Origin of the sequence: Collinsella sp. TF10-11AT, from assembly GCF_003437565.1 — a bacterium.
In the GTDB taxonomy this organism is placed as follows: Bacteria; Actinomycetota; Coriobacteriia; order Coriobacteriales; family Coriobacteriaceae; genus Collinsella.
The window spans coordinates 1-57,671 of the sequence record NZ_QSQW01000001.1 but is presented as its reverse complement, the minus strand read 5'-3'; the positions used below and the strand labels follow the sequence as shown (position 1 = coordinate 57,671).

Here is a 57,671-nt window from a genome sequence, read left to right as displayed (position 1 = left end):
GCCGTAGCGTTTGGTCTGGTGGTCCAGCTTCGTCTGGAGCGTGCGCCCGAGCTTGAGCAGGTGCTCGAGTTTTGTCAGCGTGTTGGTCTGCCGACGACGCTCGAGGAGCTGGGCCTTGGCGAGATTTCCGATGCCGATCTGCAGAGTGTTGCAAATGCGGTTTTTAGAAACGAGCGTAACATGGCCAACGAGCAGGCCAAGGTGACCAAACAAAAGCTCGTCGAGCTCATGCGCGAGGCATAGTTTGGCGCTTGATTGACCTTGTGCAACCGAGGTGGCGATTGCCATAGGCTATTTGTCCCAAAGGTGCTCCGCGTGTAATTTGCTCGAGGCACGGGCCGATGGCGTATCATTATTTCTTGCTTGTTTGCACTGCTCAGGGAGGGGCCGCGCATGGCGCAGGAACACGATCTGTTTGATGACATTATCGAGATCAGCAAGGGTTTCGACTTTCTTAAAAACCCGCTTGGCGGTGTGACCGACGCACTCGATCCGTCGGCGCCGCAGTGGAATCCTGCCGACTACAAGGAGCGTCCGCGCGGCAACACCATTCCGTGCTTGACCTGCAAAAACGAAAAGAGCGGTTGCACCGCGTGCATGGATGTGTGCCCGGTCAACGCTATCGAGGTCGAGGAAGACGCTATCGAGATCCTCGACTCCTGTCGCAAGTGCGGCCTGTGCGCCGCTGCCTGTCCGACTGAGGCGATCATCTCGCCGCGCCTGGCGCCCAAAAACCTGTATGACGACATTGTCTCGGCGGCTACAAGTCACGAGACCGCCTACGTTACCTGCACGCGCGCCCTTAAGCGCATGCCACGCGAGAACGAGGTCGTCGTTGCCTGCGTGGGCGATATTACAGCCGAGACCTGGTTCTCGGTGCTGGCCGACTATCCCAACGTGAGTGTGTATCTGCCGCTGGGCGTGTGCGATAAATGCCGCAACACCGGTGGCGAGGACATGCTGGGCGAGGCGATTGCGAAGGCCGAGGAATGGGCTGGTACGGGTATGGGCCTGGAGGTCGACCCCAAGAGCCTCAAATGCCATAAGCGCCGCGAGTACGAGCGCAAGGAATACATGGAAAAGATCGCCCGCACCACGGGCCTTACCGTGACCAAGCTCAACCCGGCAACGGCGGCGCTGGCCTCGGTGACGCAGAAGCTCAAAGCCCGCCGCCACCAGATTACCCAGCTCGAGCGCACGCTCAACACCATGTGCGGTACCACGACGGCAAAGCGTCGCCGTACGCTTACGCACGGGCGGCAGCTGGTGCTCTCGACGCTGCAAAACCACCCCGAGCTTGCCCAGAACATGCAGGTGAGCACACCGGAGTGCGATTTTGACAAGTGCACGTCGTGCGGCGAGTGCGTCAACGTGTGCCCCACGTTTGCCTGCGATCTGGTAGGAAGCGGCCGCTTTGCGTTGGAGTCCACGTATTGTTTAGGCTGCGGCGCCTGTGTCAAGGTTTGTCCCGAGCATGCGCTCAAGCTGGTTGAACACGATGCGTCCAACTTGGTTGTCGTCGACCCCGAGGCCGAGGAAAAGGCTGCCCAGAAGGCGAAGGCTCACGAGGAGGCCGAGAAGGTCAAGGCCGAGGCAAAGGAAAAGCTCAACAAGGTGCTCGACCAGGTGGAAAAGCTCGCAGACTAGTCGGCGACCCCAATCTCTGCTTCATTCGTGCCGCCGTGGCGTCCGGGTTCGCCCAGATGCTGCGGCGGCGCTATACTTATGCAGTTTGAAATGCTTGTACCAAAAGGAGCTGTCGTGTCCCTTTCCATCGGTATCGTGGGCCTGCCCAACGTGGGCAAGTCGACGCTGTTCACCGCGCTTACCAAAAAGACCGGCCTTGCCGCCAACTACCCGTTTGCCACGATCGACCCCAACGTGGGTATCGTCGACGTGCCCGATAGCCGCCTGCAAAAGCTCGCCGACATCGTCAACCCGGGCCGCATTGTGCCGGCGACGGTCGAGTTCGTCGACATCGCAGGTCTGGTGAAGGGCGCTAATGAGGGCGAGGGTCTGGGCAACCAGTTCCTGGCTAACATTCGCGAGACCGATGCCATCTGCGAGGTCGTGCGCTACTTTAAGGACCCCAACGTCATGCGTGAGGTGGGCCGCACGGGCGAGTTCGTCGACCCCGCCGGCGATGCCGACACCATCATGACTGAGCTCATCCTGGCTGACATGGGCACGCTCGAGAAGCAGCTGCCCAAGCTCGAGAAGGAGGCCAAGCGCGACAAGGAGCTCATGCCCAAGTTTGAGGTCGCCAAGCGCCTGCTTGCCTGGCTCAACGAGGGTAAGCGCGCCGCATCCATGGAGATGACCGACGAGGAGCGCGCCGCCGCCAAGGGCCTGTTCCTGCTCACTATGAAGCCCATCCTGTATGTGGCCAACGTAGACGAGGACATGCTCAACGAGGACCTGGCGCCAATCGATGGCGTCAAGCCGCTGCCGATCTGCGCCAAGATCGAGGCCGAGCTTTCCGAGCTCGATCCCGAGGATGCGGCCGACTACCTGGAGAGCTTGGGCCTGGAGCAGCCCGGTCTGGACGTGCTCGCGCAGGCGGCTTACAAGCTGCTCGGCCTGCAGTCATTCTTTACGGCCGGCGAGATGGAGGTCAAGGCCTGGACGGTTCGTCAGGGCGCGACCGCCCCGCAGGCCGCCGGCGTTATCCACACCGACTTTGAGCGCGGCTTTATTAAGGCCGAGGTCATTGGCTATGACGACTACATCGAGCTCGGCGGTGAGCAGGGCGCCAAGGCCGCCGGCAAGCTGCGTATTGAGGGCAAGGACTATGTCATGGCCGATGGCGACGTCGTGCACTTCCGCTTTAACGTGTAAGGACGACGCATATGTTTAAATATGGCAAAAAAGCTGGCTACATGGGTATTGCACTGCTCGTGCTTGCGGTGATTCCGCTGGTGGTCGCAGCGTGCGTTATCCCCAACATTGGTCCCGAGGTGGCAACAAAGTTTAATGCCGCCGGCGAGGCGACGCGCTGGGGCAAGAGCTACGAGTTGCTGGCACTGCCGGTGCTCAACCTGCTGCTGAGCGTGGCGACGTACTTTACGGCGGGACGCCAGGCTAAAAACAATGATGACTCCGCCGCCATGGCGCGCATCGTGTGCGAGCGCTACCTGCGCAACGGTTGCATCACGGGTGTGTTCCTCAACGTGGTCAACGTTTACTTTATGTACTCGGCGATTACCGGAACGGGCTTTGGCTTTGGTTTCTAGCTTGTCCTTTTAGGCAACGAGCCTGCACGCATATTCAATGGCTGCTGCGAGGCCGCCGCTCGATCGTGGTTTAAAGACCATATCGGCGGCGGCCTCGTTTTCGTATCCGGCGCCGCGAAGGGCGAGCGCGATACCGGCTTCCAGGAGAAGGGGCAGACCGCGTTGGCTGGTTGCGATTACGGCAGCCTGATTGAGCGAGCAGCTATGCGTTTGGCATTGGATGGCAAGTTCACCTTGCGCCGGGCAAGGGACCAGAACGGCGGCGACGCGACTTGATAGCAATGCAAATGCTGTGCGCTCATCGGGCGAAAGGCATTCGGCTTCAACGACGACGAGCTTGGGCGGTACGCTGTTTGTGCAAAGCGTGGCTCGGTACATGCGGACCGAAGAACCCGACATAGAAAACTCCTGTGTATTCGGCAAAACGTAAACTATAGTTTACGTTTTTGTTCAGCTCCATTTCAAACTCGGCTGCATGGACGAACGTGCGAAACAGATTCTTGGCAGGCGGGTCGAAGAGACACGCAGGGACCTTGGTATCTCCAAGGTTGATTTTTGTGTGGCGACAGGAATCAGCCGACCCTACCTCGACCGAATCGAAGATGGGACGGCAAATTTCACGCTCAAGGTTCTATTTAAGATCGCGCCCGCACTCGGCATGACGGTGTCAGAGCTTCTCGAGGGGATCGAATAGGGGATACCCGTCGACAACTGAATTACGCCATCGGGATGCGGTCGTGGTTGACTTGGCTGTAGAACAGGCGCTGGATTTCGGCGGCATCGCGTGACTGGCCGAGTGCCCACATGGTTTTGGCCACGAGCGTCTCGGTTGTCATATCGTCGCCGCGCAGAATGCCCGGATGATCGGCGTAAGCACGGCCGACCTCATAAACGCCCAGATCGAGGCCCTCTTCGGGGACCTGCGTGGTCATAACGACGGTGCGGCCCGAATCGACCCAGCGGAAAATAGCCTCTTGGAACGACTCGCCCGACTCACCAAACTCGGGGATACCGCCAATGCCAAAGGTCTCCAGAATCACGGCGTCGTAGCTATCGGCCAGGGCGTCCAGGATACCCAGGTTTACGCCGGGTGTAAGCTTGAGTACAAATACGCGCGGGTCGATGCTGTCGTAGAAACGAACCGGGTTCTCGTTCTGGTGAGTGCCGTGGAGTCCGTTGCGAACGATGCGGTCGTTGCGGATATAGGCAATGGGCGGATAGTTGACGCTAATGAACGCGTTAAAGCTCATGGTACGCTGCTTGCGGGCGCGCGTGCCGGCAATGGCGACGCCGCCAAACACAATCGAGACATCGTGCGAGTGCTCGTCGAGCGCATAGAGCAGGCTCTGGTACAGGTTGAGCTTGGCGTCGGTAAAGGGATTGCCCATGGGCTTTTGCGAGCCGGTGAGCACGATGGGCTTGGGGCTGTCCTGAATCAGGTAGGAAAGCGCTGCCGCGGTGTAGCTCATGGTGTCGGTGCCGTGCAGAATCACGAAGCCGTCGTGGTCGGCATAACCCTCGACGATGACGTCGCGGATACGCATCCAGTCGCTCGGGCGCATGTTGGTGCTGTCGATGTTCATGGGCTGCACGACGTCGAGCTCGCAGAGGCCCGAGATTTCGGGGACGCTCTGGGCGAGCTCCTCACCGGTCAGGGCGGGGGAGAGGCCGTTGCCGTCCTCGGTCGATGCGATGGTGCCGCCCGTGGCGATGAGAAGGATGCGCTTCATGCTGGTATTCCTATCGTATTTGCCGCCGCAGAGGCGGAGTCGTTCGGCAGTATTGTGGCACAGGGCGTCCAATGTTCAAACGTATTACATCATCTGTAACGTTTAGTATCACTTCAATTGCCGTCAAATAAGGCCCAGGTCGTGCGTTTGCCGTGCGCTGATGGCTGCGAGGGACGAGAAGCCCCATATAACGTGTACACTATGAAAGTTATTTTCGTTCATTCACGCGGGTGGGCACCGGCTCCCCGCCAACAAGAGGGGGAAACCATGGATCAAAAGGCTTCCGCAAAGGTCCTCGTACTCGACTTTGGTGCGCAGTACGGTCAGCTCATTGCCCGTCGCGTCCGCGACCTCAACGTGTATTCCGAGATTGTCCCCTGCGACATCTCGGCCGACGAGATTCGCGAGATGAACGCCTCTGCGCTCATCCTTTCCGGCGGCCCGGCCTCCGTGTACGCCGAGGACGCTCCCACCATCGATCCTGCCATCTTTGACCTGGGCCTTCCCGTCCTGGGCTTTTGCTACGGCCATCAGATCACGGCCGTGACGCTCGGCGGCAAGGTCGGCCACTCCGAGGTGGGCGAGTACGGCCGCGCCACCATCACGCGCACAGCCGGTGCCAAGCTCTTTAACTCCACGCCCATGGAGCAGACCGTGTGGATGAGCCATCGCGATGCCGTGTCCGAGGTGCCCGAAGGCTTTACCGTTACCGCCAGCACCGACGTGTGCCCGGTTGCCGCCATGGAGTGCGTCGAGCGCAAGATTTTCACCACGCAGTTCCACCCCGAGGTCAAGCACTCCGAGTACGGTCAGCAGCTGCTGAGCAACTTCCTGTTTGAGATCTGCGGCCTGGAGCCCAACTGGAGCATGGACAACCTGGTCGAGACCATGACGGCCGAGTTCCGCGAGAAAGTCGGCGACGACCGCGTGATTCTGGCCCTGTCCGGTGGCGTCGACTCCTCCGTCGTGGCTGCGCTGGGCGCCCGCGCCGTGGGCAAGCAGATGACCTGCGTGTTCATCAACCACGGCCTGCTGCGCAAGGGCGAGCCCGAGCAGGTGGAGGAGGTCTTCACCAAGCAGTTCGACGTCGACTTTATCCACGTCCACGCCGAGGACCGCTATGCCGAGCTTCTGGCCGGCGTGACCGAGCCCGAGGAGAAGCGCCGCATCATCGGCACGCAGTTCTGGAAAGAGTTCTTCGCGGTCGCCCAGCAGCTCGAGTGCGACGGCAAGCCGGTCAAGTACCTGGCTCAGGGCACCATCTACCCCGACATCATCGAGTCCGGCGCGCGCAAGACGGGCGGCAAGACGGCCACCATCAAGAGCCACCACAACCTGATCCCGTTCCCCGAGGGCGTGCACTTCGACCTTATCGAGCCGCTCGACCACTTCTTTAAGGACGAGGTCCGTGCACTTGGTCTGGCGCTGGGCCTGCCGGGTAACATCGTGTTCCGCCAGCCTTTCCCGGGCCCGGGTCTGGCCATCCGCATCATCGGCGCGGTCGACAAGGAGAAGCTCGAGATCCTCAAGAATGCCGACGCCATCGTGCGCGAGGAGCTCGACGCCTATAACCAGCGTCTGTTTGAGCAGACCGGCGAGCGCAACTCCGAGCATAGCTGCTGGCAGTATTTCGCCGTCCTGCCCGACATTAAGTCCGTCGGCGTTATGGGCGACGAGCGCACCTACCAGCGCCCAATTATCCTGCGTGCCGTCGAGTCCAGCGATGCCATGACCGCCGACTGGGCCAAGCTGCCCTACGACGTCCTGGCCCGCATCTCCGGCCGCATCGTGGCCGAGGTTCCCGGCGCCAACCGCGTGTGCTACGACATCACGTCCAAGCCGCCGGCGACCATCGAGTGGGAGTAGTTAAAATATGTGCAATTTACGTGCATGAAAACCTAGATAGCACCCATGGCGCACTGCATCATGGGTGCTATCTTTGTATATGGGAGCGGGTCACGGCATATTCCAGTCGCCACGTGACGGATATCCGCCACACCATGACGGATTCCAGGAACATACCGCCTGCCGCGCGTGCAATCGCCGTATTGCGCACACACGAGGCAAGGAGGTCCGCATGGAGACAGTTAACGTCACCGTACGCATGGAGAGGCAGACGAGGGACGACGCTGCGAAGCTCTTCTCGAAGCTCGGCATCAGCACCACCCAGGCGATCAACATGTTCCTCAAGCAGGCCGTGAGGGAGCAGAGGACACCCTTCGAGGTCTGGATTCGCGGCAATTTTGAGACTGGATGCAAGTGGGACAAACTGAGGCAAACTGGAACGAACTGGAGATAGTTTCTAACTATTGAGTGGGATTAGAGTAAGTAACATGCGAAGAATCGATTCAGCACCTACACGCGACATCCTTGTTAAGCTGCTGCACAACGACGCCCTCGGGAGGAATGGAGATCTCGCCGAGTTTGCCGGGATACTCAAATCCATCGAAGGCGGGTTTTCCCTGTTCGTCGACGCTGATTGGGGAAGCGGGAAGACATTCTTCGTTAGACAGGTGGCCTGCATCCTTGAAGAGGTTAATCCTTTTCTTGAGTCTCACGGAGACCTCGACGGATTGCTTGACAACAATCGCGAGCTTGCACCCTATATGGAGCTGAACAGCTTCTTGCCCGTATACTACAACGCCTGGGAAAATGACCATTGGGATGATCCGCTGCCTTCGATTGCAGCATCTATAGCCCTCCAAGGCGATGCATGCGCCTCTTTTCGCAGTGACACCGAAGCTGGCGAAAAGATTGCCGGAACACTCGACGCCATATTGGGGGTCTTTGGACATGGCGGAGCCAGCTCTTTAAGAGACGCTTTTTCGGGCAGAGATTTAATCCAGGCTTATCGTGACAGAGAAACGCTAAGGTCCTCTGTTTCAAACCTGGTAGATGTAGCTCTCCCTGAAAAAGCCAACACATTGCTTCTCATTGTCGATGAGCTCGATCGTTGCCGTCCTTCTTTTGCAATGAAGGTGCTCGAGCAGTTGAAGAATCTGTTTACAGATGATCGAGTAGTCATCGTGTATTCGGTCAACGCCAATCAACTATCACATGTTGTTGAAGGCATGTATGGGCAAGGTTTTGACGGCCGACGTTATTTGTCGCGTTTCTACGATCTAACCATCCCTCTAAGAAAGGTCGATAGCTTTAAGCAGCTAGAAGCGAACGGCTTCATAAAAACCTCCAACCGCTTTGACGTAATTGCGTATGAGCTTGCAGAGGCATACGGAATGACGATGAGGGACGCCAACAGGTATCTGACTGAGCTTTTCAGAGTTCGCCCTTTAGTATTGGAAAGCCGCGATGGATTTGTAGACGACCGGGTTCGAGCGTTTGCCGATGCCGGCCTGGTCCCGACTATGCTCGCCTTGAAAGTATTTGACGCCGACGCGTTTGCCTCTGTGGTTCAGAAATTTGAAATTGAGCCTCTTTATCATGCATTCTCTAAGAGCGAAGCGGCGATGGAGTTTATGGATGCAACATGGGGGTCGTACATAAAGTTCGAGGAGGGAAAGACCCCTTCCGACGAAGACAAGGTAGGTGCAAGGCACGAGCTCCTCGAGACCTTGGTCTACATGATTTGGTGCAAAGACAGAAACAATTCTAAATACCAGCATTCCTATCAAGTTCTTATTGGAAGAAGCTGGGGATTTGACTCGCTCCCGCGTTTAGCAAAGATTATCTAGGAGTAACAGATGAAAGGCGAAGAACGATACCTTCTTAACTTGCTCGAAGGCACGAAAACTCGATTTGTTATCCCCGTCTATCAGCGCAACTACGACTGGAAGATCGAAAACTGCAAGCAATTGTTCGACGACCTCGAGGATGTCATTTCAGAAGGCGTGGAGAGTCATTTCTTTGGAAGCATCGTCTCCAAAGCAGATGGCCCCGACACACGCATCGTCATCGATGGCCAGCAAAGGATCACCACGTCTTACCTCCTTCTCCTTGCGCTTGTGAGCAAGCTCAGGGAAGGCGCCATCGCCTCCGAAGACGACAATCTGGCCGACATGATCAACGAGGAATACCTCATCGACAAATGGCATAAGTCCGAGCGAAAGCTGAAGCTGAAGCTCATCAAGGACGACCAGGCTGCCTTTGAGGCGCTTTACTCCGCTGACGCAGAGAAGTTCATCCAGGACTCCAACGTAACCCAGAATTACATCTATTTCTGCGGCCGTATCGACAAGACAAGGCTGACGGCCGATCAGCTGCGCGATGCCATCGAGCGCCTGATGATCATCGACATCAAGCTTGACAAGGAGGATGACGCCCAGCGAATCTTCGAGAGCCTCAACTCGACAGGCCTCGACCTGAACGAGGGCGACAAGATCCGCAACTTTATCCTCATGGGTCTGGATGCCCAAATGCAGGAAGAGTATTACGAGCAGTACTGGAACGAGATCGAGAAGAATACCGGCTACGACGTAAGCTCCTTTGCTCGTGATTGGCTTGCTGCCGTCCGCAGGAAGACCCCCGCAATCAAGAAGGTCTATTCCGTGTTCAAGGACTATGTAAAAGCGGAGGCATTCGATACGAAAGTCCTGCTTGAGGAACTTCTTAAGTACTCAAAGCGTTACAAGGCGATTAACGACGCCGATTCTGGAAACCATCGGCTTGATGCGGTTTTGAGACGACTTATTCTGCTGGACATGAGCGTCATGAACCCGTTCACGCTTAATCTATTCGAATACAGGCGCTGTGGAGGAATCAGCGACCAGCAGGTGATCGAGGCGCTCAAATCCGTCGAGACCTACCTTTTCAGGCGCTGGGTCTGCAAGGTTCCCACAAATGCGCTCAACAAGGTCTTCGAGACTCTGCACAGCGAGGTTTTGAGAGGCGTCAAAGACGGCGGTTCATATCCTGACGTGTTGAACAAAGTTCTCCTCTCCAAGGAGGGCAGCGGCCACTTCCCCGACGACGCCGAGTTCATTCAAGCGTTCGAAGAGAGGGACTTCTACAGGATCGCGAGCTACAAGTACTACCTCTTCGATCGTCTTGAAAACGGAGACAGCCTCGAAAGGGTCAACGTCGTCGACAACCTTCGCGATGAGTCTTTCAGCATTGAGCACATCATGCCCCAGACGCTTTCGACAAGCTGGCAGCAGGATTTGGGCGTTGAGTTCGCCGCAATTCACGCAAGGTGGCTGAACAGCATGGCGAATCTGACGCTTACCGCATACAACTCCAAATACAGCAACAGGCGCTTTGCCGAGAAGCGGGACATGGAGAACGGCTTCAAGCAGTCTGGCTTCAGGATCAACGGCTTCGTCTGCCAGCAGGAGGCCTGGGGCGAGGAGCAGCTGAAGGCTCGCAACGAGCTCATGAAGAGGAAGTTCCTTGAGCTTTGGCCATCCATCGAGTCCGACTTCGAGTGGGGCAACGACGCCTACGAGGAGCATGCCCTCGACGATGATTTCTCGTTCACCGGCAGGCAGATCGCCGCATACAGCTTCATGGGATCTCGCTTCACGGCGAAGACCTGGGTTGACATGATCTGCGGCGTGCTTTCCATGGTTTACGAGCTTGATCCAGTCGTCTTCCATAAGTTCGTCCCTGAGGGCTCGGACTTCCCGGGAAGGTATTTCTCATGGAAAGAAAGCGACTATTGCTTCAAAGTCGGTGAGGGAATCTACTTCAATCCCGGAAGCTCGACTTATGTGAAAATCGAAACGCTGAAGATCGTTTTTGAGGCAGCGGGCATTGACTGCTCAGAGCTTCTGATCGAGCTGTACAAGTCGAAGGTCGGGGATCCATCGTAGCTGCTGGGGCCTGTAGAGGCTTCTCTACCCTGCCTCCTCTGACATGCAATGTCCATGTGATCATTAGCTGCTATCGCAGTTTGCCGTGACCCACCTTGACCCGCTAAAACACCCTGCCCCGCCCCGAAATCCGTGACCCAGATTTGGCCCCATGGATTCACGGCGATTTTGAGACTGGGTGTAAATGGGACAAACTGGTGCGAACTGCGGCAAACTGGAACAAACCGGAGATAGTTTTTAACTATTGAGTTGGAATAGAACAGACGTTCGATATAATAATATAGTATCAGATAGCGGGCACGGTTTCAATCGAATCCGTGCCCGCTGCTGTATGCGTGCCCTTGCACGCCCAATATGCGCCGTAAAATCCGTCTTCTTCAACGTCAAAGTGAATGCGCTTCGTTTTTGCCTCTCAAAATCTTATTTTCACGATTTGCATTTTCATCCCGTTGTCACCGACCCTTGCGAGAAACCGGAAAAAGCCGCTGACAGAAGGGTCTCTCAAATCGTTGTAACCCAGCATATAGCCGCGACTTGTGACCTGCAGACGGCTGTTCCACGTGCCGATTTCCTTGGCGGCATCCGAAACCGCAAAATATGCCCCCACATCCTTGATTTTTGCAGTCTTAAGCCATGTTTTTGCGATCATCTTTACTGCCGTCCGATTGGCAGCATCAAAGACCAGCACACCGCCGGGGAAAGCGTCCGCCATCCCCCGCACCAGTTCCCGGACCTGCTGGGTCAGAAAGTAATAGAACACTCCGGAGGCAAAGAACACCGCCCCGCCGGAGGCATCGATTTTGCCAAACCATGCGGTGTCTTTCAGGTCGCAGGGGATATTTTGTTCTCGATCCCCGGCGGGCAGCAGCTGCTGCCGCAAGGCAATCACATCCGGGAAGTCCAGATTGTAGATCTTGCATCTACCGTTGTCGCAGGTTCTGCCGGTGTTGTCCAGCCCGCAGCCCAGATTGACCACCGCCGCATTGGGGTGGTCTTTCAGGTAATCCCGCACCTCGAAAGCAAGATCACTTTGCCGTGTGGCCACCTCCAGCGCACCAAAGCGCTGCATCAGGCTGCGGGAGTTTTTCTCTGCCTCTGAAAAGTCGTAGTCGATCTGGTCGAGCAGGCGAACCGCTGTTTCATCCCTGTAAAGGTTCGGGTACAGCTCCGTACACAGCTTCCGGGAATACAGCGGGAGGATCAGCGTCTCCTGCACGGTGTTTTTCTCAATTTTATATTTCATAGGTTTCTTCCTCAGTGAATAAAAACTGTCATAATTGCCGCCAGCATAGCCGCTATGACCGTCATGCCTATCGCCATGTGCAGGATGGATGCAAAAACGCCCGTGCTTGATGCCCTTACTTCCGCGCCGTGACGCAGAGCCACTTTTTCTTTTTGCGTATCTGCACCTCGTGAAAACCCGCCTGCTCCAAACACGCCTTTAATTCAATGTCCTTGTAGATGGTCATGCCGCCGATGATCTGCGTCCACCTCTCGTCCCTGTCTGTATCGCCATTGCTCTCGTTGCAGATAAGAATTTTCCCGCCTGGCTTCAGCGTCCGCCAGACCTCACGGAAGCATCGGGGCAAATCAGGCCAAAAATAGACGGTCTCAAAGGCCGTGGCAGCATCGAAGTAGCTATCCTCAAACGCCATATCCGCCACACTGCCTTGCAGAACGGCGCAACGCCCCTCCTGAATTGCAGTTCGGTTGAGCTTTCTAGCCTTCTCCACACTGACGGGCGAATAGTCGATGCCCTTGACGACGCCATGCGGGCATTTTTTCAGCAGCCGTTTTATGTTCGCCCCGCCGCCGCAGCCGCAATCCAGCACCTTGGCGTTTGGCGCAAGTCGTAGAAACTGAAGTCCCCACCGCGCCACAGGGCTGTGGCCCAGATTCATCATGGCAACCATAAGTTTTCCGCCGAGGCCCACGGGCTTGCGGGTGTTTTCAAAGAACGACATCTGGCCCCTCCGATTTCGTGCATTCCGCATAGGTCAACGGGAACGAGGCCTTCAGCACCGAGCTTTTCTGCACCGCCCAGCCGTTTTGACGCAGGAAACGCAGGTATTCCTCGCTTGTCCACCTGCTGTGGAGGGGGAATCCCGCCATACTCATGAAAAAGGCTTTTGCCTTGCCGGAAACCGAGTTCCCCGCGTGGGTGAAGGTTGGAGCGATGAGCACGCCGTCGTCCTTCAGCACCCGCCTGATTTCTTGCAGGGCCTTTTCCGGATGCGGCACTATGTGAAGCGCGTTGGACACAATCACCACTTCGAAGGACTTCTGTGCATAGGGCAGGCGGAACATATCTTGTACGGAAAAGTGCAGCTTTGCGGATTGATTGTCCCGCTTTGCTTCAAGGATCATCTTTGCAGAGGCGTCCGTAGCCTCGATGTGCGCCGCCGCATTTACGATGCTCTTTGCGATAAGCCCCGTGCCGGTGGCAACCTCCAGCACGGTTTTTGCTTTCACTACCGGCCGGATCAGCCCATACATCTTCTCATACGCCGCCCGGTCGTTTCGCATGAAACGGTCGTACCGACTGGCATTCTTGTCCCAGAAACCCTTGCGTTCATGCATGGCTGTCGCCCCCAAACAGTTAGAGCTATCTAACTATAACACACGAATCATGCAGTAAGATGAGGCTAACCTTCTTTTCTTGGCTAAGACGCATCTCTTCGGTTTTCGCTTATAGCGGCGCGAGTCAGATGCTAGGCTGGAGCTGAAGAAGGAGCTTGGCGGACAGGTAGGTCGATACCGGTTCCCGGAACGGTGATCCAGCCAATTACACCAGGGCCCTAGTCATTGAGTGGGAATAGAAAATTCCTTAGTTATGGGGGTATTAATTTGATTTCCTTTAGGATACACCCCCATAACTATATGAATTGACCTGCTGACTCCAATGAAGATTGGAGGGTAACGGCCAGGGGTGACGGCCCAGCGAGTGTTATTTTGCGAGCTATGCGCGTTGAAAGCGACCTTTCGTGGTATAAACTATTTGCCGGAAGCCGCGGCTTTCAGAGTACGGCTTACGTGTACGTTTAACCTCCGTGGGCGACGGGGTGCCGCAAGGCGTAGAATATCGCCCATCTGTAGGGGTCTGCAGCGATGCGGGCCCCGCTTCGTATGAAGGGGGCGTAGCCGATGAAGATCGTATCCATCCCCAGGATTTCTTCGACCTCGTCGAGGGCGAACGCGAGCTCATGCTTAAGCACAATCGCCCCTGCATCGTGGTGGTGAGGCTGCGTTTCCGCGGGAAGCGCAGGGACTTCGCCGTGCCGCTGCATTCCAACATCGCCCCCAACGTGCCCAAAGACCAGTACTTTGCGTTGCCACCCCGCCCCACGACGCGCCCCGGCTGTCGCCACGGCATCCACTACATCAAGATGTTCCCCATAACCAAGTCCTACCAGCGCCGCTTCAGGACCGAGGGCTCGGCCTACTACGAGACGCTCCAGCGCATCATCGACGGCAACACCAAGCGCATTGTCTCCGAGTGCCAGGCGTACCTCGACCGCTACGAGCGCGAGGGAAGGCCCCACTTCGCCGTCGACATCGACCGTATCGTGGGGCTGCTGGAGGGCGAGAAGTAGGGCACTTCGGCTCAGTCTCGAGCCATGTGGAGTCGCTCCGCATTTTTGAACGCCGCGTGTGCGTCCCAAATACTTGAGAAACAAGCTGTGAAGTGCAGTGGCTCGAAGCGCGCCTCCGCCTCATCCGCGCGACGCTGGCTTCTTGCTCGAGCCGACTCCCGCTTCATCGCTTCCCGCTGTGCTGCGAGCGCCTGTTGTGCCTTGGTGCTCACCGCGGGCCGCTTAAGGGCTTTCGCTGCCTCGCGAGCGCGTCGCTTGGGATTCTTCGCGGGCTTGCTTGTTTCCGTGGCCTCGTCGCCGAAGAACGTGAGCTTCGCCCATTTGCTTGTAATGAATTGCAGGATTTCCTCGTTGGACGGCTCTGTGCCGAAGACGATGCGGGCGACGCCGTATCTGCCGTCCTCGACATGCTCCGCCAGCCCGACCCAGAATTGGCCGTCGTGATATACGGTCAGGGTGGACGACGCGCTGATCTGCATGGCTGGTTCCTCCTTTATGTAGATGACCATGCAGAGAAGGGACAACCAAGGAGGCAGGTTACTGATGCGGACTCCCGCACGCCCACGACTACCCGACGGGGACTGTGTTTTCATCTCTGGTGCCCGCATTGTAGCACGCGCGGATTTACGGTGTTGATTGCCGGCGCCTAGACGGGGATGAAGGCGGTTCGATCCAGGTCAAGCCGGTCGCCCGTTCATGAAGCGGCCGATGGCCGCGTTCATGAACGGGCGTCTGATTCCCTGAAAAATAATAGGCACCCATGAGGACACCTACAGGCTATCTTCGAACTACTTGGTTTGGGGCAGACGGAGGAAAAAAATAGGGCAGAACCGCTCTCACGATCCCGCCCCGCAAACCCGAGGGTTTCTAACTGGCTCCATTATTCCGGGCCTCTCAGTTCTGTCATTGACCCAGGTATCACCCGTCTCCTATAGCGAGTGAATATAAAAATAGGGCAGAGTCGCTTGCGCAAGTCCGCCCCTAAAACCGTGAAGGTTTTGCTATCTGCAGGCTATTCTACCAACCCGAGCGATTCTGTCAACCTGCGAAGGAACTCGAGCGCGGAGCGAGCTGCGGCGTCGGGCCCCTTGTCGGGCAGCGCCTCGGTTTCGCCGTCGGCCCTGGCGAACATCCCGGCGAGCTCGGATGCGGCGCGCGAGCGCGAGGAGCCCTCGGGTACCAAGCCGGAGTGCGCCACGAGCACGGTCGCGACCTCCTGCATGGCCGTGTTCCCCATCCACTTCCTCCTGGTCGCCTTGGGAATTCCCACGGCGGCGACCCTTCGGGAGACGCCGCTGGACGCCGAGCCCCGGGCGGCGCCCCTCTCGGCGAAGCAGTTGATCAGGCACGAGCCGTGCGCGGCGCAGTTGCGGACGGACTTCACGCGCTTGAGGTCGTAGTGGGAGGCCTCGAGGCGCCTGTCGCCCCATCGCCTGGCGCAGAAGCGCACGAAGTCGATGAGGGTGCCGAACGAGGTGAGCTCAAGGAAGGCCCAGGCAGGCATGTCGCCGGAGTACTTCGCGTAGAGGCTCGAGCTGTAGGGGCTGCGGCCGCTCATCTTGAGCTCGCGCAGGCGGTACTCCCTGTTTGCAGTGGTAAGCGATGCCATGTAGTCGGCCACGATGGCGTAGCCGTCCTCTCCGCGGTCCTCCATCTCGCGAAGCAGTGTCACCTTCTGGAAATGCTCGATGTCGAGCGTCATGCCGAGCAGGGCGTGGCGCAGCTCCTGGTCGAGCGCCGCGAGCAGGCGCAGCTGGCCGAAGTCGAGGTCTACGTAGCGGCCGTCGCGCGGGCCTCCCTCGTATTTCGAGAAGAGTTTGCGGTAGGATGCGAGCTTGAAGAAGTTGCACTTGTCGCGCAGGTAGTCCGCGGCCTCTTCCTCGGAACACAGCTCGAAGGCTACGCCCTTCTGCTTGAGGTGCTCTATCTGCTGCTCGATCGTGAGGATCGGCTTCCTATCGTGGGGTTCGGCCATGCTCGGTCTCCTGTCATAAAAAGTATTGCCTATTTTACCAGCATGTTCTCGACATTCGATGGAGGCCTCATCGTCGACTCATGGGCAAGCCGCCTGATACGACTCCCTTTCCCTGTCAGCAGCGCAGTCGCCTGACCTGCGGCTTTGGAATCGCGTTGGAAGCCGCCCGCGACCAATCATTTGCAGTTGTTGCGAGTGGCTTGCGCGTGATGCTGCGGTTGAGTTTCAGAAACGGGCGATTCCGCCCAATCGGGCACCCGAATCACGGCCGGAAGCTCCTTTGGGACAAAAACAAAAACTCAATGCCCTGAGTTTGGAAAAAGTTTTTGAGGTTGTCCCAACTTTTGTCCCCGAAGCCGACGAAACGCGACATCGCGGCATTCGGCGGCACGCGTTCCATGTCGATGCCGAAAACTGGATGCAACTGGAATGACGGGACGACAGAACCAAAGCCATCGAGTGGGAGTAGGACGACAGGGTTCTGACCTGCGATTTTGAGTGCCGCACTATGCCGCTGAGTTTCGTTTCGTACGAGAGTCATGACAAAGCCACCAGCGACGGAGATGAGTAAAAGCGATTAAAGAGCCTCCGTTCCCTGCGTTGGGACGGAGGCTCTTTCTTTGCCGTTTTACTCCCTTGTCTCCGTTCGGGGATTATTTCCTGCTCATTTAGGGCTATTCGCGCTGAAAGATTTTGACTAGCTTGGTGTCCTTTATTTCGTAGACAATGTCTGCGACGTTCTCGACCAGCCTCTTATCGTGGGAGACGAACACTATCGTTCCGGCATAGGCGCTCATCATCTGCTCGAGGGCTTCGGCGCTCTTGATGTCCAGGTAATTTCCAGGCTCGTCCATGAGCAAGATGTTGTATCTGCCCAGCAGCATCTTCGCGAGTAGCAGCTTGATGACTTCGCCTCCCGAGAGAACGCCAACGTCCTTTGTCAGGTCGCGCGGTCCGATTCCCATAGAGGCGAGGATGCCTCGAATTTCGGTCATGCTGTACTCGCAACCATTCTGCATGAACGAGATCACAGACTGGCGGGCGTCGAACTTGTAACCTGTCTGTTCGAAGTAGCCGATCTCTGCTTTGGGAGAGATGTTGATACCGTCGGCGCGTCGAACGATTGCCTTCAGCAGGCTGGTCTTTCCTGTGCCGTTGCCACCGGTGATGGCCACTTTGGCACCGAGCGGTATCTCGAATTTCGCGTGGTCATAGAGCACGCAGTTGCCGAAGCTCAAGCTGAAATCATCTGCCGAGATGGGAAATTTGCTGTGCAGTTCCAGGGCCTTGCTCTGGCGGAAGCGCACGGCGCGAATGCTATCTGGGGCCTCGATCCCTTCGAGCGCTTCGAGGCGCTTCTCCATGTTCTTAGCTGCCTGATGCATTTTCTTCTGCTTGGTGCCGGTTGTTTTCTGATGCCCCAAGCGACCTGCATACTCGTTGCTTTTTTTCGCACCCTTCCGCTTGGCGTCGACCTGCCGTGCTTTTTTCCGCTGTTTTTCGATGGCGGCTTCGAGGCGATCGCGCTCGCGCATCGCCTCTTCGTATCGAGTCGCCTGAGCTTTGCGCTCTTCTTCTTTCTGTCGCAGATAGTCGGAGTAGTCACCCCAGAATTCGGAAATACCGCCGTCTTTGAGCTCCCAGATCTTGTCTACCACCTGGTCGAGAAAATGACGGTCATGGCTCACGATGAGCAGGGCCCCATCAAATGCCTTGAGCTGTCCGACGAGAAGGCGGATGCCGTCTTGGTCGAGGTGGCTCGTAGGCTCGTCGGCGAAGATCGCGCTTGCATGCTGGGAGAGCGCAGAGGCAATCTTGGCGCGTGTTTCCTCCCCGCCGCTCATCGTCTCCTGCGCCACTTCGGCGACGTTGAGACGGGAGAGCATCTCGCCGTTGTCCTGAGCCGCATCAAGGTCGAGTTCGTCGAGCTGGCCGATGAGGGCAATGCTGCCGAAGCGCCTGACGTCGGCGTCCGCAATGGTTAGATTGCCGCTCAGGATTTTTAGCAGGCTGGTTTTGCCTGCACCGTTGTCTCCTACCAAGCCGATGCGATCGTAGGGGTAGATTTCCAATTCTTCGATGTCCAGAATATCGCGGCCGGCATATTCCAAAAAGATGTCTTTAGCTTTGACTATGAGTTCCATAAGTTGAACCACCTTTTGTGTATTGTCGTTTTCTGGAAGCGCAGCCATGCCAATAAAGAATCGCTCACGTCGATTTTTCGCCTTTGCCCGATTGCCGGCGTGAGCGTTTTGGCCTTGCGCAAGCCGGCAAATCCGAAAATGATAGTTGGCGGCGAATAAGGAGCGCGATGTGGGATGTCGGCGCAATACCTCGTCGTCGCAAGGGCTTGAAGGCTGACGCGCGAACCGATGGCTGCCGCCTCTTTTTTCGAATGCTTGGGCTATTGAATCTGCCCGGAATCTTTTTTCCCCACGTTTCGGACGCTTGGAGCGAGAAGCATCGCCAACGCAAGCAGTGTCATGGTCGCTCCAGAACCGACGGACCACAACGGAGCTCCGAGCAGGTGCGCAAAAACGGAGGGGGCTGCGAGGCCCATGGGCATGGCCCACGCCATAATGGTTCCATAGAGACCAAAAACGCGGCCTAGGTACTCAGGAGGTATCTGCTCCTGCATAAGGGCAGTCTGGGTTCCCGCGTACAGCGGGGAGCATGCGCCCATAAGAAAGCTCGCCGGTAGGAAAGCGGCGAACAGCGACGGGCCGAGCAATCCGGATGCGATTGCGACGACGCCGAAGCCGGCGATTGCGGCGACCATGGTGAGCGACCTATTGCGGAACCCTCCCGTGGCCGCCAAAATGCCGGACCCAGCCAGCATGCCTGCGGAGAAAAGGACCTCCACCAAAGCAGCATCCCCCGTGCTACCGCCAAAATGTCCCAAGGTCATTATTGGGAACAATGCCGCGAGTGGGGAGAACGCGAAAGCGAAGACGAACCCGCACCAAAGAATGGCGAACAGCCCCCTGTATCCCCTGATCAGCTTGTAGCCGTCCGAAATCTCAGAGAAAAGTTCTCGAACTTTATTGGAAAAGGACGAGCTGCGGTCGGCTTCGTCGAGTCCTCCTGCGTCTATCTGAGCGGCGAGGACAGCTAGAGAAGCGAAAAGCGCCCCCAGCACGTCGAGGGCAATCATGGCGGTAATGCCCGCCACAGGATAAATCACTGCCGCGAGCGCGGCGCCAAGAATGTATCCGGCGGACTGAATCGCTTGCATCACTCCCGATAGGCGAACGAGATGCTCTGGCGGGGCGAGATGGGGCGTGAGGGATTGGGAGGCCGGCTTGTAGAACGAAGTGCCAGCTGCGCGGAGAAACAGGGCGATGAGTATTGACCACGCAGGTAAGCTGCCGGCCAACGAGGCAATCGCCAAGGCGGCGCCCACCGCGGCAACGAAGAGGTCGGCGCCGATGAGAACACGTTTCAAAGGCAGTCTGTCGACAACGGCGCCCGCAAGGACTCCGAACAAAGCAATCGGCAGAAAGCCTGCTAACGATGCCAGGGAGAGGAGGGAAGATGATCCTGTCGTGAGGGCGATATGCCAAATGAGACCCATTTGGAGAATCGAGCTCGTCAATGTCGACACGAGCTCCCCGCCCCATACGAAACAAATCTTAAATTGCCATGAATGGCACAGCGAAACAGACCTGCGCCGAGAGGTTTCAAACATCATGGTTATGTCCAATCGTGGAATGGCGTGCAAAACAGCGCGACGCCATAACAGCGCCGCTTTTTAGGCGCTCATCCACGTGCGGAAAAGACCAACCACGACACCCCTCCTTCGCTGACTCAGTTCGGCAAACCACGCAATTTTAAGGAGGCTGAAGCTCGTTTGTCAAGGATTGCCTGTCGGCAAGGACAATCCTTTCTGGCCATTCGATCCCTTTTGTATCTTTGGTTGCGTAGGTGACCCGCCAGGGCTATTACGCGTGGAAGAGGCGCCTGCCGAGCTGGCCGATGAGGCGCTGAAGATGGCCCTGGTCAGGCGAAACGATCCCAAGGGATGCGTACATCATTCGGATAGTAAGAATGTTGCCAGCAGGTTTTGCGGCAACCGCAAAGGAGCCGTATCCTGCAGCTGGAATCACGTTGCAGCATCCTGACCCGCATTCCGATTGGCGGACGGCCCGCTTCGGCATCCTGACCAGCACAGCGATCGAGCCTTGTCATTCCTTGGATATGCCGGTTGCTCGGGGCGGTCCCGACGGAGGCCCTCGCCTCCCCGGTCCGTGACCCAAGAAGGGCAAGCATGCTGATCTGCATGGCTGGTTCCTCCTTTATGTAGACGACCATGCAAAGAAGGGACAACCGAGGAGGCAGGTTACTGATGCGGGCTCCCGCACGCCCATGACTACCCGACGGGCTTTTTTTCATCTCCGATGCCCGCATTGCAGCATGAACGAATGTGCCTCGACATCTCTGCTGGCATGGTACGACTGGGATCGCACCTCGACGCATCCTTGCGCATACTGCCTTCCAGGTTTCGAAACCGGGAAGGAGAGTGTATGTGAGCGACGATATCGGCGCCGATTCGACGCTCGAGAGGGGGATTGCGCCGATTCTATCCATCGGGGATGCATTCCCGAAGGTTCTCATCACTCGCACGAGGCATGAGCCCCATACCCGGGAGGGCGTGCTCGTGCTGAATTTCGCGAGGTGGCTGCTTGGCGGGTAGGGTTCTGAACGTCGCATTGGGATATCGCGCGACAGGGCACGCAGGGCTGTTTGTGCCCGCACGGGAAACGCCGTCGCCATGCGGGCGGCCTGTCGTGTCCGATTAGCCTTTTGCTAAACAGGCTTACGCCAACTCATGGGCAAGCCACCTGAGACTATTCACCTTGCTTATCGTTGACAAAGACCTGTGGCCTGCGGTTTTGTGAACGGCTCGTAAGCCACCCGCGTCGACTCACTTACTGTTGAAGCTGGTGGCTTGCAGGCTCAAAGGCGGTTGAGTTTCAAAACGGGCGTTTTCGGCGATATCGAGCCTCCAAAGGCGGCTCTCCGTGCCCCTTGGGACAAAAATAAAAACTCAAAGCCCTGAGTTTGAAAAAAGTTTTTTGAGGTTGTCCCAACTTTTGTCCCCGAAGCCGACGAAACGCGACATCGCGTCATTCGGCGGCACGCGTTCCGTGTCGATGCCGAAAACTGGGTGTAACTGGAATGACGGGACGGCAGAACCGACGCCATCGAGTGGGAGTAGCCGAGGGTCTAAAACGGCACGTCACAAAAGGTAGTGAATAGCAATGAAGCCCCAGGTAGAATTGGCTATCTGGGGCTTCTTCATGTAACGCCGCGATGCGCTCCATAACGCTCTATTTGGGGAATTTAGTTCAGGCAATGAAGACGGGCGCATGAACGCAGAAAGGACGGCACGAGGCCCACTTGAATCCACGGCACTCATCCGCATTATCGTTGCCCCAATGTCCTCTGCATCAAGCGAGGTCGGCGGTTAAGTAACGGCTCGGCGAGTGTTATTTTGAGAGCTACACGCATCTAAGGCGAGTTTTCGTGGTAAAAACTACTTGCCGGAAGCCGCGGCTTTCAGAGTACGGCTTACGTGCACGTTTAACCTCCGTGGGCGACGGGGTGCCGCAAGGCGTAGAGTATCGCTCACCTGTAGGGGCAGCGCCGCTTCAGGACCGAGGGCTCGGCCTACTACGAGACGCTCCAGCACATCATCGACGGCAACACCAAGCGCATTGTCTCCGAGTGCCAAGCATACCTCGATCGCTACGAGCGCGAGGGAAGGCCTCGCTTTGCCGTCGACATCGACCGTATCGTGGGGCTGCTGGAGGGCGAGAAGTAGGGCACCTCGGCTCAGTCTCGAGCCATGCGGAGTCGCTCCGCATTTTTGAACGCCGCGCGCCCCAAATACCCGAGAAACAGGCCATGAGGTGCGGCGGCGCACTCGTGCCTGCGCGCAGCCATCTCCATCAGCGTCTACGGTGCGCTACAACATCGCGGGCAAACCGCCTGACAAGCCGAGCATTCTGATCGTTCCGTCTATGAGCTACGTTGCCGTGCGGGGCAAGGGCGATCCCAATGCCGAAGGCGGCGCGTAGCAGAGCGCGTTGCCGCTGCTCTACGGCGTTGCCTATGCCATCAAGAGGTCGAAGAAGGGCCTGCGGGAAATCGAAGGCTATTTCGACTTCGTCGTGCCGCCGCTCGAGGGCTTCTGGTGGCAAGACCGCGCCGATGGCGAGATCGATTACACGAGGAAAGACGACTTCAACTTTATCTCGTGCATCCGCCTGCCCGATTTCGTCACTTGCGATAGTTAGTGGTCGGGGACGTTCTTTAACGACTAGTCATTTAAGAACGATCCCAATGACTATGCTGCTTGCCTTCGTTATCTGACGACCTGGACGGCAAGTGCGCTCAACTGGATAAGAAAAAGCCGGGGAAAACGTCCCTGGCACTTGGAAGCCTTGCTTGCGGAAAACCAATTATTTTTAAATCATGGGCTGTGCGAAAAGGCTAGTACATGAAACGATCGCTCCAATGGCGAAGCCCCAGCCTGCGCGCCAGCCCATAGGCAAGCCACCTGAGACCACTCACTTTGCTCACCGCTGACGAAGACTTGCGACCTGGGGTTTGCGAGCTGCTCGCAGAACCCATGTTGCATATCAAGCTTTAGACTGACTCAGCCAATCACTTCTCGTCAGGCAAGTGATCTGTTCTGTACGGATGTCGCCCATCAGCTCGCAGCAGACGTCCTTGCGGGTGTGGTGCCAAACAAAGCCGCATTTTTCCTGAACGCGTTTCGATTTCTCGTTCCCGTCGAAATACCCGCACCAGATTTTGTCCAGTTTCAAGTCCTCGAAACCATGGCGGACGAGCTCTCGAACCGCCTCCGGTATCAGCCCCTTGCCCCAGAACGGGACACCGATCCAGTAGCCTATTTCTCCCTCAGTGTCCGGAATCTCCTTGTCGGACCGCGCGCCAATCATCAACCCTATGCTTCCGATGGCCCTGTTGTCTTCCTTCAGGCAAACGGCGTACGTCTCCGGCGCGGAAAACACGGTGCGGATGATTTCGGCGCTGTCGTCAACGCTCGAGTGAGGCGGCCAGCCGGCAATCGGCCCCACCCTGTCGTCCTTCGCGTATCTGTACAGGTCCTCTGCGTCCGTTTCGGCCCACGGGCGCAGTATCAGCCGCTCGGTTGCCAGTTGCATATCCATCTCCATCGACCACTTTCGATTGATGCTCAGTGCCCATTGTATTCGCTACGATTAAACTCGGCACAGGGGATACTGGTTTTCCGTGCGAAAACGCTCATGCCGCTAAATTGAGCGACCGCCTGTACTGCAGCGGGATCATCCGCCCGAGCGATCCCTTAATCCGTCGCCCGTTGCGCCAATCGGCAGAAGCCACGCGTGGACGCTAATCGTTCGAGCGAATCGTCGTCGGTTTCCGTTTAACGATTTCTTTTTCCGCTATTATCTGACCCTCGGACTTCCTCGTGATAGAAGTAGTCCACGATCACCGGATGCCCCTGGGGGACTCTGCCATAAGGCATTTCGTTGTCCACAAAGGGGCAATCGTACTTCTTGGCCATTTCCTCGGCTTTTACTTCAAGCGCTTCAAAATAGCTACGGTTGCGCTTGTTATAGATCTCATCGTAAAGCGGTACGAGATTGGGATGTTTCTCGGCGATATAATCCAGGATCGCTTTTTTGAAACCACCCCGAAGATTGAGATTTTCGAGCCAAAACAAATCGCACCGATCCTTTACTCGCTCAAAAATCATCTCAAAATCCGTGATGCCGGGAAATACCGGGGACACGAAGCAGACCGTACGGATACCTTCGTCATACACCTGCTTCATAGCAGCGATACGACGCTCGATGCTCGACGCGGAGTCCATATCGTTCTTGAAGTTCTCATCCAGCGTGTTGATCGACCATGAAACGGTCACTCGTCCAAGCCTCTTCAGCAGATCGATATCCCGTACCACAAGATCGGACTTTGTGCAGATCAGAATATCTGCATCGCTGCTAATCAGCTGCTCCAGGAGTTTCCTGGTATTCCCGAATCGCTCCTCCTGTGGATTGTAGCCATCCGTCACAGAACCGATAACCACCCGCTGTCCAGCGTATTTCTTCGGATTCTTGATTTCCGGCCAATGCTTCACATCAAGAAAGGTGCCCCATTCCTCCTTGTGTCCGGTAAAGCGCTTCATAAAGGAGGCATAGCAATACTTGCAGGCATGCGTGCAGCCTACATAGGGATTGACCGAGTAGCCGCCTACCGGCAGGCTGGACTTGGTCATGATGTTCTTTGCTTCCACCTCATTGATGAGGATTCCATCGATCACTTCCGCCATGTTCTCTGCACCTCCAGCACTCTTTCGAATTCTTCCGACAATTCCTGAATCATGTTTTCGTCCCCTATGACAGAGACGAGGTCTTCCTTCATAAACATTGGAATGCCAAGCGCGTGCGCCTGGTCCGTCAAAGACCATGCCCACTCCGGTTCCGTATGAACCTTCCTGCTCTGCGTCCCGGTCATGGTGCCGACGACGATCCAGTTGATTCCGGAAAGGTCGACCGTACCGGGATCGTCGAATAGCGGCTCAAAAGTAACGAAGAAGTGATTTGCTTTGACGTTTTTCCGAAGGGCGTCGATACGCCACAGCTCCGCTTTCCTCGTCACCGTAACGCCGAACCATGCGTTTTCCAGGTCGGTATCTAAATCCAGCAAATCGGGTCTCTTGGTCAGGAACAGGAACTGATGCTGTGGATTCTCATGGATCTTTGCAAATACCTCGTCTCGCCATTCCAGCTTCCACCCGGAGAGATCGCTCATGCCGGTAAGGAGAAAGTTCTGCGGGCGTTTCTTTTCCATCATCTTGAGCTTGCTCGGGAAGAACGCAGGATCAGCGAAGTCGTCAATCATATGCCAACGTTTCACATTGTTACGGGCATAGCAATATGGACACCCCACCGTGCAGCCGATGACGATATTCATATTCTGAATCTGATTTTTGATGCAGATGCTCATAACGCCTGCCTACCTGCCTCTCCCGTAAACACGCAATCAGCCTCCCCCACCTTGCGGGCAAAAGCCTCGATATCTTGCTTGCAAGCAGCAGGCTCGCAATCGCTCAAATCGTATGACGTGCCGCCGTTTCGATAGACGGCCCGATGGGAAAACGATCGGCTGACAAGCCCGATGCCGAGCTTCTCGCACAGGGTCATCCGTGCTCCCTTTCAGCTATAAAAAACAGGTGTCTATAAACAGTATCCTTGTTGATTTTCGCAGGGGCAATGAACAAACGCGTGCACCTGTCGATAAACGAACAGCTACTGGACATTGTCAAACGACTCAGATTGGAGAGGCGATGGGAGAAACCAAGATCGACCGCCGGCGGCGCTACACCCTCTCGGTCATACGGGAGGCGTTCTTCGCGCTGCTGGCCGAGGTCGGCTTCGCGAAGATGACGGTGGCGGACATCTGCCGCCGCGCCGAGATCAACCGGGGAACGTTCTATCTGCGTTACAAGGATAAGTACGCGCTGCTCGATGCGCTTATCGACGAGGCATTGGCAGCGGCTCCCCCGCTTGAGGGGGTTGAATCGGCAACGCTTTGCCAGCGTCCGCCGGCAGACGACGATTATCGCCTGCTTTATTCGGACAGCGACGCATACGCTCGCGTAGCCCAGCGCGTCATAGAACGCGGAGCGGAGCAGATGGTTCCCTGGGTCATGGAGAAAACAGGGCTTTCACGCGAAGACGCCTTCCTGCTCTTCGTCCACAACGTCCAGGGCAATCTGGCCGTCAACCGCCTGCTCGGCTGGAGACGAGGCCCCGAGTTCGCCCATGCCCAGGAGCTGCTCAACGCCTATTCCGAAGGGGGCTTACTGGCGGTATCCGCTCTTCGCGATTCCGATAACCCATCGTGACCTGCGATTCAGGAATACCAGCCTCCGAGCCCTCTCGTTCGGAGGCTGCGGCTAAAACCTCATTGCGCGTCTACCGCTCCGCGTTACTCGCCACCTGCCCGCGCCACCGAGAGCAGGGCGCCCAAATCGGCCTGGATCGCCCCTGCCTTGCTTCCAAGCTGCAACGGAGCCGAGCCGCCCGAGATGTTTACGCTCAAAAGGTGCGCATCCGGCAGCTTCGCGGTCATGCTCCAGAACGGGAGCGTGATGATGCCGGGGGTCATCTCGCCCACGCCGAGCTCCAGCAACAGCACGCGGCGATCGCTGCGCTCGCGCACGAAGCGCTCGTATCGTCCGAGGCTCTCGCGCCATGCCGCACCCTGCAGAAACGTGTCGTCGCGCACCCACGGCACAAGCTGCCAGCCGCAATGCGGGCATCGGGGGACATCCTCGCTGCGGACCTCGAACCCCGCCATGCCCGCGAGCATGCGCTCGACGTAGGGGCTCGCGTCGAAGAGCTCGTCGCAGCATGGCTGCTTGCATTGAAGGTGCGCGAAGCTTCCCTGATAGTTACAGGTTCTCTCGTCGGGAAACGTCTTCTCGACCTGGGTGTCCACATTGGTGCTCAGGATGAAGTAATCCTTATGGCCGATGAGGGACCGTAGGTCGAGATAGGGCTGCGAGGTCGGCTCGCGCAGCATGAAATCGATATATCGCGCGTAGTAGGCCCATTGCTGCTCGAGGCTGGGGTAGAGGTGGTAGAAGCCGTCGAAAAGGCTCTTGAAGCCAAAGGCTTGCTGCCAGTCCGCCATTCCTGCGCGCGCCATGCCCGCGCGGTTGTAATGGTTGAACCCGGCGGCGCTCGACATGCCCGAGCCGATGCCGACGATGATGGCGTCGGCATCGTCGATAAGGCTTCGAAGCCTACGCGCTTCTCTTTCTAGGGGTGGCATCGGGCGATCTCCTCGAAAGCCGGGGCCATATCGCCGTCAACGAGAATCGTCTCGCACGAGGCGTCGGGCGCCATGGCCTGGCCGTAGTTGAACACGATGTAGGTGGCGTGCTCGCAGGCGTTCGCGATCTGGGCGAGCATGCGCTTTATGACGCCGTTGTGCAGTCCCACGCCAAGTTCGAGGATGGCGACCCTGCCGTTGCGATGGGCTTGCACAAGACGCGCGAGCTCGTCGAGCTGGGTCATGGCGAGGGCGTCTGGATGGGCGAGGCGCCGCTCGTCAACCGACGTGCGCGTGCCCCCCCTCAGTCTCGAGCACGCGCTCCTCGTCGAACCCGGCGCGCGCGAAGTGCCCGTCGATGTTGCATGTGACCACGAAGGTGTCGGCGTGCTCCGTAAGACGCCGCAGCCCGTTCATGAGCGAGCCGGGCTCATATTCGAGATACTCCTTTTGATGGAACCGCTCGGCCCATCGGCGTCGCACGCTGGCATCCGGGGAAGCGAGCCCCTGCAGTATGCAGCCGATGCCGTCTGCCTGGGCGAGGTCCCCGTACGCCTCTTGGAAATGAGCATCGGCGCAGAAAAGGTTGAGCCCCTCCGCCATGTCGAGTCCGTTGCTAGCGCCGATGATGACAAGATCCGCTTCGGCTAGCGCCCTGCCTATGCGAACTGCTTTCGCCGTCTCCATGCGCTACCTCCCCAGCGTCTTGCGCACGTCGGCGAGCACGTCGGCGATGTCGGCGCGAACGGCGAGCCCCCGATCCTCGATCGCGCGGGGGAGAAACTGCGTCTTGTTGTTTACGGCGATGTAGCTGGCCTGCGGTAACTGCGCCGTGAGGGCCCAGAACGGCTCCTGGATAAACGCGGGCGTCATGCGGCCCACACCCAGCTCGAGGAAGAGGATCCTCTGCCGTGCGTGCGCGTCGAGCCAGTCGGACACCTTGCGGTACTGCTCCTCGTAGAGTTCGCCCTGCAGGAAGTTGCCGTAGCCGCGAACCCAGGGGAACGCCTCTGCCCCGCAGTGCGGGCAGCGCGGCACGAGCTCTGTCGGAACCTCCAGACCGTCTCCCATGGCCTCTACCATGTGGGAGACCGGCTCGACCGCGTTCCACACCTCGTCGGTGCAACAGTGGGAGCACTGAAAGAAGCGGTGGTCGCCTTGGATCTCTGCCACTTTCTCCCAGGGATAGAGCTTCACAAACTGCGTGTCCTGGTTGGTGGTGAGCACGAAGAAATCCTTCTCGGCGATAATGGCGTCGAGGTCCTTGTAGGGCTTGCGCAGCGGGGCGTTGAGCGTGGTGTCGAGGAAGGTGGCGAGGTATCCCCAGCGCGCCTCGGCGGTGGGCCAGCGGTAGAACGACCCCTCGAAAGCGCCCTTGAAACCGTAGCGCTCGGCGAATTTGCCGAAATGCCTGCGATAGGTTGCGTTGTCCTCGTAATAGAAGTCGCCGCCGCCCGCCGCGGAGAGCCCAGAGGCCCCGCCCACCAGCACGCAATCGGCTTCCTCGATCATGCGGGCGAAGTCCCTGATTTGCTGGTCGTAGGGCTCGGGCTCGCGGTCACTCAGCTCATAGGGCGTGCCGCCGCTGCGGTAGGCGGCCTGAAGGGAAAACGATTGGTTGGTGAGCTCGATAACGAGCTGCTCGTACAGGGTCACTGGATACCTTCTTTCAGCTATTATAAACAGGTGTCTATAAAAAGTATCCATGTCGATTTGCTAAAGAGCAATGAACAGCTTCGGCCTGCTGTCGATAAACGAGCGTTTGCCGGGCATTGTCGAGCGTTACAATTGGAGGGGTAATGGAAGCGGGGAAGATCGATCGTCGCCGACGCTATACACTCTTGGTCATACGGGAGGCGTTCTTCGCGCTGCTGGCCGAGGTCGGCTTCGCGAAGATGACGGTAGCGGATATCTGCCGCCGCGCCGATATCAACCGTGGCACGTTCTATCTGCACTACGAGGACAAGTTCGCCCTGCTCGACGCGCTTATCGACGAGGCCTTGGCGGCGGTGCCGCCGCTCGAGGGAACGGAGGCGGGTGCCCTCTGCCAGCGTCCGCCGGCAAACGATGACTATTATCTGCTCTACTCGGATGACGACGCGTACGCCCGGGTGGCACAGCGCGTCGTCGAGCGCGGCGCCGAGCAGATGGTTCCCTCGATCATGGAGGAGACTGGGCTTTCGCGCGAGGACGCCTATCTGCTCTTCGTCCACAACGTCCAGGGAAATCTCGCGGTCAACCGCCTGCTCGGTTGGAGGCGAGGGCCCGAGTTTGCCCACGCTCAGGAGCTGCTCAGCGCCTATTCCGAAGGGGGCATGCGGGCGGTATCGGCTCGTCACGATCCCCGTAGTTGATTTTAACCGCAGGCCATTTCGGGCAGGCGACGTTGCTATGGCCCCTCTTTGGTTTTCGATGTTGTATAAGGCAATTGCAATCGCCTTGAGCTTCTTTAGGGAACTTGAGCAAGAGATATGGCCTGCTGGCGATTGATTAACCCCATTTGTTTTGGTTACAAGAAAAAATGCTGCGCGCCTGCAGCATGAAGGAGAGGGAATCCTATGAATATCGTTGTATTGAGCGGCAGCCCGCGTAAGGGCGCCAATACCGATACCATGGTCGAGGCGTTTGCCGAGACCGCGCGTGAGGGCGGCAATACGGTCGAGGTCGTCCGCGTTGCCAGCAAGAAGATCGCCGGCTGCTTGGGATGCCAGTACTGCTTCGCTCATGAGGGCGTCTGCGTGCAGAAGGATGACATGGTCAACGTGATCGAGTCGCTGAAAGACGCAGATATGGTCGTCTTTGCCTCGCCTATCTACTGGTTCGATATCACTGCGCAGGAGAAGGCTGTCATCGACCGCCTGTACGCCTTCGGTGCTACGGGCTTCCCGTTCACCAAGACGGCCCTTTTGCTCGATAGCCACAGCGAGGGCGTCTATGATGCGGCGATCGCCATGTACAAGTCCACGTGCGCATACTGCAAGTGGGAGGACCAGGGCATTGTCACCATCAGCGGTATGACCGAGCGCGACAGCATGGCCTCCTCGCCCAAGCTGGAAGAGGTGCGAGAGCTCGCTCGCAAGCTCGCCTAAGGGCAAGAAGAGCGCATGGCAATCGGTGTTGGTGGAAATGCTTGCTGTCCTTACCGAGAGATAGGGGCGCATTCCCTCAAGCGCCGTATAGAACAATTTTTAAACGCAGAAAAATAACTGAAAACAAATTAATCCGCGTTAAAATATTGTCAAACAGAAGTTAATGAGGGAAGGTTGCGTATGCGTCGCAAGGCAGACGAGCTACTTAGGGAATGGCGAGACAGAGCTGATAGAAAACCTTTGCTGGTCAAAGGCGTGCGCCAGTGTGGCAAGACCTATTTGCTCAGAACGTACGCCCAGGATCTTTTCGAATCGGTTGTCTACGTTAATCTTGAGAACGACCGGTCGGCGCGAGCGGATTTTTCGGGCGGTCTTGACCCTCATTCGATTGTGCGCGCGATCGAGGCTCGTACGGGACAGCGTATCGTGCCTGGCAAAACCTTACTGTTCATTGACGAGATCCAGGCATGCGAGGAAGCGCTCACTTCCCTTAAATACTTTTGCGAAGATGCTCCCGAGTATTACGTTGCGGCTGCCGGGTCGCTTCTTGGGGTTGCCATTAACCATCAGTCGTATTCGTTCCCCGTCGGAAAGACCGACTTGATCGAGATGACTCCACTCGATTTCGAGGAGTTTCTCTGGGCAATGGGGCACGATCAGCTGGTCGATGAGATACGCTCGTCATTCGAGTTAATGGGTCCTCTTGCGCCAAGCCTTCATGAAAAGGCGCTTAGGCTCTATCGACAGTATCTTGTTGTTGGCGGAATGCCCGAGGCGGTCCAAACGTATATCGATGATCAGTCAATCATTGATGTGGCCGAAAAGCATCGGATTATTCTCGACGGATATTCCGCCGACACCAATAAATATGCTGATGAACGCTTGAGCGCAAAGACGCGTGCGTGCTTCGATTCCATTCCACAGCAGCTTGCCAAAGAGAATCGCAAATTTCAATACAAGGTAGTGCGAGCGGGGGGCAATGCGTCTCTCTTTGGAGATGCTCTCGACTGGCTTGTATTGTCGGGTACGGTGGCGCGCTGCAGCCTAGTCGGGCAGATCGAAAGCCCTTTAGAGGCCTTCGTTAACCCTTCTGCTTTTAAAATCTATCAGGCGGATACAGGGCTGCTCGTCTCCAAGGCCGGTGCTCAACGCGCCGATATTCTTGCCGGCATCGGCGGCACATTCATGGGTGCACTTACCGAAAACTACGTCGCCCAACAGCTTTCAGCCATGGGCTATCCGCTGCATTATTGGGCGCGAGATAATCGTGCGGAAATCGACTTTGTAGTAGAGAAGCAGGGATGCTTGTCTGCGATTGAAGTCAAGGCGGGAGAGAACACAAGATCTCGAAGCCTGTCCTCACTTAAAAAGACCCATCCGGGCGTACGCCTTATCAGGCTATCGACTAAGCCCTTTGGAATGAATGATGGGCTTATGTCTGTTCCACTTTATGCGGCATTTTGTCTATAGGGATGATGCTGGTGTAATGCATGGGGCCCAGGGCGCAGCGTTTACTGCGCTCCGGGCCCCGCTGCTTAGTTAAACCATGACGGTTTGGTCGCCGTCGTCCTAGTCAAACAAACTCGGCATGTCGTTTTCCTTCATGAGGGCACCGGCAGAGGGCAGGCTCTGCGCGGTGAACTTCTCGGCCGAGACGCCGGCGCCAAGAATCTCCTCGGTCGTGCCGACAGTGGTGACCGAGCGGCCCTTCTTGGCCGTGAAAGCCTGGACGCCCTGCGTGTTGGTGGTCGTCTTGGTCTTGAGCAGCGACGTGTTGAAGTTCATCAGGCGGTAGTCGCTCGAGACCAGCGCGAGGTCGCGGTCTTCCTTGAGCACCTGCGCATACAGCAGCTTGCTGCCGCCGTAGATGGCGTTCTTAAGGCGCTTGCGGTTGGTCTTGGTAGCGTATCCAGAAAGCGCGACACGCACCACGCGGCCGTTCTCAAAGACGAACAGCACGTCGGCCTTGTAGTCCTCGGGGTCGATGACCCAGATGACGCTCTCGTCGGGTTCCATCTCAAGATCGGTCGGAAGGTACGAGCCCAGCTGGGCCGACTTGGTGTCCTCAAACGCCGCGACCTTGCACTTGTACACCTGGCTCTTGTTGGTAAAGACCAGCAGCTCGTGGGTGTTGGAGGACGGGAACTCGATAAAGGGTTTGTCGCCGTCCTTGTACTTGAGCGTGGTCGCCTTCTTGAGCACGCGGTCCGTCATCTTCTTTAGGTAGCCATCGCGCGAGAGCATGATGGTGACCGGGTACTCCTCGACCTCGGGCTCCAAGCTTACCTCGATAACCTCATGGGGCTCGATCCTGCCCGTGCGGCGCGGCATCACGTACTTCTTGTTGACCGCTGCTAGCTCGTCGCTGATGACCTTCTTGATGTTCTCCTCGCTGGAGAGGATCTCCTCAAGCTCGGCAATCTCGCCCTCGAGCTTGGCGATGTCCTTGGTGCGGTTGAGAATGTACTCTTCGTTGATGTTGCGGAGCTTGAGCTCGGCAACAAACTCGGCCTGGGTCTCGTCGATGTCGAAACCCTTCATAAGGTTGGGCACGACCTCGGCCTCGAGCTTAGTGCCGCGGATGATGGCGATGGCCTTGTCGATGTCGAGCAGAATTGCCTCGAGGCCGTGCAGCAGGTGCAGACGCTCGGACTTTTTGCCCAGGTCAAAGTTAATGCGGCGACGCGTGGACTCAATACGCCACTTGACCCACTCGTGCAGGATCTGGCGCACGCCCATAACGCGGGGATAGCCGTCGACCAGCACGTTAAAGTTGCACGAGAACGAATCCTGCAGCGTGGTCGAGCGATAGAGCTTCGCCATGAGCTTGTCGGGGTCGACACCGCGCTTAAGGTCGATGGCGATGCGCAGACCCGAGAGGTCGGTCTCGTCGCGGATGTCGGCAATCTCCTTGACCTTGCCCTCTTTGGAGAGCTTGACGATGCGCTCGATGATGACATCGGTTTTGGTGGTGTAGGGGATCTCGTAGACCTCGATGATGCGCTCTTCGGGAATCCAGCGCCAGCGGGAGCGGATCTGGAAGCTGCCAAGGCCGGTCTCGATTATCTTTTCCATCTCCTCGCGGCGGTAGATAATTTCGCCGCCGGTCGAGAAGTCGGGCATGGGCATGTATTCGAGCAGGTCGCAGTCGGGATCCTGCAGGTAATGCATTGTGGCGGTACAGACCTCGTTGAGGTTGAAACCGCAGATATCGGATGCCATGGCGACGCCGATGCCCTTGTTGGCCGAGACGAGGATGTTGGGGAACGTGGTGGGCAGCAGGCGTGGCTCCTTCATGGCGCCGTCGTAGCTGTCGACGAAGTCGACCGGGTCCTTGTCGATGTCCTTGAAGATCTCGGCGCTAATGGGGGAGAGCTTGGCCTCGGTATAGCGCGAGGCGGCGTAGCTCAGGTCGCCCGAATAGTACTTGCCAAAGTTGCCCTTCGACTCAACGAAGGGGGCGAGCAACGCCTCGTTGCCGGTGGCCAGGCGCACCATCGTCTCGTAGATCGCGGCGTCGCCGTGCGGGTTGAGCTTCATGGTCTGGCCCACGATGTTGGCGCTCTTCTGGCGCTCGCCCTTGAGCAGACCCATCTTGTACATGGTGTAGAGCAGCTTGCGGTGCGAGGGCTTAAAGCCGTCAATCTCGGGGAACGCACGCGAGACGTTGACGCTCATAGCGTAGGGCATGTAGTTGACCTCGAGCGTCTGCGTGATCGGCTGATCGGTGACCTCGGAGTGCAGGCCGATGACGTTCTCGGCGTTGACCTGCTTTTTCTTGGGCTGGTTCTTCGTCTTCTTCTTTGCCACGATTTCCTCTTGAACTTCTTATGGGCCGTCGTTATCGATTTGCTGCTACTGCAGGTCCAGCTGGTCCAGGTATTCCTTGCCGTGCTCGGAGATGTGACGCTTGCGGCCCGTCTCGTCGTTGCCCAGCAACAGGTTGAACATGGTCTCCATCTTGGTGACGTCCTCGGGTTCTACCTTGATCAGGCGGCGCGTCTCGGGGTTCATGGTGGTGAGCCACATCATGTCCGGATCGTTCTCACCAAGACCCTTGGAGCGGTTGATCGAGCACTTCTGGTCGCCAATCTCCTTGAGGATGCCGTTCTTCTCGAGCTCGGTGTAGGCAAAGTAGGTCTTCTCTTTGCAGTTGATCTCGTAGAGCGGCGACTCGGCGATATACACGTAGCCCTCGTCGATAAGCGTGGGCACCAGGCGATAGAGCATGGTGAGCACAAGCGTGCGGATGTGATAACCGTCGACGTCGGCGTCCGTACAGATAATGACCTTGTTCCAGTTGAGATTATCCAGGTCAAAAGCACCGAGGTTCTTGATGCGCTTGTCCTTGATCTCTACGCCGCAGCCCAGCACGCGCATGAGGTCCATGATGATGTCGGACTTAAAGATGCGCGGGTAGTCCTCTTTCAGACAGTTGAGGATCTTGCCTCGGACGGGCATAACACCCTGGAACTCGGCATCGCGCGAGGTGCGGATGGCGCCTGCTGCCGAGTCGCCCTCTACGATGTAGATCTCGCGACGGCTCTTGTCCTTGGAGCGGCAGTCGATGAACTTCTGCACGCGGTTGGCCATGTCGGTCTTCTGCTGCAGATTGGTCTTGATGCTCTGGCGCGTCTTCTCGGCGTTCTCGCGCGAGCGCTTGTTGATGAGCACCTGCTCCATGATCTTGTTGGCGGCGTCTTTGTTCTCGATCAGATAGGTCGAGAGGCGCTCCTTAAAGAATGCCGTCATCGCCTGCTGGATAAAGCGGTTATTGATGGCCTTCTTAGTCTGGTTTTCGTAGGACGTCTGGGTGGAGAAGCAGTTGGTCACCAGCACCAGACAGTCCTGGACGTCCTGCCACTTAATGCCGCTCTCGTTTTTGTTGTACTTGCCCTGTTGCTTGATGTAGGCATCGATGGCGCTGGTCAGAGCACTACGGGCGGCCTTTTCGGGCGAACCGCCGTTCTCGAGCCATGACGAGTTGTGGTAGTACTCCTGCATCATGAAGGTGCGCGAGAAGCACATGCACGCGGTGATCTTGACGTTGTAATCGGGCAGGTCCTCGCGGTCGCGACCGCGACGGTCAGCCTCGATAAAGAAGGGCTCGGTAAGGTAGTCGGTACCGACCTTCTCGAGCACGTAGTCCTCGATGCCCTTGGGATAGCAAAAATCCTCTTCGGAAAACTCGCCATCGTCGCCCTCAATGCGCAGGCGGAAGGTCACGTTGGCGTTGACCACGGCCTGGCGGCGCATGGTCTCGCGATACCAGTCGTGGGGAATGCTGATCGAGGTAAAGACCTCAAGATCGGGGCGCCACTTGATGGTGGTGCCGGTGCGGTCCTCGTCGCTGGGCTCGATCTCAAGCGCTTTCTTTTTGGCGCCAACGACCTTGCCTTTCTTAAAGTGCAGGGAGTACTTGTTGCCGTCGCGCCAAACCGTGACGTCCATGTACTCGGATGCGTACTGGGTCGCGCACGAGCCCAGGCCGTTGGTACCGAGCGAGAAGTCGTAGTCGCCGCCCTGGTTGTTGTTGTATTTGCCACCTGCGTAGAGCTCGCAAAAGACGAGCTCCCAGTTAAAGCGCTTCTCGGAGGGGTTCCAGTCGAGCGGGCAGCCGCGGCCGTTGTCCTCTACCTGAATGGAACCATCGCGAAAGGCGGTAAGGGTGATGAGCTTGCCGTAGCCCTGGCGCGCCTCGTCAACGGCGTTGGACAGGATCTCGAAGGCGGCATGCGCGCAGCCGTCGAGTCCGTCCGAGCCAAAGATAACGGCGGGGCGCAGGCGTACGCGCTCCTCGTCCTTGAGCTGACGAATACTGTCGTTACCATAGTTTGCGGTGTTTTTTGCCATGCTCGCTCTCTCGATGCTCCTTTGCTGCGTTGTAGTCATATAGATAGTCAAGGTAGCATAGCCCAGGCCTCGGACGATTCCAACTAACACGAATTCCATCGAACGCGCGTTCGGAGTCGGTGACCTTTAGCTTCTGCGGTCATTCCCTGCGCGGCGTGGTGCTCGTGTTAAAACCGTGGCTTATCGGCTGGTAGAATTGCCGCATCAAGACTGCATGTTGTTTGAGGGGGCGCAATGACTGAGAAAGAGAAGATGGAGCGCGGGGAGTGGCATGATGCCAACTTTGACGAGGAGCTCCTGGCGCAACGCGCAAAGGCGGAGGCGCTCTGCTATGACTTTAATATGGCAAAACCCGGAAGCGACGCGCAGCTTGACGCTTTGAAATCCTTGCTCGATACCGATCTTCCGCAAGGGCTGACGGTCCTTTCGCCTGCCTACTTTGACTACGGGAGCAAGACGAGCTTTGGTGAGGGCTGCTTTGTAAACCATGGCTGCTACTTTATGGACGGCGGCTCTATCACCTTTGGTGGCAACGTGTTTATCGGGCCGTTTTGCGGCTTCTACACCGCTTCGCACCCCCTAAAGGCAAAGGACCGCAACTTGGGTCTCGAGAAGGCTCTGCCTATTGTTGTAGGCGATAACTGCTGGTTTGGCGCGAACGTATCCGTGTTGCAGGGGGTTACCATCGGCAGCGGTTGCGTAATTGCCGCGGGCAGCGTCGTGACGGAAGACCTTCCGGACAACGTGGTGGCGGCAGGCGTTCCCGCGGTCGTCAAGAAGATCATCGAACAATAACGGAGCTATTAAACGATGGGGCACGCATGGTTCCGGCAAATCCGGTTATTGGCGTGCGCGTTGGCCATGCTGATAAGTTCCACTTACTCGGGTCCTTCCGACTCGGTTTTGTCCGAGTAAGATTGAATAGCGAATCGAAATTGTTATGTCCACATGGCGATGGCGGACATGGTTTCCATAATGACAGATATAGTTGACATCTTGTGAAGGATGCAATATATTTCTGTCATGTTGCAACGGATATCTGTCCATTACTACGAAAGGAACTCCATGCCGGGCAAAAAGAACCTACGCATGAAGGCGGCACGCGCGGCGGCTGGCCTTTCGCAAGCTGACTTAGCCCAAGCCGTGGGCGTTACGCGCCAAACCATCGGCCTTATCGAGGCGGGCGGCTACAACCCCACGCTCAATTTGTGCGTGGCAATCTGTAAGGCGCTGCGCGTTACGTTGAACGACTTGTTTTGGGAAGACGAAACCGACGCCGACCCTAATGCTCTTTAGGAGTTCACTATGAAATATGAAGATCTGAAAATCGTGCAAAAGTGGCGTGAATATGCCGGCCCAAAGGATGAACGCCTGGAGGCTGAGAACGCGAAGATCTACAAGATTGGCTTCGTGCTGCTTTCGTTTGGCATGTTGATGATCTTTTTCTACCAGTTTATAGCTCGACAGGTTACGTGGGTTCACAGCGACGCTAGTGAAATGCCGCATGGCTTTGCAACGCCGTTCGAGGCAGCCATGTATTTGTGGCTCGTTCTCGTGATGTTGATTTGCGCAGGACTGCAAATGCGGAAGGGCTATGTCGATACCAATCGTTTTGGGCAAACCGAGCATCTTCCTGTTGGATATTTCCTGCTTGTCAGCGGTCTTAGCGGCGCCGCGTTCGCGCTTGTTATTGCCGCAATGCGCTGTATCGCTGAGGCGCAGATCGTACCGCTCGAAAGCGTCTTTTGGTTGGCGAACCTGGTCACGGGCGTGTTCTGCGGTGCGACGATTTTCGCGGCCACGTTTGCTGTCCTGTGCGCAACGTTTTTCACGGCGAAAAGACGCCGTGCCAAGCTCGAGGCAGAACTCGACTCCTCAGACGACATTTAATGCGCAATGGGCTGGCTCTGGGTATTCAGAACCAGCCCATTTTGATGTTCGATGAGCCGAGTCGGCGCCTCTCACAAAAGTAACTAGGAGCTAGCGAGGCCTATCCGAATTGTCCTCATTGGCGGTGTCTTTTTCGAGCGCCGTGCGGCGGGCGCTGTAGGCGACAAGGCCGGCACCAACTGCGGCGAGCGCTGCTGCGGCTGCGGTTAGGGGGACGTTGCTGTCGCCCGTGCCCGCAAGCGCGCCCGCTTTTCCGGAGCGCTTGTTATTGCCGTGGTCTTTGCCACTGCCGGAGCTGCTTCCGCCGGAGCCGCCGCCCTCGTCAGTACCGCCGCCACTCGAGCCACCATCGCCGTCTGCCGTCATCGGGGCGTCGTGAAGTCCTGTCGCATCCGCGCTATCGCATACGCCGACCTGAACTTCTGAGCGTTCGCATGCCGCGTCGGGCACATGAAGCTCGTGCAGTACGGCACCCAGCGCCGAGTTCGCGCCTGGTCGAATTTCCCCGAGCGTTACGGGATCGAGCGCCACCAGATTACGTGCCTTCGCATACAGCGTTACGCGTTTGCCCACTTCGTCGCTCCAACTCTCGGGGATGGCGAAGCTCATGCGGAACTGTGCCGTGCAACCCGGTGCCAGCACGGCGTTGCCGTTGTCGGCTACCAGCGGGTGCGTTGCAAAACGCGCGCCCAGCGTCTCGAGCGCGTACTTTACGTGTGCCATGTCGTTGGCCGAAGTATCTTCGGCAAGCTCTGGATCGTAGATCGAAGCCATGCGTGCGTTCGCTCCGAATCCGATGGATGCGCTGGAGAACGGCTGGCTGGAGCCCTCTCGGTACAGATCGATCGTGCCGGCGGTCAGCAAAGTGTTGCCGTCGTTTCGCACCGTGACCATGAAGGATTCGCCTGCTGCTCCGGGCACCACCGCGCCTGAGGTAGCGACCGCGCCCGTCGGAGTGGCACACGCCACCAAGGGCACTTCGATGCTGTGCAGCTCTGCCTCGCTCTTCTCCGCGCTCACAATGTGCGTGGCGAGCGCGGAGAGCATGCCTCCCGACGTCAAAAATGTCGTTATCTGATCGACGGGATGGTCCAGCTCGCACATCACGAACGGCTCCGTGAACAGATCGCCTGCCAAGGTGCTGGCGAAGATGCGGAAGTGCTTGCCCATCACTGTTACCGGGTTGCCTTCTTCGTCGTAGGTTTGTCCCACCTTGCCATCGGTGTTCTCTACATAGAGCACGCACCTGCCGTTGTTGCTTACGCTAAACGACGCCGGGCCACAGCCTGCGGCACCCACGGGCTGCGTTGCAAATGCCGATGCGCCTCGCGTCCAAGTAATATGCTGCAGCTGCTCGTTGACGGTGGCCAAAAAGCCCGAATGTTGCGGCCACGGCACCGCATGGGGTACCGTGGCGTCTGGTGGCATAACGCCCCAGCCCGCAATGGACTGGCCGATCACGGCGTACGATGCGCAGCCGCAACCGTCTGCGGTCTCGTACGCAACGGGCACCACCATTTTGCCGTTGATATTCTCGGGCTCGCTCAGCTCGATACTCGACGGTGCCTGCGGAAAGCGAAGAACTTGGCGGAACGTCAGGCTGTCGCCCAAATCATCCGACCACAGGGTAAAGCATTCTAGCGCAACCTCGGCCTCGCTGCCGAGCGACTTTTCTGCGGTGGTTCCGCGGCGGTGGAGGTAGGCACCCGACAGGCGTCCGTCGACCAGCGTCTTGCCTACCGTGATGCGCGGGCACTGCAGGCAATGGTAGCCATCCTCCTGAAGGCGGCCGCGCGAGATGCTGCGCCACGACGTGTGCGATATCACGCGAACTCCGTCGTTGCTTATGTGCAGGCGCACAACGGACAGTATGCCGGATGTGCTCGCCGCATCGAAAGGGGTGTTGTCGCCGTCGCGGCGCTCGCCCGAGACCAGCAACACGTAGGCGTCTTGGTTTCCTCTTCCGTCCGTATATTCCACTACGTCGAAGTCGTAATCGTATATGCCGTCGCGCTCCACGTCGCCCTCGCCAAACCCAAGGGGAAAGTCCACGGGCGCGGGAGCGGACCACGTGCCGTTTGCCTTTGTGTGCACCACTAGGCGCGAGCGGCCATTCTCGCCGTAGCGCACCGAGGCGATACGGAATAGGTATTCTACGCCGGCAATCATCGTTAGCTTCATGTGGGCTTCGCTGAGCACGCCGGAAAACAGCACGTTGTCGCTCGAGGGTTTGACGCCGCCACGCTCGTCCTCCGACACGCCGGCAGAATTGGCGTTCGGGTCCGCAACGGCGTTCGTTGACTGACCGATGTAGGTGTACTCATACATCGGTGCGGCATTTTCGTCGTTCTCTACCAGTGCATGGACGAAATGCTCGATCTGTCCCGTGTCGTCGCTTTCTGAATCCGCCTCGAGCTCAATGCGCGTGACCGCTTGATCCCAATCGCGCACGACAGGCGCGGCGTTTACGGCAGTGGCCTTAACCTCGGCGCGTGCGAGCAGCTCGGCGTTGGTGACGATGGTGGCCGATGCGATAAACTGCGGCACACCACCTGCCTCGGTGTTGCCGGGCGTGCCGAAGCAGGCATCCAGCGTGTAAGGCGTATCTCCACCCAATGCCAGCTCAGAGCGTTGGAGCACATACTGGTCGCCATTGTTCACCGACATATTCCACGAATCGATGAGTGTGGGCCACGACCCCGACCAAGCCTTGGTGGTCCACTTGAACATTACGAACTGGAGTATCACATCGACATCGACGTCTGCACCTACGCGCAGCCGCGGAAGCTGGTGTCCATCTGCCTTCTCGTACCCAATGAACAGTGTGAGGGATGCGGCGCCACGCACAGCGGACGAAGCGACGCCTGCAATGCCGGCTCCAAAGGTGACGGCAAGTCCGATCTGGATGGTGAACGAGCCCGACGTGTTGGAATAGTCGAGCGAAATGTTCTTGAAAAACGCCGCGCCGCTGCCGTGCGTGTGGGCGCCCACGGCGAGCGCCAGTTTTGCCAGCACCCAGGGGTTGACGTTTAGGAAAAACGGCACCGGTCCTAGGGTAAACTGCTCGGTCCAATTGAGGTCGGTTCTTACCTGGAAGAGGGCCTTAATATTGCCGTATGCGGGGTCGTTGTTGTCACCCCAGGTTTTGCCCACCCAATCGTAGGCGAGCGAGCCGTACAGCTGTGTGGCGATATCCATCGTGAACAGCGGCGTGCAATGGTGGCGAAGGAGCTTGGTGTTTCTTGGATCGGTGCCCGAACCGGCACTCATACTTTTGTACTGATTCCACTTCCCCTCCATTTCGTCGAGGTAGCGGTTTGCCTGCTTGGCGCCCGACTCGCGCGGTGACTTCTTCCAGTACTCCGGATCCGGATTGCCCGAATCGTTCATATAGCTGGCTGGTTTGTATCCTCCGCCAAACAGCACGTATCCAGCAAACGAGAAATCGAAGAGGATCGGAAATGTGGGTATCCAGCACGTGAACTTATTGCCGCCGATGCCGGGAAACGCCGCGGGGAAATCAAACGGAGTGACCTCTTGGTCCATGGTAGTGGGGACGATAGTGGTCGAGCCCGATTCCGCCTTTGCGGCCGGCGCGGTGACAACGGCCATGGGGGATGAGAGCGTGTAGGTTTTGCCCTGATAGTCGAGGACAAAGCGCAGCTTGCACCCTTCCTCCAGAAGGCCCGATGCCGCGTCGAGAAACTTGTCTTCGAGTGTGAACGTCGCCAGATTATCCGCGCCTGATGCGCTGGCCTTGATCTGGCCGATCTGCGTGACGGTTTCGGGCGAGCTACCCGTGGCGGGCATTACCTTGTTGATGTGCAGCGTTGCCTGTCCACCCTGTGGCAGATGTGCCTGTACAATAAAGGCATGCGTGTCGGGTTGGTCGTTTGCCGCGTCGTCCTTCGGCAATGCCATGAACGTGGCATCAGCGTACTGGATGTCCCATTCGTCGAATGTGAGCTGGCGGAAGTACGGCTCGCCGTCGGACAGCGGACGTGTGGGTGCGGTTATGGCGGTGCCGCCCTGGATACGCGCAAGGGGAATCTCGACATCGCGGTAGCCCGCCATGCTAATGGAGATGCCGCCGTTAAAGTCGTACGCGTCGAGAAGCGTTGCCTCGTCCACGTAGTCTTCCGAAAGAGGGGCGACCTCAAAGATGGCCGTGCCTTCGTCATCGGTCGTGGCGGTGAGCTGCTTGCCTACGGCATAGCGCGATGTGAGCGTGACCTGGGCACCTGCGATGGGCGTATTCTTGTTGGCGACGTCGACCACGACTACACCAAACATGGTGCGCGAGAGAACGAGCACCTTGAAGGGATCTTCTTCGTCGGCATAGGCCGCGGTGGGCGCGAACGGCAGCAGGAAGGCATTTTCGCTTCCCGGCACGCGAGGCAACATGATGCTCGCCAGCGAGGACGCTCCAGCAACAAGTAACGAACGGCGATCAAGCATCTTGGGCTCCCATCCCGCAAATATCGGTGGAAATAATCCAATTTTGCGAGAAGACGCTTCGTGGCGGTAGTGCCGTTCGATGGCCAAAATGTCCAAATTGATCGAGCGAAGCGCTGGGTTCCGGAACGCGTTCGATGCGCTTGGCAGCCCGGTCGCTAACGCAACATATGCGCGACCAGCTCGGCGCGTGTGCCGATGCCAAGCTTTGCGTATACGCCGGATAGGCGGTTTTTGACGGTGCCCGGCGATACTCCCATATGGCGTGCGATTTCGGCGTTGGTCCACCCACGACAGGCGAGCATGGCCATGGTGAATTCCGTGGTCGTTAGATCGTCGGCCACGTCCTCGCCCGAATCGGGGTTGTGGATGCGCCGCCAGCCGTAGCTGAAGCGGTACGTGATCTCGATGATGCGCGCGAAATCGTCAGGGTATTGCGTTTTTAGGCACGCCTCGATGAGCCCCTGTAAAAGGCCGTGGTGCTCGCCGATGAGCTCGATGAGGCCGTCGGGGCGCGCAATGTCCCAAGCGGCGCCAAAATGCGCTTTTGCGGCGTCGACGTCTTTGAGACTCATGTATGCCATGGAAGCTGCCAGGTGCAGGAACAGTTCCGAGATGGGATAGCTTCCCTGTTTCATAATTAGGGCGTTTTCCGCCATGCCCAGACTGCGGCCATATTCGCCGCGCAGGTACAGGGCATGCGCCATCACGTAGCTGGCGAACAAGCGCAGGCCTTCGGGCAGATGCGCCGCAAGCGGATAAAACTCTTCGGCAGAATACGGGGAAGGCAAGTGCAGCAGGACGCTCGCGGCCGAGGCGAACAGGATATGCGTGGCGTGGACGGCGGGCGATTCCTCGTCAGTTGGCGTATCGAGGATGCCCGCAAGGCACCGGCGGGCGTCGGCGATACGGTTGAGCGACAGACTGGCGTATCCGCAGATAAAGCATGCGGAATAGCGCAGTGCGGGATCGGTGGCGTCAAGATAGGGGCGCGCCGTCTTGGCAGCAAGGGTGGCCTGTCCGCGAAAGTACAGCGCTTCTGCCGTGGCAATGGCGCGCGAATCGGGGTCGGAAATGCCTGCAACCGCAGCGTCCATCTGCCCCGGCACAAAGGCAGTGCACATCAACGGCATGGGAACGCATGGGTAGCCATCGCAGTCCATCTTCCATCTCCCAACAGCTGGCAACAATAGCAGCAATTGTACTCCTGTTGCTCGGGACTTGAATTTGTGGGTATCGCCTACGATTGTGCCGAACGTATAAAGGAAGAGTCTATTGGCGATGCTCCCAAGGTGGCTACCGAAGCCTAGCTGACCTCGACATTAGGAAAAAATACCACCCCTGTAAAAAGCTCTGTCGCAGCGATGGGAAACGCATCTCGTTCTGCATATAATGAGGTCATGTGACGGTGCGTTTGCATACGTGTAACGCATTCCCATCGAACCGAAAAGGAGCTCTGCATGGATCCCAACAAGCGTCCCGACGACATGGTGCGTATCACCACTCCCGAACTTGCCCAGGCGTTCATCGAAGAGCAGGTCGCTGCAATCCGCGAGCAGATCGGCGACAAGAAGGTCCTGCTGGCCCTTTCGGGCGGCGTTGACAGCTCGGTTGTCGCGGCCTTGCTCATCAAGGCCATCGGCAAGCAACTCATCTGCGTGCACGTGAACCACGGCCTGATGCGCAAGGGCGAGAGCGAGCAGGTCGTCGACGTCTTCAAGAACCAGATGGACGCCAACCTGGTCTATGTTGACGCGACTGATCGCTTCCTGGATAAGCTCGTGGACGTCGAGGAGCCCGAGGCCAAGCGTAAGATTATCGGCGCCGAGTTCATTCGCGTGTTCGAGGAGGAGGCCCGCAAGGTTGGCGACGAGGTTAGCTTCCTCGCCCAGGGCACCATCTATCCCGACATCCTGGAGTCCCAGGATGGCGTGAAGGCTCACCACAACGTGGGCGGCCTGCCCGATGACCTGCAGTTTGAGCTCTGCGAGCCCGTCAAGCTGCTGTACAAGGACGAGGTGCGCGTCGTGGGCCGCGAGCTCGGCCTGCCCGAGAACATGGTTGAGCGTCAGCCGTTCCCCGGTCCTGGCCTGGGCGTCCGCTGCCTTGGCGCCATCACCCGCGACCGTCTTGAGGCGCTGCGCGAAGCCGACGCCATCGTGCGCGAGGAGATCGACAAGGCAGGTCTGACCATCTGGCAGTATTTTGCCGTCGTGCCCGACTTCCGCGCCACCGGCGTGCGCGAGGGTAAGCGCGCCTACGACTGGCCCTGCATCATCCGCTGCATCAACACCGTTGACGTCATGACCGCCGAGGTGCCCGAGCTCGACTGGGCGCTGCTCAAGCGTATTACCGCTCGCGTCACCGCCGAGGTTCCCGGCATCTGCCGAGTGTGCTACGACCTCACGCCGAAGCCCGTCGGCACGGTCGAGTGGGAGTAAGCTAACTCAGCTGGTAGGCGACGAGAACTAGCAGATGTGACAAAGGGACAGTCCCTTTGTCACATCCTCGATATTATGTGCGGGATGGTACGCCACGCGGCGTGCCATCCCGTTCGTTATTTTAATGAGCCGAGTGCGCGAGTGGGAAGAGTCACGAGCATGGTCGTTCCGCGCTCCGAGCTCTTTTCGACCTCGATGGAGCCGCCGTGAAGTGCGGCGATCTCCCAGACCAGCGCAAGCCCCAGCCCCACGCCGCCGTATGCCCTGCTGCGCGATTTGTCGACGCGATAGAAGGGCTGAAAGATGCTCGTCTGGTATTGCTCGGGAATGCCCGGCCCCTGGTCGCGCACGCGTAGCAGCACGCGGTCGCCTTCGGCGCAGGCGTTGATTTGCACGGTCGAGTTGGGCGCGCTATAGCGTATGGCGTTTTCGGTCAAGTTGAACAGCAACCGATAGATCAGCGTGTCGCTGCCGATCGTTTGCGCGTCGCCCTCACTTGTAAGCGTGATGTCTTTTTGCTCGGCAAGGGGTGCCAGGTCCGTGAGCACTTCTTCGATCATCGGCGCTAGGTCAATCACATCGTTGCAAGGGACACTGCGCAGCTCGCTCATCTCGAGCAGGGTCTTTGTCATGTGCGTCATTCGCTCGGTCTGCTCCTGCAGCAGCCCGAGCAGGCTCGCTGTATCGGCGTCGACGTCGGGGTGCTCGGCGCAAAACAGCTCGACCTGGGCCTGCATGAGCGCAAGTGGCGTGCGCAGCTCGTGCGCCGCATTGCCCGTAAACTGTCTTTGTGCGGAAAATCCCTCGTCAAGGCGGACAATCATGTCGTTAAACGACGCGCTGCAGCGCCTGAGTTCAGAGGGCACGTCCTCGCTGATTTTTGTGTCGGCGAGGTTGTCGGGCCGCACGCTCTCGACTTGCGTCGCAAAGAAGCGCAACGGCCGCAGCGCATGTCCGCTTACAAAGTAGGCCAGCACGCCGCCGAGCAGCGTCACCGCCGCAGTTATATACCAGCTCGTCGCGCCAAACGATTCTTGGGCGTCGTTCACGACGATGGTCAGCGCGTCGTCGAGCTCTTTGTTTGTCGGGTCAAATGAGCTGGGCGAGGCCGCCTCCACCTTGCTGTGCGCCGACGCTTCTGCACCAATCGAGTCCATGTAGCGCATGCCGGAGTAGCCAACCAGGCAATTCATAAGTACGCAGGTCGAACATATCAGCAGTGCCGTCATCAACGTGATGCGCCACTGCAGCGACAACCGCTTCATTTGCCATCCTCCATAACGTAGCCTTCGCCGATTCGGTTGCGGATGGGGTCGTGCCCCAACGCGCCGCGCAGCTTTTTGCGCAGCGACGAGATGTGCACGCGGGTCGCGTTGCTAAAGCTGTTGACGCTGCTGTCCCATACGTGGTCGATGAGCTCCTCCTGGCTCACCGGCCGCCCCTGGTTAAGCATCAGGTATTCCAAGATGCCGGTCTCCTTGCGCGTGAGGGACAGGATCTCGTCGCCCACTGTGGCGAGGCGCGCCTTGGTGTCAAAGCTCAGCGATCCACAGGTTAGAACAACGTCGCTTTGTGTAAAGCGTCTGAGGGTAAGGCTGCGAATCCTTGCCGCAAGCTCGTCAAGATGAAACGGCTTGGTGAGGTAGTCGTTGGCGCCCGCATCGAGCCCCGCTACCTTGTCGGAGACCTCGCCACGTGCCGAGAGCACAAGCACCTTGGTCTCACAATCAGCTGTCCTGAGTTGCCTGAGCACGGTCATGCCGTCGACATGGGGGAGATTGAGGTCGAGCACGACAAGATCAAAGGTCTCGACATCGAGCAGATCGAGGGCCTGCTGCCCGTCGTAGCAGCAGTCGACGCTATAGGCCAAGTTGCGCAGGCTGCGTGCGATCGCATCGCACAGCGCCCGCTCGTCCTCGATGACCAAGATGCGCATAACGTTCTCCTTGCATAATCATTCACGCTTAACACGGATTTTATAGTCGGTATGGTCCAATGGGTCGCGAAACGAAAGGAGTGGTCAGATTGTTCAAAGCGATTAAGCCTGTGGCGCAGGTGGCTTTGCTGATCGTTGGGGTAGCCATGGTTGGCTTTGGAATTATGCGCGGCGAGGCAGATGCCGTGCTGGCCAAGGCAATCAGGCTGTGCTTGGAGTGTATCGGAATTGGATAAAAGAAAAAACACTGCATCGCATCTTTTAGCGCGATTTCGTGGATTGATTCAGGCGGCGGCGACGCTTGCGACCAATATTCACCTGCCTAACTTTGCCAAGGGCGGCATCTACCAGGGAGCGGGCAAAGCCGTCTGCGTGCCGGGCCTCAACTGCTACTCGTGTCCAGCGGCCTCGGGTGCGTGCCCCATCGGGTCGTTTCAGTCGGTGGTGGGCTCGTCTAAGTTTAGCTTCTCGTATTACGTCACCGGAACGCTCATTCTGATCGGCGTGCTGCTGGGACGTTTTGTATGCGGCTTTTTGTGCCCGTTTGGATGGCTACAAGAGCTTTTGCATAAGATTCCCAGCAAAAAGCTCTCCACGAAAAAGCTCAAGCCGCTCACGTACATCAAGTATGCCGTGCTGCTGTTTGCCGTGGTGCTGCTGCCCGTCTTGGTGGTTAACGATGTGGGTATGGGCGACCCGTTCTTTTGCAAGTACATCTGCCCGCAAGGTGTGCTCGAGGGCGCGATTCCGCTGTCCATCATGAACGTGGGAATCCGCTCCGCGCTGGGAAAGCTCTTTTCCTGGAAGCTCGCGATCCTCATTGTGGTTGCGGTGCTGAGCGTGCTGTTCTATCGCCCCTTCTGCAAATGGATTTGCCCCCTCGGCGCATTTTATGCGCTCATGAACAAGGTGTCTTTGCTGGGGATCCAGGTTGACCAGTGCAAATGCGTCTCGTGCGGCAAGTGCGCCAAGGTGTGTCAAATGGACGTGGACGTTACGCGTACGCCCGACCATGCCGAGTGCATTCGTTGCGGCAAATGCGTGGGCGCGTGCCCCGTCGATGCTATTAGCTTTCGCTATGGGCTGGGTGTGACGGGCGACAAACCCGCGCAGTCCACGCAAGCCTGCGAAAACAAATAGGTACCTATATAAGTTTCGATATAAACGGAGGAACCATGAAACTGTCAAAAATTGCAGCTCTGTTGATGCTGCCCGTGCTGGCGCTGACTCTCGCGGCGTGCTCTGCCCCCAAGGGCGACGCGAAGGGTGCTACGAGCGGCGATGCGCAGATTGCCGAGCTCATAGCGCAAAAGCCGTCGAGTGCCGAGGAGGCGGCCGAGCTGTACCAGCAGCTGCTGCAAAAGGAAAACGAGATCTTTGCGAGCGATAACGCCCTATGGGAAAAGGTGTTCCTTGCGGCCAACAAAGACACTCCCATGATTGAGGACGGCAAGAACTACGGTGACTTCTTGCTCGATACCATCGAGGGCGCCAAGGATCAGTTTGCGGCTGACGAGCTTAAGACGCTTAAGGCCGGCGCGCAGCAGGTCAAGGAGATCGAGGACAAGCTCATGGCGCTGGAGAAGGAGTTCCCCGGATGCGGCAGCACGCCCGGCGAGGGGGAGAGCGTCGATGCCTCGACCGCAGGCATGACTAACGGCGAGAGCGGGGAGACGAAGTTCCCCAGCTTTAAGGGCAAGGACTTGGACGGCAACGATGTAAACAGCGACGAGCTGTTCTCCAAGAACAAGGTCACCGTCATGAACTTCTGGTTTACCACCTGCAAGCCGTGCGTGGGAGAGCTGGGCGATCTGGAGAAGCTCAACAAGGAGCTTGCCGAGAAGGGCGGCCAGGTCGTGGGCGTTAATTCCTTTACGCTCGATGGCAACAAAGACGAGGTGGCCGATGCCAAGGACGTGCTTTCCAAGAAGGGCGTGACGTATAAGAACATCTGGTTTAAGTCGGACAGCGAGGCCGGAAAGTTCACCTCCAACCTGTACTCGTTCCCGACCACCTACGTGATCGACCAGAACGGTAACATTGTGGGAGAGCCGATCATGGGCGGCATCAACTCCGCTGAGCAGCGCGAGGCGCTCAACAAACTGATCGATCAGGCACTCGCGAAGAGCGAACAGTAAGTCCGTGGGACAGACAACTGAAGGGGAGTCGCTGGAAACAGCGACTCTTTTTTCTGCTTCGGGGTAGCATCATGGGTATACGTCGAAAGGGCACGCAGCTTTTCGTGCATTGCCCGAGCGGTGCGCGAAGCAACCAAGCTGTGAGTTTTCTTAAGCGTTCTGGGTATGGCAGTGTCAAGAATATCGGCGGCATAAGCGGCTACACGGGAAAGGTGGTGCGTTAGCTATGAAGGTGGTTATCGTTGGAGGCGTCGCGGGCGGCGCATCGGCGGCGGCACGTTTGCGCAGACTCGACGAGCAGGCCCAAATTGTCATCTTTGAGCGCACGGGTTTTGTATCGTATGCCAATTGTGGGCTTCCGTACTACATTGGCGGCGTGATAGAAGAAGAGAGCGCATTGACGCTGCAGTCTCCCAAGGGCTTTTGGGATCGCTTTCGCATTGCGGTCAAGACGAGTCACGAGGTGTTTGCCATCCATCCCGATTCGCATACGGTCGAGGTTCGCAATATGCTGACGGGCGAGGAATTTGTCGAGACGTATGACAAGCTCATCCTGTCGCCGGGTGCAAAGCCGATCCGCCCTGCGTTGCCGGGCATCGACTCGGATAAAATCTTTAGCCTACGCACCGTTGAGGACACGCTGCGTATTCACAGCTATGTTCGAGAGCGGCGACCGAGCAGTGCCGTCGTGATCGGCGGCGGCTTCATTGGCGTCGAGACGGCGGAGAATCTGTGCGAGCTGGGGCTCCAGGTGACCCTTCTGCAGCGTCCCGTCCAGCTTATGAACAACCTGGATTACGACATGGCGACCCTTTTGCATACCGAGGTGCGTGAGCACGGTATCGATCTGCGCCTCAAGGCCGATGTGACAGGTTTTGAGGAAGTTGATGGCCGCGTTGTCACCCATGTTGCGGGCGATGACCCTATCGGAGCCGATATGGTGCTGCTTGCCATTGGCGTGGCACCTGAGAGCCATCTGGCGCAAGAGGCGGGGCTCGAACTGGGCATCAAGGGGGCTATTGTGGTCAACGACCGCATGGAGACCTCTGCTGCCGACGTGTATGCCGTGGGCGATGCCGTGCAGGTCACGCATCAGGTGACCGGCGAGGACGCGGTCATTTCGCTCGCCGGCCCCGCCAACAAGCAGGGGCGTGTCGTCGCCGATGTCATAGCCGGCATGGACAGCTGCTACCTCGGATCGTTGGGCTCATCGGTTATCAAGGTATTCGACTTGACGGCGGCAAGCACGGGACTATCCGAAAAGGCGGCACACGCGGCGGGAATTGACTGCGACAGCGTGGTCCTGTCGCCCGGTTCGCATGCGGGTTATTATCCGGGTGCAACGCCCATGACCATGAAGGTTGTCTTCGAGAAGCAGGGATTGCGCCTGCTGGGTGCGCAAATCGTGGGCATCGATGGTGTGGACAAGCGTATCGACGTTCTGGCGACTGCCATCCAGGCAGGCATGCGCGGCGATAGGCTTAAGGATTTGGACCTAGCATACGCGCCGCCGTATTCATCGGCGAAGGATCCCGTCAATATGGCGGGCTTTATGATCGAGAACCTCAATCGCGGCATACTGGCGCAGTGGCATTGGGAGGATGAGCCCAACTTGCCACGCGATGGCAGCGTGCAGCTGCTCGATGTTCGTACGGAAGGGGAGTATGAGCGCGGGCATATCGATGGTTTCGTAAACATTCCCGTCGATGATCTGCGCAATCGCCTGAGCGAGCTCGACCGGGCCAAGCCGGTCTACGTGATTTGCCAGAGCGGCATTCGCAGCTACATTGCTTGCCGCATTTTGGCGCAGCATGGCTTTGAGTGCTTTAACTTCTCGGGCGGCTATCGCTTCTTTGCAGCCGTGACTGAGGCTCGCCGCGGCAGCGCTAACGTTATGCCGTGCGGGCTCGAAAAGTAGCGCGCATTGGAATGTGACAAAGTGACAGCCTCTTTGTCGCATCGGGGATGTTATATGCGGGATGGTGCGCCATGCGGCGTGCTGTCCCGTTCGTTTTTTGGCGCGGTTCGTTACATTCCTCACTGGTATCGGCCAAAAATGAGGATAGAGTAGGACAAACGCGCCGAACGTGAACGGCGGGGGAGCGGGCGAGCGCGCCCGCGCGAGAGAGGTTGCCGTCCATGCTGGATCTCAGAGTTATTTGCAAAAGGTACGTTACGCAGTCGTTTACGCAGGTAGCGCTCGACAGCGTAAGCCTGTCTTTTCGCGATAACGAGTTTGTAGCCATCCTGGGTCCCTCGGGTTCGGGTAAAACTACGATGCTCAACGTCATTGGTGGACTCGACCATTTCGATTCCGGCGACCTGCTGATCGATGGCATCTCGACCAAGGATTTCAGCGACCGCGATTGGGATGCCTACAGAAACAATCGCATTGGCTTTGTGTTTCAGAGCTACAACCTCATTCCGCACCAGAGCATTTTGGAAAACGTGGAGCTGGCGCTTACGCTCACGGGCGTGGGACATGCCGAGCGCCGCCAGCGTGCGCGTAAGGCGCTCGAGACGGTTGGTCTGGGCGAGCACGTTGACAAACGCCCGAACCAGCTTTCGGGCGGGCAGATGCAGCGCGTGGCCATTGCCCGCGCCTTGATCAACGACCCCGAGATTGTGCTGGCTGACGAGCCGACCGGCGCCTTGGATTCAACGACGTCCGTGCAGGTTATGGATTTGCTCAAGGACGTTGCGCGCGATCGTCTGGTCATCATGGTCACGCACAATCCCGAGCTGGCGTACCAGTACGCCACGCGCATCGTCAGCCTGGCGGACGGCAAGGTCACCGACGATTCCGACCCCTTTGATGTGGCCACGGTCGCACATCGCGAGGCAAAACCCACGCGCAAAACCTCGATGAGCTTTATGACGGCGCTGGGGCTTTCTGCCCGAAACCTCATGACCAAGAAGGGCCGTACGGCCATGACTGCCTTTGCAGGTTCGATTGGCATTATTGGCATCGCAGCGATTCTGGCGCTGTCCAACGGCGTAAACGACTACATCAAAAAGGTCGAGGAGGACACGCTCTCGAGCTACCCGCTCACGATTTCCAAACAAGATTACGACCTGTCGTCTATGATGGGCGGACAGGGGGGCACGGATGAGGAGGCGTCCAAGGGCGAGGACTCGTCCGATGGCGCTACCGGCGGCAAGGCTCAGGGGACCGATAAGATCCCTGTGGTCACGGCCGTAAAGGACATGTTCGCAAGTGTTAAATCTAACGATATGACGAGCTTTAAGGCATGGCTTGACGACGGCGGCAACGGTATCGACAAAGAGGTCAACGCTATTCAGTATGGTTACGGCGTGACGCCGGTTGTCTATCGTTCGAGTAAGGGCGACGAGAAGCCCGTTCGCCTTGTTCCCAACGCTATGACCGAGGCCATGAGCGGAGGCGCGAGCTCGGCGGCAACGGTGAGCATGGATTCCATGGGAACGTCGGTCTTTAACGAGATGATTGACGACCAGAGCCTGCTCGACAGCCAGTACGATGTCGTTGCCGGCCATTGGCCTACGTCCGCCAACGAGGCCGTGATGGTGCTTTCGAGCCGCGGAACGGTGGGCGACTACACGCTCTACAGCATCGGCGCGCTGGATATCGATGAGCTCAACGACCTGGTTAACAGTGCCATGACGGCCGACGGCAAGGTCAAGACGCCCAAGACCGGCAGCGACTTTACCTACGACGATGCACTGTCCACGACGTTTAAGGTGTTGTCGCCGGCCGATGCCTATCGCAAAAACGAAGAGACCGGCATGTGGACTGACATGTCTGGCGACGCCGACTTTATGAAAGCCAAGGTTGCCGACGGTATTGACGTGCGCATTGTGGGCGTGGTGCGACCCAACGAGGCGGCAAACGCGAGCGCATTGTCCCCGGGCATTGCCTATACGCATGCGCTGACTCGCCAGCTTATGGAGCGTGCTGCCGATTCGCAAATCGTGCAGGAGCAGCTTGCCCACCCCGAGACGGATGTCTTTACGGGCAAGTCTTTCGATGAACTGCAAGGCGAGGCCAAACAGGGCGTGGATTTGGGCAGCATGTTCGGTGTGGACGAAGCAGCGCTGAAGAGTGCGTTCTCGTTCGATACGTCGGCGCTCTCGGGTGCGGCCGGCGGTATAGACCTTTCTGGTATCGACTTGTCCGGGCTGGACCTTGACCTTTCGGGCGTTGGGAAGGACATCGACTTCAGCGACATCATGGCCAAAGCGCCGGCCCCAGATTTCTCGGGCATCTTTGACGGTCTGGAACTCACGCCCGAGCAGATGCAGCAGGTAGGAACGCTTGCCAACCAGCTGTTTGAGGGCTTTCTGCAGTCTGATCAGTTTAAGGCGCTGTCGCCCGAAGATCTTAAGGACGCGTCAAAGCTTGCTGCCGCATTCTCGGCGTATCTTGAGAATGATGCCGCAGCCCAGCAATGCCTGGCTCAGCTCAAGGCGTTGGGCGGCGATGCCTTGGCCGAGCGTCTGCAGCAGGTGATGGGCGACTATGTGCAAAAGCAGCTGGCTCCGTATTTGCAGCAGTCTATGGATCAGGTGATGAAGGCGGTCAGCGAGCAGATTGCGACGACGGTATCAACCCAGCTCAAGGCGGGTGCGGCAGGGTTCATGGACCAAATGGCGACGCAGATGTCTTCGAGTTTTGCCAACCTGGCGAGCGCCATGCGCGTGGATGCGGGCGCCTTTGCTCGTGCCATCCACTTCAACATGGACGCCGAGGATCTGAGCTCGCTCATGATGAGCTATGCCAAGGCGTCGAAGCTCACCTACGACAACAATCTGACCACGTTGGGCTATGCGGACGAGGCGGACCCCATTTCGGTCAAGATTTTCCCGCGCGACTTTGAGGCCAAGGAGCGCGTGCTCGATTACATCGATGCGTACAACAAGCAGGTCAAAGCTGCTGGCCACGATGAGCAGGCAATCTCGTATACCGACTACATGGGCATCATCATGGGCTCGGTGACCGACATCGTGAATACTATCAGCTTGGTGCTCATCGCATTCGTGAGTATCAGTTTGGTGGTGAGCTCCATCATGATCGGCATCATCACCTACATCAGCGTGCTGGAGCGCAAAAAGGAGATTGGCATCCTGCGCGCGATCGGCGCGTCAAAGCGCAACGTGGCCAACGTATTTAATGCCGAGACCTTTATCGAAGGCCTCATTGCCGGCGTCTTTGCCATTGTCGTCGTGGTGGCCGTGAGCTTTCCGGTTAATGCCTGGGCGCTTGCGGCCAAGCAGGTGCCCAACCTGATGAGCCTGCCCGTTCAAGACGCGCTGATGCTCATTGTAATTTCGGTGCTGCTGACGGTCGTTGCCGGCCTGCTGCCGGCTCGCAGCGCATCCAAGAAAGACCCTGTGGAAGCCCTACGCTCCGAATAATGTGACAAAGGGACAGTCCCTTTGTCACATTGGGTGGCTAGCTCGTTTTGCCCATCAATGTGATACGGATGCTTGGATGGGTGTACTCGTCAAATTCATCCTCGGGATCCGTGTCAAACGAATAGTACGTTTTGATGGGGTTGTCACTCGTCCTGATGGAGATTCTCTCGTAGAGCGAACCGTTCAAAAAAGCCTGCCTAAACTCTTCGGGGAGCTTTTGCGGTGCTAGGAGCTCGGGACTCACGGTCTTGACGTCTACGGTTTGGACGACAGAGGAAAGTTCGTCCAAGTCGAGCTCGATGCGGGCGAGGTTGTCCTCAAGGCTCGCGTCGGGGTCGATCTCTGCCGCGTAGCTCACTTCCGTGAGCGTTCCCTTGTTGTCAAAATCCAGGTACGTATAGGTCTTCTGGGCATCGGAGTCGCCGTCGTGCAGATAGCTGCGGACGTGATAGCCGTAATCTTGATATCGCTCGTAGGGGTCATCGGCGGACACGTACTCGCATGAGGGCTCTAATGCCTTGCGTGCGATGGCGATCTGCTCGGCCGCGGCCGCGGCGTTCTCCTGCATCTCGATGTTTCCCTGCGCCAGCTGCGGGATATAGGCGCCGCACACGATCGCGAGGGGCAGCGCCACAAGCGCGACGACCCACTTCTTTGCACGGGGGACAGGCACGCCACAGGCCTCTGCCATGGCCCTTGCGTTGGCGAAGCTTTCGGCAAGCACGTCTGCCGCGGTGGCGACGGCGCCTACGGCAGCGGCGACTTCTGCCGCGCCGCCCAGGTTGCGTGCGGTCTCGTTGTCGCTGTTCTTGAGCAGGCGTGCGGCGGCCTGCGTGCCAACAACGCCTGCGATTTGTGCCGAGCGGTCTTTCTCGCTCTGCTCGATGGCGAGCCGGTTCTGCATTTCCTTCCACTGCTTGCCGCGCATGCCAAAACGCGGCGCGAGGGCACAGTAGCAGAATATGACGAGCTCGATGGCGGTGAGCACCAAGGCGGTCATCATGCCCGTCTCTTGGAAGCCTTCGTGATGGAAGACGATGTCGTCGATCATTTCGAAAGGAATAATCAATAAGGGCAGCACGAATGCCATGGCAAGCGCCGCGCCGGCAACCTTGGGACAGATGCAGTATCGCTGGATGCGCTTACGTTCTTGTTCGGAAAGTGTTGCCATGGCTGATCCTTGGTGTCGTAACGGTCGTTGCGGCGCATGGGGCGCGGGGCGCATCAGTTTGAGCTAGCGCTGGATAAGAACATAGAGCAAGATGCTCATCGCGATGAGCAAGAAGCCTGCGATGTTAAACATCAGTGTGGCAAAGTTGCCCACGATGGGGCGTTCGACATAGCTTTTGTCTGGGTTGCTGGGGTTGTAGTACACGGTCATTTGGCTACCGAGGGGCCAAAGCTGCTCCGCGAGGGTGCCTAGGCGGGCGATGGGGCCTGTCTGCACGTGCAGCCAGCCCTTGGCGTCTTCGTAGGCGGTGGCTTGCGTGCGGATGGGGAGTCCCGACAAGCTTTTGGTCTTTATGCCACGGAATTGTTTTTTCGCGCGGTATTGCGTGCCGTCGACGGTGTATTCCAAAACGGGATTCATTCTGCCTTCACCCATAAAGCGATGGTCGATGACCGTCCCCATGGTCACGGCGGTACAGGCCTTGGCTTTTTTGCGGGCGGCGGCCTTCATGAGCGCGCTCACTCCGATAAGCAGGATGCCGATGCCCCCAACCAAGATGAGCGCGAGCAGGGATATCTGCGACGTGGTCACGGCGTTCTCCTTTGGCGCGATACCGTCATATGTGACCCAGTATAGAGAATCCCGCCATCGATGAGCTATTGCGGGGGGGGGTCAATTCTGAATGTGACAAATGGACTGTTCCTTTGTCACATCGGGGACTGCGGAATCGAGGTCTAATACTTTTCCCGAGAAGTGAACGAGTGAAAACGGACTCCCGAAGCATCGACACTTTTGGCGTGCAATTTCCTGCGATTTTGCCAGTCAAATCCTGCGGTTTTGACGCCTAAAAATGTCAATGCTTCGGGGGTCCAAATACAGCCGTTCACTTCTCGGGAAAAGCATTAGACCTCGAAATATGGGCGGCGTTCGCGAACGGCAACTAGCTTGCGTCCGGTAGCCGGCACTTGGGGCAAAGGGACTGCCCTTTTGCCCCTTCACCATTGCATCGTATCTGGTGTGGAAAAAATATCGCCTGCGTTCTCGCGCCTGCGAAGAGTTCCTGAACCGCTTGAATGGGATGTGACAAAGGGACTGTCCCTTTGTCACATTGATTTGAGAGTGGATGTTGATGAATTTATCGCTGGCCCCTATGGAGGGGATTACCGGGCATGTGTTCCGTCGCGTGCATGCGGAGTGCTTTGGCGCGCTCGATTGTTATTACACGCCGTTTTTGCCGCCGCCGCGGGTGGGCAACCGCTTTGGTGGCAAGGCGTTTAAAGAGGTCGATCCTGCCAATAACCAGGGGCTTAACGTAGTACCTCAGCTGATGTCCAAGAATGCGGACGAGTTTGTGTGGGCGGCGCAGGTGCTCGCCGAGATGGGGTACCGCGAGGTCAATCTCAACCTTGGCTGCCCCTCGGGTACGGTTGTTGCCAAAGGCAAGGGTTCGGGCTTTCTGCGCAACCTGGATGAGCTCGAGGTGTTCTTGAGCGACGTGTGCGAACGCTCACCCTTGCCGGTGTCGGTCAAGACCAGGCTGGGGTTGGAAAGCGATGACGAGTACGAACGCGTGCTCGACCTCTATTGCCGCATGCCGCTGGCAGAGCTGATCGTGCATCCGCGCGTGCAAAAGGACCGTTATACGGGCTCGCCGCGTAAAGAGTTTTACGGCGAGACGTTGGAGCGGGCGCCGTTTCCCGTGGCCTATAACGGCGACATCTTTGATCTTGAGGACATGGATGCGCTGGTGGGGGCCTATCCCGGAACACGCCACGTAATGTTGGGGCGCGGCTTGCTCGCGAATCCCGCGCTGGCTCGCATGGTTAAGGGCGGCTCTGCCGCCACGGCTGCCGAGTTGCAGCGCTTCCACGACACGCTGTTTGCGGCCTATGCGGACGAGATTGGGGGCAACGCGGTCTTTCGCATGAAGGAATGGTGGTTCTACGCCAAATGTGCCTTCGCCGATCCCGCTACCGTGCACAAGCTCGTGCGCAAGACCAAAAAGGTCGACGAATACCGCGCCGCCGTCGAGCGCGTCTTTCGCGAGCAGCCGCTCGCGCCTGTTGCCCGCTTTTGTGGCTACTAGTCGTTGGGGACGTTCTTTAACGACTAGTCATTCAAGAACGTCCATTACAGTCGAAATTGTCAGCC

51 protein-coding genes (1 of these 51 running past the window's edge) are annotated in these 57,671 nt (G+C 57.9%); 26 read left to right on the top strand and 25 right to left on the bottom strand.

All coding sequences use genetic code 11. The annotated features are described in order from the left end of the window. From DXC99_RS00270 to DXC99_RS00255, 4 genes are all read left to right on the top strand, one after another. Positions 1-243: the 3' portion of a glycerol dehydrogenase gene (locus DXC99_RS00270; RefSeq protein WP_117628886.1), read on the top strand. It extends 825 nt beyond the left edge of the window; 243 of the gene's 1,068 nt are visible here — the last part of the coding sequence; the start codon falls outside the window, past its left edge; the stop codon is at positions 241-243. A gap of 150 nt (positions 244-393) precedes the next feature. Continuing rightward, positions 394-1,647, top strand: a complete 1,254-nt coding sequence (locus DXC99_RS00265) for a 4Fe-4S binding protein (protein WP_117628885.1) — start codon at positions 394-396, stop codon at positions 1,645-1,647. Positions 1,648-1,761: 114 nt separating this feature from the next. Then, positions 1,762-2,838, top strand: a complete 1,077-nt coding sequence (ychF, locus tag DXC99_RS00260) for a redox-regulated ATPase YchF (protein WP_055309950.1) — start codon at positions 1,762-1,764, stop codon at positions 2,836-2,838. 11 nt (positions 2,839-2,849) lie between these two features. Further along, complete coding sequence (locus DXC99_RS00255; protein ID WP_117628884.1) at positions 2,850-3,233, top strand: DUF1648 domain-containing protein; 384 nt, start codon at positions 2,850-2,852, stop codon at positions 3,231-3,233. Between the two features lie 9 nt (positions 3,234-3,242). Here DXC99_RS00255 and DXC99_RS00250 read toward each other — a convergent pair whose 3' ends face one another. Next, positions 3,243-3,632, bottom strand: coding sequence for a hypothetical protein (locus DXC99_RS00250; RefSeq protein WP_117628883.1), 390 nt, complete (start codon positions 3,630-3,632; stop codon positions 3,243-3,245). A 76-nt stretch (positions 3,633-3,708) separates the two neighbouring features. Between DXC99_RS00250 and DXC99_RS10595 the strand changes: the two genes are divergently transcribed. Continuing rightward, a complete protein-coding gene (locus tag DXC99_RS10595; RefSeq protein ID WP_035136926.1) occupies positions 3,709-3,927 on the top strand; it encodes a helix-turn-helix domain-containing protein in 219 nt (72 codons plus the stop codon). A gap of 22 nt (positions 3,928-3,949) precedes the next feature. Here DXC99_RS10595 and DXC99_RS00240 read toward each other — a convergent pair whose 3' ends face one another. Further along, complete coding sequence (locus DXC99_RS00240) at positions 3,950-4,963, bottom strand: asparaginase (RefSeq protein ID WP_117628882.1); 1,014 nt, start codon at positions 4,961-4,963, stop codon at positions 3,950-3,952. 267 nt (positions 4,964-5,230) lie between these two features. Between DXC99_RS00240 and guaA (DXC99_RS00235) the strand changes: the two genes are divergently transcribed. From guaA (DXC99_RS00235) to DXC99_RS00220, 4 genes are all read left to right on the top strand, one after another. Then, positions 5,231-6,829 (top strand): glutamine-hydrolyzing GMP synthase, encoded by a 1,599-nt coding sequence (guaA, locus tag DXC99_RS00235; protein ID WP_117628881.1) that lies wholly within the window; start codon positions 5,231-5,233, stop codon positions 6,827-6,829. Positions 6,830-7,040: 211 nt separating this feature from the next. Further along, positions 7,041-7,262 (top strand): type II toxin-antitoxin system RelB/DinJ family antitoxin, encoded by a 222-nt coding sequence (locus DXC99_RS10310; RefSeq protein ID WP_158551530.1) that lies wholly within the window; start codon positions 7,041-7,043, stop codon positions 7,260-7,262. A gap of 34 nt (positions 7,263-7,296) precedes the next feature. Continuing rightward, positions 7,297-8,655, top strand: coding sequence for a P-loop NTPase fold protein (locus tag DXC99_RS00225; protein WP_117583318.1), 1,359 nt, complete (start codon positions 7,297-7,299; stop codon positions 8,653-8,655). 9 nt (positions 8,656-8,664) lie between these two features. Next, the gene (locus tag DXC99_RS00220; RefSeq protein WP_117628880.1) at positions 8,665-10,731 is read left to right on the top strand and encodes a DUF262 domain-containing protein; all 2,067 of its coding nucleotides are present in this window, start codon (positions 8,665-8,667) and stop codon (positions 10,729-10,731) included. Positions 10,732-11,143: 412 nt separating this feature from the next. Here the strand turns inward: DXC99_RS00220 and DXC99_RS00215 are convergent, their stop codons facing one another. From DXC99_RS00215 to DXC99_RS00205, 3 genes are all read right to left on the bottom strand, one after another. Further along, positions 11,144-11,974 (bottom strand): class I SAM-dependent methyltransferase, encoded by an 831-nt coding sequence (locus DXC99_RS00215; RefSeq protein WP_117628879.1) that lies wholly within the window; start codon positions 11,972-11,974, stop codon positions 11,144-11,146. 115 nt (positions 11,975-12,089) lie between these two features. After that, entirely contained in the window at positions 12,090-12,695 is a 606-nt protein-coding gene (locus tag DXC99_RS00210) for a class I SAM-dependent methyltransferase (protein ID WP_117628878.1), read from the bottom strand. Next, on the bottom strand, positions 12,682-13,311 hold the full coding sequence (locus DXC99_RS00205; protein ID WP_117628877.1) for a class I SAM-dependent methyltransferase: 630 nt from the start codon (positions 13,309-13,311) through the stop codon (positions 12,682-12,684). Before DXC99_RS00205 ends, DXC99_RS00210 begins: the two co-directional genes overlap by 14 nt. Before the next feature lie 482 nt (positions 13,312-13,793). Here DXC99_RS00205 and DXC99_RS10235 point away from each other — a divergent pair, with 482 nt between their 5' ends. Beyond that, the gene (locus tag DXC99_RS10235; RefSeq protein ID WP_147329312.1) at positions 13,794-14,324 is read left to right on the top strand and encodes a hypothetical protein; all 531 of its coding nucleotides are present in this window, start codon (positions 13,794-13,796) and stop codon (positions 14,322-14,324) included. An 11-nt stretch (positions 14,325-14,335) separates the two neighbouring features. Here the strand turns inward: DXC99_RS10235 and DXC99_RS00195 are convergent, their stop codons facing one another. From DXC99_RS00195 to DXC99_RS00170, 4 genes are all read right to left on the bottom strand, one after another. Then, complete coding sequence (locus tag DXC99_RS00195; protein ID WP_233505629.1) at positions 14,336-14,803, bottom strand: YjdF family protein; 468 nt, start codon at positions 14,801-14,803, stop codon at positions 14,336-14,338. A gap of 533 nt (positions 14,804-15,336) precedes the next feature. Continuing rightward, entirely contained in the window at positions 15,337-16,299 is a 963-nt protein-coding gene (locus tag DXC99_RS00185; protein ID WP_117628874.1) for an Abi family protein, read from the bottom strand. Between the two features lie 674 nt (positions 16,300-16,973). Continuing rightward, positions 16,974-18,443 carry a ribosomal protection-like ABC-F family protein gene (gene abc-f, locus DXC99_RS00175; RefSeq protein WP_117629050.1) on the bottom strand — a complete coding sequence of 490 codons (1,470 nt, stop codon included), beginning with the start codon at positions 18,441-18,443 and terminating at the stop codon, positions 16,974-16,976. A gap of 260 nt (positions 18,444-18,703) precedes the next feature. Then, positions 18,704-19,990, bottom strand: coding sequence for an MFS transporter (locus DXC99_RS00170; protein ID WP_117628872.1), 1,287 nt, complete (start codon positions 19,988-19,990; stop codon positions 18,704-18,706). 834 nt (positions 19,991-20,824) lie between these two features. On the opposite strand from DXC99_RS00170, the gene DXC99_RS10305 reads away from it, so the two are divergent. Next, the gene (locus DXC99_RS10305; protein WP_158551527.1) at positions 20,825-20,992 is read left to right on the top strand and encodes a hypothetical protein; all 168 of its coding nucleotides are present in this window, start codon (positions 20,825-20,827) and stop codon (positions 20,990-20,992) included. A gap of 1,396 nt (positions 20,993-22,388) precedes the next feature. Next, the gene (locus DXC99_RS10455) at positions 22,389-22,598 is read left to right on the top strand and encodes a hypothetical protein (RefSeq protein WP_233505628.1); all 210 of its coding nucleotides are present in this window, start codon (positions 22,389-22,391) and stop codon (positions 22,596-22,598) included. Positions 22,599-22,943: 345 nt separating this feature from the next. On the opposite strand, the gene DXC99_RS00155 is transcribed toward DXC99_RS10455, so the two are convergent. The 4 genes from DXC99_RS00155 to DXC99_RS00140 form a co-directional block, all read right to left on the bottom strand. Then, positions 22,944-23,492 carry a GNAT family N-acetyltransferase gene (locus DXC99_RS00155; protein WP_089572802.1) on the bottom strand — a complete coding sequence of 183 codons (549 nt, stop codon included), beginning with the start codon at positions 23,490-23,492 and terminating at the stop codon, positions 22,944-22,946. A 242-nt stretch (positions 23,493-23,734) separates the two neighbouring features. Beyond that, positions 23,735-24,643, bottom strand: a complete 909-nt coding sequence (locus DXC99_RS00150) for a radical SAM mobile pair protein B (protein WP_117628870.1) — start codon at positions 24,641-24,643, stop codon at positions 23,735-23,737. Then, the gene (locus DXC99_RS00145; RefSeq protein ID WP_117628869.1) at positions 24,631-25,320 is read right to left on the bottom strand and encodes a radical SAM mobile pair protein A; all 690 of its coding nucleotides are present in this window, start codon (positions 25,318-25,320) and stop codon (positions 24,631-24,633) included. The genes DXC99_RS00150 and DXC99_RS00145 overlap by 13 nt, the downstream gene beginning before the upstream one ends. Beyond that, positions 25,317-25,517: a hypothetical protein gene (locus tag DXC99_RS00140; protein WP_089572807.1), complete on the bottom strand. Its 201-nt coding sequence runs from the start codon at positions 25,515-25,517 to the stop codon at positions 25,317-25,319. Before DXC99_RS00140 ends, DXC99_RS00145 begins: the two co-directional genes overlap by 4 nt. Positions 25,518-25,660: 143 nt before the next feature. Here DXC99_RS00140 and DXC99_RS00135 point away from each other — a divergent pair, with 143 nt between their 5' ends. Next, on the top strand, positions 25,661-26,221 hold the full coding sequence (locus DXC99_RS00135) for a TetR/AcrR family transcriptional regulator (protein ID WP_117628868.1): 561 nt from the start codon (positions 25,661-25,663) through the stop codon (positions 26,219-26,221). 83 nt (positions 26,222-26,304) lie between these two features. On the opposite strand, the gene DXC99_RS00130 is transcribed toward DXC99_RS00135, so the two are convergent. The 4 genes from DXC99_RS00130 to DXC99_RS00115 are packed head-to-tail and all read right to left on the bottom strand — an operon-like array spanning position 26,305 to position 28,809. Beyond that, positions 26,305-27,153: an NAD-dependent protein deacetylase, SIR2 family gene (locus DXC99_RS00130; RefSeq protein ID WP_117628867.1), complete on the bottom strand. Its 849-nt coding sequence runs from the start codon at positions 27,151-27,153 to the stop codon at positions 26,305-26,307. Further along, positions 27,141-27,398 carry a hypothetical protein gene (locus DXC99_RS00125; RefSeq protein ID WP_117628866.1) on the bottom strand — a complete coding sequence of 86 codons (258 nt, stop codon included), beginning with the start codon at positions 27,396-27,398 and terminating at the stop codon, positions 27,141-27,143. Before DXC99_RS00125 ends, DXC99_RS00130 begins: the two co-directional genes overlap by 13 nt. Before the next feature lie 34 nt (positions 27,399-27,432). Next, a complete protein-coding gene (locus tag DXC99_RS00120; protein ID WP_117628865.1) occupies positions 27,433-27,840 on the bottom strand; it encodes a hypothetical protein in 408 nt (135 codons plus the stop codon). Positions 27,841-27,843: 3 nt separating this feature from the next. After that, complete coding sequence (locus DXC99_RS00115; RefSeq protein ID WP_199408825.1) at positions 27,844-28,809, bottom strand: hypothetical protein; 966 nt, start codon at positions 28,807-28,809, stop codon at positions 27,844-27,846. Between the two features lie 143 nt (positions 28,810-28,952). Between DXC99_RS00115 and DXC99_RS00110 the strand changes: the two genes are divergently transcribed. The 3 genes from DXC99_RS00110 to DXC99_RS00100 all read left to right on the top strand — a co-directional run bounded on the left by DXC99_RS00110 (position 28,953) and on the right by DXC99_RS00100 (position 31,712). Then, on the top strand, positions 28,953-29,507 hold the full coding sequence (locus DXC99_RS00110) for a TetR/AcrR family transcriptional regulator (protein WP_117628863.1): 555 nt from the start codon (positions 28,953-28,955) through the stop codon (positions 29,505-29,507). A 204-nt stretch (positions 29,508-29,711) separates the two neighbouring features. Continuing rightward, entirely contained in the window at positions 29,712-30,242 is a 531-nt protein-coding gene (locus tag DXC99_RS00105; RefSeq protein WP_117583296.1) for a flavodoxin family protein, read from the top strand. Positions 30,243-30,422: 180 nt separating this feature from the next. Further along, complete coding sequence (locus DXC99_RS00100) at positions 30,423-31,712, top strand: ATP-binding protein (RefSeq protein WP_117583295.1); 1,290 nt, start codon at positions 30,423-30,425, stop codon at positions 31,710-31,712. Positions 31,713-31,811: 99 nt separating this feature from the next. Here DXC99_RS00100 and DXC99_RS00095 read toward each other — a convergent pair whose 3' ends face one another. Together DXC99_RS00095 and DXC99_RS00090 are read right to left on the bottom strand one after the other, a co-directional pair. Further along, complete coding sequence (locus DXC99_RS00095) at positions 31,812-34,052, bottom strand: DNA gyrase subunit A (RefSeq protein WP_117628862.1); 2,241 nt, start codon at positions 34,050-34,052, stop codon at positions 31,812-31,814. A 45-nt stretch (positions 34,053-34,097) separates the two neighbouring features. Then, on the bottom strand, positions 34,098-36,095 hold the full coding sequence (locus tag DXC99_RS00090) for a type IIA DNA topoisomerase subunit B (RefSeq protein WP_055252409.1): 1,998 nt from the start codon (positions 36,093-36,095) through the stop codon (positions 34,098-34,100). 234 nt (positions 36,096-36,329) lie between these two features. Between DXC99_RS00090 and DXC99_RS00085 the strand changes: the two genes are divergently transcribed. From DXC99_RS00085 to DXC99_RS00075, 3 genes are all read left to right on the top strand, one after another. Further along, on the top strand, positions 36,330-36,890 hold the full coding sequence (locus DXC99_RS00085; protein ID WP_055252408.1) for a sugar O-acetyltransferase: 561 nt from the start codon (positions 36,330-36,332) through the stop codon (positions 36,888-36,890). Positions 36,891-37,160: 270 nt separating this feature from the next. Next, entirely contained in the window at positions 37,161-37,391 is a 231-nt protein-coding gene (locus DXC99_RS00080; RefSeq protein ID WP_055252407.1) for a helix-turn-helix transcriptional regulator, read from the top strand. A 9-nt stretch (positions 37,392-37,400) separates the two neighbouring features. Next, positions 37,401-37,985, top strand: coding sequence for a hypothetical protein (locus tag DXC99_RS00075; RefSeq protein WP_117628861.1), 585 nt, complete (start codon positions 37,401-37,403; stop codon positions 37,983-37,985). A 90-nt stretch (positions 37,986-38,075) separates the two neighbouring features. Here DXC99_RS00075 and DXC99_RS00070 read toward each other — a convergent pair whose 3' ends face one another. Together DXC99_RS00070 and DXC99_RS10395 are read right to left on the bottom strand one after the other, a co-directional pair. After that, entirely contained in the window at positions 38,076-42,443 is a 4,368-nt protein-coding gene (locus tag DXC99_RS00070) for a hypothetical protein (protein WP_117628860.1), read from the bottom strand. A 155-nt stretch (positions 42,444-42,598) separates the two neighbouring features. Then, the gene (locus DXC99_RS10395) at positions 42,599-43,603 is read right to left on the bottom strand and encodes a helix-turn-helix transcriptional regulator (RefSeq protein WP_055252404.1); all 1,005 of its coding nucleotides are present in this window, start codon (positions 43,601-43,603) and stop codon (positions 42,599-42,601) included. Between the two features lie 297 nt (positions 43,604-43,900). Here DXC99_RS10395 and guaA (DXC99_RS00060) point away from each other — a divergent pair, with 297 nt between their 5' ends. Next, on the top strand, positions 43,901-44,881 hold the full coding sequence (guaA, locus tag DXC99_RS00060; RefSeq protein ID WP_082435590.1) for a glutamine-hydrolyzing GMP synthase: 981 nt from the start codon (positions 43,901-43,903) through the stop codon (positions 44,879-44,881). 116 nt (positions 44,882-44,997) lie between these two features. On the opposite strand, the gene DXC99_RS00055 is transcribed toward guaA (DXC99_RS00060), so the two are convergent. Beyond that, on the bottom strand, positions 44,998-46,146 hold the full coding sequence (locus DXC99_RS00055) for a HAMP domain-containing sensor histidine kinase (protein ID WP_117628859.1): 1,149 nt from the start codon (positions 46,144-46,146) through the stop codon (positions 44,998-45,000). Next, positions 46,143-46,817, bottom strand: coding sequence for a response regulator transcription factor (locus tag DXC99_RS00050; RefSeq protein ID WP_055252402.1), 675 nt, complete (start codon positions 46,815-46,817; stop codon positions 46,143-46,145). Before DXC99_RS00050 ends, DXC99_RS00055 begins: the two co-directional genes overlap by 4 nt. An 89-nt stretch (positions 46,818-46,906) precedes the next feature. Between DXC99_RS00050 and DXC99_RS00045 the strand changes: the two genes are divergently transcribed. The 5 genes from DXC99_RS00045 (at position 46,907) to DXC99_RS00025 (ending at position 54,349) form a co-directional block, all read left to right on the top strand. Further along, on the top strand, positions 46,907-47,053 hold the full coding sequence (locus DXC99_RS00045) for a CD1871A family CXXC motif-containing protein (protein WP_197032826.1): 147 nt from the start codon (positions 46,907-46,909) through the stop codon (positions 47,051-47,053). Then, positions 47,046-47,957, top strand: coding sequence for a 4Fe-4S binding protein (locus tag DXC99_RS00040; RefSeq protein WP_055252400.1), 912 nt, complete (start codon positions 47,046-47,048; stop codon positions 47,955-47,957). Before DXC99_RS00045 ends, DXC99_RS00040 begins: the two co-directional genes overlap by 8 nt. Before the next feature lie 35 nt (positions 47,958-47,992). Continuing rightward, positions 47,993-48,955, top strand: coding sequence for a redoxin domain-containing protein (locus tag DXC99_RS00035; protein ID WP_117583291.1), 963 nt, complete (start codon positions 47,993-47,995; stop codon positions 48,953-48,955). A gap of 226 nt (positions 48,956-49,181) precedes the next feature. Next, entirely contained in the window at positions 49,182-50,873 is a 1,692-nt protein-coding gene (locus DXC99_RS00030) for an FAD-dependent oxidoreductase (RefSeq protein WP_117583290.1), read from the top strand. A 221-nt stretch (positions 50,874-51,094) separates the two neighbouring features. Next, positions 51,095-54,349, top strand: coding sequence for an ABC transporter ATP-binding protein/permease (locus tag DXC99_RS00025; protein ID WP_117628858.1), 3,255 nt, complete (start codon positions 51,095-51,097; stop codon positions 54,347-54,349). 37 nt (positions 54,350-54,386) lie between these two features. Here DXC99_RS00025 and DXC99_RS00020 read toward each other — a convergent pair whose 3' ends face one another. Together DXC99_RS00020 and DXC99_RS00015 are read right to left on the bottom strand one after the other, a co-directional pair. Further along, on the bottom strand, positions 54,387-55,520 hold the full coding sequence (locus tag DXC99_RS00020; protein WP_117583288.1) for a hypothetical protein: 1,134 nt from the start codon (positions 55,518-55,520) through the stop codon (positions 54,387-54,389). Between the two features lie 63 nt (positions 55,521-55,583). Further along, positions 55,584-56,111, bottom strand: a complete 528-nt coding sequence (locus tag DXC99_RS00015; RefSeq protein ID WP_117583287.1) for a DUF3592 domain-containing protein — start codon at positions 56,109-56,111, stop codon at positions 55,584-55,586. A gap of 538 nt (positions 56,112-56,649) precedes the next feature. On the opposite strand from DXC99_RS00015, the gene DXC99_RS00005 reads away from it, so the two are divergent. Continuing rightward, positions 56,650-57,606, top strand: a complete 957-nt coding sequence (locus DXC99_RS00005) for a tRNA-dihydrouridine synthase (protein WP_117583392.1) — start codon at positions 56,650-56,652, stop codon at positions 57,604-57,606. The last annotated feature ends 65 nt before the right edge of the window (positions 57,607-57,671 follow it).

Excerpts from the sequence above, each read along its gene's own strand:
- DXC99_RS00220 (WP_117628880.1), top strand. The coding sequence starts at position 8,665 with ATGAAAGGCGAAGAACGATACCTTCTTAACTTGCTCGAAGGCACGAAA.
- DXC99_RS00150 (WP_117628870.1), bottom strand. The coding sequence starts at position 24,643 with ATGGCGGAAGTGATCGATGGAATCCTCATCAATGAGGTGGAAGCAAAG.
- DXC99_RS00240 (WP_117628882.1), bottom strand. The coding sequence starts at position 4,963 with ATGAAGCGCATCCTTCTCATCGCCACGGGCGGCACCATCGCATCGACC.
- DXC99_RS00265 (WP_117628885.1), top strand. The coding sequence starts at position 394 with ATGGCGCAGGAACACGATCTGTTTGATGACATTATCGAGATCAGCAAG.
- DXC99_RS00050 (WP_055252402.1), bottom strand. The coding sequence starts at position 46,817 with ATGCGCATCTTGGTCATCGAGGACGAGCGGGCGCTGTGCGATGCGATC.
- DXC99_RS00020 (WP_117583288.1), bottom strand. The coding sequence starts at position 55,520 with ATGGCAACACTTTCCGAACAAGAACGTAAGCGCATCCAGCGATACTGC.
- DXC99_RS00185 (WP_117628874.1), bottom strand. The coding sequence starts at position 16,299 with ATGGCCGAACCCCACGATAGGAAGCCGATCCTCACGATCGAGCAGCAG.
- DXC99_RS00005 (WP_117583392.1), top strand. The coding sequence starts at position 56,650 with ATGAATTTATCGCTGGCCCCTATGGAGGGGATTACCGGGCATGTGTTC.
- DXC99_RS00225 (WP_117583318.1), top strand. The coding sequence starts at position 7,297 with ATGCGAAGAATCGATTCAGCACCTACACGCGACATCCTTGTTAAGCTG.
- DXC99_RS10595 (WP_035136926.1), top strand. The coding sequence starts at position 3,709 with ATGGACGAACGTGCGAAACAGATTCTTGGCAGGCGGGTCGAAGAGACA.
- DXC99_RS00205 (WP_117628877.1), bottom strand. The coding sequence starts at position 13,311 with ATGCATGAACGCAAGGGTTTCTGGGACAAGAATGCCAGTCGGTACGAC.
- DXC99_RS00210 (WP_117628878.1), bottom strand. The coding sequence starts at position 12,695 with ATGTCGTTCTTTGAAAACACCCGCAAGCCCGTGGGCCTCGGCGGAAAA.
- DXC99_RS00090 (WP_055252409.1), bottom strand. The coding sequence starts at position 36,095 with ATGGCAAAAAACACCGCAAACTATGGTAACGACAGTATTCGTCAGCTC.
- abc-f (WP_117629050.1), bottom strand. The coding sequence starts at position 18,443 with ATGGAACTCATAGTCAAAGCTAAAGACATCTTTTTGGAATATGCCGGC.
- DXC99_RS00130 (WP_117628867.1), bottom strand. The coding sequence starts at position 27,153 with ATGCCACCCCTAGAAAGAGAAGCGCGTAGGCTTCGAAGCCTTATCGAC.
- DXC99_RS00070 (WP_117628860.1), bottom strand. The coding sequence starts at position 42,443 with ATGCTTGATCGCCGTTCGTTACTTGTTGCTGGAGCGTCCTCGCTGGCG.
- DXC99_RS00025 (WP_117628858.1), top strand. The coding sequence starts at position 51,095 with ATGCTGGATCTCAGAGTTATTTGCAAAAGGTACGTTACGCAGTCGTTT.
- DXC99_RS00055 (WP_117628859.1), bottom strand. The coding sequence starts at position 46,146 with ATGAAGCGGTTGTCGCTGCAGTGGCGCATCACGTTGATGACGGCACTG.
- DXC99_RS00125 (WP_117628866.1), bottom strand. The coding sequence starts at position 27,398 with ATGACCCAGCTCGACGAGCTCGCGCGTCTTGTGCAAGCCCATCGCAAC.
- guaA (WP_117628881.1), top strand. The coding sequence starts at position 5,231 with ATGGATCAAAAGGCTTCCGCAAAGGTCCTCGTACTCGACTTTGGTGCG.
- guaA (WP_082435590.1), top strand. The coding sequence starts at position 43,901 with ATGGATCCCAACAAGCGTCCCGACGACATGGTGCGTATCACCACTCCC.
- DXC99_RS00030 (WP_117583290.1), top strand. The coding sequence starts at position 49,182 with ATGAAGGTGGTTATCGTTGGAGGCGTCGCGGGCGGCGCATCGGCGGCG.
- DXC99_RS00140 (WP_089572807.1), bottom strand. The coding sequence starts at position 25,517 with ATGACCCTGTGCGAGAAGCTCGGCATCGGGCTTGTCAGCCGATCGTTT.
- DXC99_RS00145 (WP_117628869.1), bottom strand. The coding sequence starts at position 25,320 with ATGAGCATCTGCATCAAAAATCAGATTCAGAATATGAATATCGTCATC.
- DXC99_RS00135 (WP_117628868.1), top strand. The coding sequence starts at position 25,661 with ATGGGAGAAACCAAGATCGACCGCCGGCGGCGCTACACCCTCTCGGTC.
- DXC99_RS00255 (WP_117628884.1), top strand. The coding sequence starts at position 2,850 with ATGTTTAAATATGGCAAAAAAGCTGGCTACATGGGTATTGCACTGCTC.
- DXC99_RS00085 (WP_055252408.1), top strand. The coding sequence starts at position 36,330 with ATGACTGAGAAAGAGAAGATGGAGCGCGGGGAGTGGCATGATGCCAAC.
- DXC99_RS00195 (WP_233505629.1), bottom strand. The coding sequence starts at position 14,803 with ATGCAGATCAGCGCGTCGTCCACCCTGACCGTATATCACGACGGCCAA.
- DXC99_RS00105 (WP_117583296.1), top strand. The coding sequence starts at position 29,712 with ATGAATATCGTTGTATTGAGCGGCAGCCCGCGTAAGGGCGCCAATACC.
- DXC99_RS00075 (WP_117628861.1), top strand. The coding sequence starts at position 37,401 with ATGAAATATGAAGATCTGAAAATCGTGCAAAAGTGGCGTGAATATGCC.
- DXC99_RS00215 (WP_117628879.1), bottom strand. The coding sequence starts at position 11,974 with ATGAAATATAAAATTGAGAAAAACACCGTGCAGGAGACGCTGATCCTC.
- DXC99_RS00100 (WP_117583295.1), top strand. The coding sequence starts at position 30,423 with ATGCGTCGCAAGGCAGACGAGCTACTTAGGGAATGGCGAGACAGAGCT.
- DXC99_RS00035 (WP_117583291.1), top strand. The coding sequence starts at position 47,993 with ATGAAACTGTCAAAAATTGCAGCTCTGTTGATGCTGCCCGTGCTGGCG.
- DXC99_RS00120 (WP_117628865.1), bottom strand. The coding sequence starts at position 27,840 with ATGGAGACGGCGAAAGCAGTTCGCATAGGCAGGGCGCTAGCCGAAGCG.
- DXC99_RS00110 (WP_117628863.1), top strand. The coding sequence starts at position 28,953 with ATGGAAGCGGGGAAGATCGATCGTCGCCGACGCTATACACTCTTGGTC.
- DXC99_RS10395 (WP_055252404.1), bottom strand. The coding sequence starts at position 43,603 with ATGGACTGCGATGGCTACCCATGCGTTCCCATGCCGTTGATGTGCACT.
- DXC99_RS00155 (WP_089572802.1), bottom strand. The coding sequence starts at position 23,492 with ATGCAACTGGCAACCGAGCGGCTGATACTGCGCCCGTGGGCCGAAACG.
- DXC99_RS00170 (WP_117628872.1), bottom strand. The coding sequence starts at position 19,990 with ATGATGTTTGAAACCTCTCGGCGCAGGTCTGTTTCGCTGTGCCATTCA.
- DXC99_RS00080 (WP_055252407.1), top strand. The coding sequence starts at position 37,161 with ATGCCGGGCAAAAAGAACCTACGCATGAAGGCGGCACGCGCGGCGGCT.
- DXC99_RS10310 (WP_158551530.1), top strand. The coding sequence starts at position 7,041 with ATGGAGACAGTTAACGTCACCGTACGCATGGAGAGGCAGACGAGGGAC.
- DXC99_RS00250 (WP_117628883.1), bottom strand. The coding sequence starts at position 3,632 with ATGTCGGGTTCTTCGGTCCGCATGTACCGAGCCACGCTTTGCACAAAC.